Annotated in this window: 51 protein-coding genes and 2 pseudogenes (1 of these 53 only partly in view); 31 read left to right on the forward strand and 22 right to left on the reverse strand. The window is 56.6% G+C overall.

Features of this window, described 5'->3' with window-relative positions; translation table 11 throughout:
* Nucleotides 1-95: 95 nt before the first annotated feature.
* The 4 genes from glnQ to ACJ69_RS02585 form a co-directional block, all read right to left on the reverse strand.
* Nucleotides 96-818 (reverse strand): glutamine ABC transporter ATP-binding protein GlnQ, encoded by a 723-nt coding sequence (gene glnQ, locus ACJ69_RS02570; RefSeq protein WP_023310879.1) that lies wholly within the window; start codon nt 816-818, stop codon nt 96-98.
* Entirely contained in the window at nt 815-1474 is a 660-nt protein-coding gene (glnP, locus tag ACJ69_RS02575) for a glutamine ABC transporter permease GlnP (RefSeq protein ID WP_014169254.1), read from the reverse strand. Before glnP ends, glnQ begins: the two co-directional genes overlap by 4 nt.
* Before the next feature lie 84 nt (nt 1475-1558).
* A complete protein-coding gene (glnH, locus tag ACJ69_RS02580) occupies nt 1559-2302 on the reverse strand; it encodes a glutamine ABC transporter substrate-binding protein GlnH (RefSeq protein WP_023310880.1) in 744 nt (247 codons plus the stop codon).
* 609 nt (nt 2303-2911) lie between these two features.
* A complete protein-coding gene (locus tag ACJ69_RS02585) occupies nt 2912-3652 on the reverse strand; it encodes an SHOCT domain-containing protein (protein ID WP_232248390.1) in 741 nt (246 codons plus the stop codon).
* 86 nt (nt 3653-3738) lie between these two features.
* Between ACJ69_RS02585 and ACJ69_RS02590 the strand changes: the two genes are divergently transcribed.
* Together ACJ69_RS02590 and ACJ69_RS25625 are read left to right on the forward strand one after the other, a co-directional pair.
* Nucleotides 3739-4470 (forward strand): hypothetical protein, encoded by a 732-nt coding sequence (locus ACJ69_RS02590; protein ID WP_054830170.1) that lies wholly within the window; start codon nt 3739-3741, stop codon nt 4468-4470.
* Nucleotides 4471-4670: 200 nt separating this feature from the next.
* Nucleotides 4671-4876: pseudogene (locus ACJ69_RS25625) on the forward strand (IS4 family transposase); the annotation flags it as partial.
* Between the two features lie 45 nt (nt 4877-4921).
* Here the strand turns inward: ACJ69_RS25625 and dps are convergent.
* Nucleotides 4922-5425, reverse strand: coding sequence for a DNA starvation/stationary phase protection protein Dps (gene dps, locus ACJ69_RS02595; protein WP_010428924.1), 504 nt, complete (start codon nt 5423-5425; stop codon nt 4922-4924).
* Between the two features lie 298 nt (nt 5426-5723).
* Nucleotides 5724-6611, reverse strand: a complete 888-nt coding sequence (gene rhtA, locus ACJ69_RS02600) for a threonine/homoserine exporter RhtA (protein WP_023334998.1) — start codon at nt 6609-6611, stop codon at nt 5724-5726.
* Between the two features lie 354 nt (nt 6612-6965).
* On the opposite strand from rhtA, the gene ompX reads away from it, so the two are divergent.
* On the forward strand, nt 6966-7484 hold the full coding sequence (gene ompX / locus ACJ69_RS02605) for an outer membrane protein OmpX (protein ID WP_023310884.1): 519 nt from the start codon (nt 6966-6968) through the stop codon (nt 7482-7484).
* 100 nt (nt 7485-7584) lie between these two features.
* Here the strand turns inward: ompX and ACJ69_RS02610 are convergent, their stop codons facing one another.
* A complete protein-coding gene (locus ACJ69_RS02610) occupies nt 7585-9168 on the reverse strand; it encodes a phosphoethanolamine transferase (RefSeq protein WP_059346381.1) in 1584 nt (527 codons plus the stop codon).
* A 283-nt stretch (nt 9169-9451) separates the two neighbouring features.
* Nucleotides 9452-9580, reverse strand: coding sequence for a manganase accumulation protein MntS (gene mntS, locus ACJ69_RS02615; protein WP_014831181.1), 129 nt, complete (start codon nt 9578-9580; stop codon nt 9452-9454).
* A 183-nt stretch (nt 9581-9763) separates the two neighbouring features.
* On the opposite strand from mntS, the gene mntR reads away from it, so the two are divergent.
* The 6 genes from mntR (at nt 9764) to ACJ69_RS02645 (ending at nt 16773) form a co-directional block, all read left to right on the forward strand.
* Nucleotides 9764-10237 carry a manganese-binding transcriptional regulator MntR gene (mntR, locus tag ACJ69_RS02620; protein WP_029740613.1) on the forward strand — a complete coding sequence of 158 codons (474 nt, stop codon included), beginning with the start codon at nt 9764-9766 and terminating at the stop codon, nt 10235-10237.
* Nucleotides 10234-11343, forward strand: coding sequence for an anion transporter (locus ACJ69_RS02625; protein ID WP_048976792.1), 1110 nt, complete (start codon nt 10234-10236; stop codon nt 11341-11343). Before mntR ends, ACJ69_RS02625 begins: the two co-directional genes overlap by 4 nt.
* 101 nt (nt 11344-11444) lie before the next feature.
* Nucleotides 11445-12539 (forward strand): HlyD family secretion protein, encoded by a 1095-nt coding sequence (locus tag ACJ69_RS02630; RefSeq protein WP_032661279.1) that lies wholly within the window; start codon nt 11445-11447, stop codon nt 12537-12539.
* Nucleotides 12536-14107, forward strand: coding sequence for a DHA2 family efflux MFS transporter permease subunit (locus ACJ69_RS02635; protein ID WP_059346382.1), 1572 nt, complete (start codon nt 12536-12538; stop codon nt 14105-14107). Before ACJ69_RS02630 ends, ACJ69_RS02635 begins: the two co-directional genes overlap by 4 nt.
* A complete protein-coding gene (locus ACJ69_RS02640; RefSeq protein WP_054830171.1) occupies nt 14107-15630 on the forward strand; it encodes an efflux transporter outer membrane subunit in 1524 nt (507 codons plus the stop codon). The genes ACJ69_RS02635 and ACJ69_RS02640 overlap by 1 nt, the downstream gene beginning before the upstream one ends.
* A 102-nt stretch (nt 15631-15732) precedes the next feature.
* The gene (locus ACJ69_RS02645; protein WP_054830172.1) at nt 15733-16773 is read left to right on the forward strand and encodes an aldo/keto reductase; all 1041 of its coding nucleotides are present in this window, start codon (nt 15733-15735) and stop codon (nt 16771-16773) included.
* Between the two features lie 210 nt (nt 16774-16983).
* Here ACJ69_RS02645 and ACJ69_RS02650 read toward each other — a convergent pair whose 3' ends face one another.
* The gene (locus ACJ69_RS02650; RefSeq protein ID WP_155616767.1) at nt 16984-17577 is read right to left on the reverse strand and encodes a helix-turn-helix domain-containing protein; all 594 of its coding nucleotides are present in this window, start codon (nt 17575-17577) and stop codon (nt 16984-16986) included.
* Between the two features lie 187 nt (nt 17578-17764).
* Entirely contained in the window at nt 17765-18745 is a 981-nt protein-coding gene (locus tag ACJ69_RS02655; RefSeq protein WP_000019402.1) for an IS5-like element IS5 family transposase, read from the reverse strand.
* Between the two features lie 79 nt (nt 18746-18824).
* Between ACJ69_RS02655 and ACJ69_RS02660 the strand changes: the two are divergent.
* The 11 genes and pseudogenes from ACJ69_RS02660 to ACJ69_RS02710 form a co-directional block, all read left to right on the forward strand.
* Nucleotides 18825-21044: pseudogene (locus tag ACJ69_RS02660) on the forward strand (outer membrane usher protein); the annotation flags it as partial.
* Between the two features lie 42 nt (nt 21045-21086).
* Nucleotides 21087-21842, forward strand: a complete 756-nt coding sequence (locus tag ACJ69_RS02665; protein ID WP_059347802.1) for a fimbria/pilus periplasmic chaperone — start codon at nt 21087-21089, stop codon at nt 21840-21842.
* A gap of 23 nt (nt 21843-21865) precedes the next feature.
* Nucleotides 21866-22447: a fimbrial protein gene (locus ACJ69_RS02670; RefSeq protein WP_054830301.1), complete on the forward strand. Its 582-nt coding sequence runs from the start codon at nt 21866-21868 to the stop codon at nt 22445-22447.
* 8 nt (nt 22448-22455) lie between these two features.
* Nucleotides 22456-22947, forward strand: coding sequence for a fimbrial protein (locus ACJ69_RS02675; protein ID WP_059346383.1), 492 nt, complete (start codon nt 22456-22458; stop codon nt 22945-22947).
* Nucleotides 22948-23012: 65 nt separating this feature from the next.
* Nucleotides 23013-23426 carry a fimbrial protein gene (locus ACJ69_RS02680; protein ID WP_081051453.1) on the forward strand — a complete coding sequence of 138 codons (414 nt, stop codon included), beginning with the start codon at nt 23013-23015 and terminating at the stop codon, nt 23424-23426.
* 9 nt (nt 23427-23435) lie between these two features.
* Entirely contained in the window at nt 23436-23963 is a 528-nt protein-coding gene (locus ACJ69_RS02685; protein WP_071886544.1) for a fimbrial protein, read from the forward strand.
* Nucleotides 23964-23976: 13 nt separating this feature from the next.
* Entirely contained in the window at nt 23977-24747 is a 771-nt protein-coding gene (locus tag ACJ69_RS25115; protein WP_153252534.1) for a PapG chaperone-binding domain-containing protein, read from the forward strand.
* An 86-nt stretch (nt 24748-24833) separates the two neighbouring features.
* Nucleotides 24834-25433, forward strand: a complete 600-nt coding sequence (locus ACJ69_RS02695; protein ID WP_059346385.1) for a helix-turn-helix transcriptional regulator — start codon at nt 24834-24836, stop codon at nt 25431-25433.
* A gap of 226 nt (nt 25434-25659) precedes the next feature.
* Nucleotides 25660-27036 (forward strand): glycoside hydrolase family 1 protein, encoded by a 1377-nt coding sequence (locus ACJ69_RS02700; protein ID WP_059346386.1) that lies wholly within the window; start codon nt 25660-25662, stop codon nt 27034-27036.
* Between the two features lie 51 nt (nt 27037-27087).
* Nucleotides 27088-28410 carry a PTS sugar transporter subunit IIC gene (locus tag ACJ69_RS02705; protein ID WP_054830297.1) on the forward strand — a complete coding sequence of 441 codons (1323 nt, stop codon included), beginning with the start codon at nt 27088-27090 and terminating at the stop codon, nt 28408-28410.
* Between the two features lie 15 nt (nt 28411-28425).
* The gene (locus ACJ69_RS02710; RefSeq protein ID WP_054830296.1) at nt 28426-29142 is read left to right on the forward strand and encodes a GntR family transcriptional regulator; all 717 of its coding nucleotides are present in this window, start codon (nt 28426-28428) and stop codon (nt 29140-29142) included.
* Nucleotides 29143-29184: 42 nt separating this feature from the next.
* On the opposite strand, the gene ldtB is transcribed toward ACJ69_RS02710, so the two are convergent.
* Nucleotides 29185-30105, reverse strand: coding sequence for a L,D-transpeptidase (gene ldtB, locus ACJ69_RS02715; RefSeq protein WP_029740604.1), 921 nt, complete (start codon nt 30103-30105; stop codon nt 29185-29187).
* Between the two features lie 222 nt (nt 30106-30327).
* Between ldtB and ACJ69_RS02720 the strand changes: the two genes are divergently transcribed.
* Nucleotides 30328-31923, forward strand: a complete 1596-nt coding sequence (locus tag ACJ69_RS02720; protein WP_029740603.1) for an ABC-F family ATPase — start codon at nt 30328-30330, stop codon at nt 31921-31923.
* A gap of 90 nt (nt 31924-32013) precedes the next feature.
* On the opposite strand, the gene ACJ69_RS02725 is transcribed toward ACJ69_RS02720, so the two are convergent.
* Nucleotides 32014-34377 carry a glycoside hydrolase family 31 protein gene (locus ACJ69_RS02725; protein ID WP_059346387.1) on the reverse strand — a complete coding sequence of 788 codons (2364 nt, stop codon included), beginning with the start codon at nt 34375-34377 and terminating at the stop codon, nt 32014-32016.
* A 17-nt stretch (nt 34378-34394) separates the two neighbouring features.
* Nucleotides 34395-35696: an MFS transporter gene (locus ACJ69_RS02730; RefSeq protein WP_023335029.1), complete on the reverse strand. Its 1302-nt coding sequence runs from the start codon at nt 35694-35696 to the stop codon at nt 34395-34397.
* Between the two features lie 288 nt (nt 35697-35984).
* Between ACJ69_RS02730 and ACJ69_RS02735 the strand changes: the two genes are divergently transcribed.
* Nucleotides 35985-37058 carry a LacI family DNA-binding transcriptional regulator gene (locus ACJ69_RS02735; protein ID WP_054830232.1) on the forward strand — a complete coding sequence of 358 codons (1074 nt, stop codon included), beginning with the start codon at nt 35985-35987 and terminating at the stop codon, nt 37056-37058.
* Here the strand turns inward: ACJ69_RS02735 and ACJ69_RS02740 are convergent.
* The 4 genes from ACJ69_RS02740 to ACJ69_RS02755 form a co-directional block, all read right to left on the reverse strand.
* Nucleotides 37055-38311 (reverse strand): DUF1479 domain-containing protein, encoded by a 1257-nt coding sequence (locus ACJ69_RS02740; protein WP_059346388.1) that lies wholly within the window; start codon nt 38309-38311, stop codon nt 37055-37057. The genes ACJ69_RS02735 and ACJ69_RS02740 overlap by 4 nt on opposite strands.
* A 149-nt stretch (nt 38312-38460) precedes the next feature.
* On the reverse strand, nt 38461-39276 hold the full coding sequence (locus ACJ69_RS02745; RefSeq protein WP_059346389.1) for a Cof-type HAD-IIB family hydrolase: 816 nt from the start codon (nt 39274-39276) through the stop codon (nt 38461-38463).
* Between the two features lie 192 nt (nt 39277-39468).
* The gene (locus ACJ69_RS02750) at nt 39469-41901 is read right to left on the reverse strand and encodes a formate C-acetyltransferase/glycerol dehydratase family glycyl radical enzyme (protein ID WP_059346390.1); all 2433 of its coding nucleotides are present in this window, start codon (nt 41899-41901) and stop codon (nt 39469-39471) included.
* Between the two features lie 4 nt (nt 41902-41905).
* Nucleotides 41906-42805 (reverse strand): glycyl-radical enzyme activating protein, encoded by a 900-nt coding sequence (locus ACJ69_RS02755; RefSeq protein WP_059346391.1) that lies wholly within the window; start codon nt 42803-42805, stop codon nt 41906-41908.
* 128 nt (nt 42806-42933) lie between these two features.
* Here ACJ69_RS02755 and fsa point away from each other — a divergent pair, with 128 nt between their 5' ends.
* Complete coding sequence (gene fsa / locus ACJ69_RS02760) at nt 42934-43596, forward strand: fructose-6-phosphate aldolase (RefSeq protein WP_029740596.1); 663 nt, start codon at nt 42934-42936, stop codon at nt 43594-43596.
* Nucleotides 43597-43685: 89 nt separating this feature from the next.
* Here fsa and moeB read toward each other — a convergent pair whose 3' ends face one another.
* Both moeB and moeA read right to left on the reverse strand, forming a co-directional pair.
* Nucleotides 43686-44438, reverse strand: coding sequence for a molybdopterin-synthase adenylyltransferase MoeB (gene moeB, locus ACJ69_RS02765; RefSeq protein WP_059346392.1), 753 nt, complete (start codon nt 44436-44438; stop codon nt 43686-43688).
* A 1-nt stretch (nt 44439) separates the two neighbouring features.
* Nucleotides 44440-45672 carry a molybdopterin molybdotransferase MoeA gene (gene moeA, locus ACJ69_RS02770; protein ID WP_059346393.1) on the reverse strand — a complete coding sequence of 411 codons (1233 nt, stop codon included), beginning with the start codon at nt 45670-45672 and terminating at the stop codon, nt 44440-44442.
* A gap of 188 nt (nt 45673-45860) precedes the next feature.
* On the opposite strand from moeA, the gene iaaA reads away from it, so the two are divergent.
* The 5 genes from iaaA to gsiD are packed head-to-tail and all read left to right on the forward strand — an operon-like array spanning nt 45861 to nt 52083.
* On the forward strand, nt 45861-46799 hold the full coding sequence (gene iaaA, locus ACJ69_RS02775; RefSeq protein ID WP_059347803.1) for a beta-aspartyl-peptidase: 939 nt from the start codon (nt 45861-45863) through the stop codon (nt 46797-46799).
* A gap of 11 nt (nt 46800-46810) precedes the next feature.
* Entirely contained in the window at nt 46811-48682 is a 1872-nt protein-coding gene (gsiA, locus tag ACJ69_RS02780) for a glutathione ABC transporter ATP-binding protein GsiA (RefSeq protein ID WP_059346394.1), read from the forward strand.
* Between the two features lie 23 nt (nt 48683-48705).
* Nucleotides 48706-50244 (forward strand): glutathione ABC transporter substrate-binding protein GsiB, encoded by a 1539-nt coding sequence (gsiB, locus tag ACJ69_RS02785; protein WP_045355709.1) that lies wholly within the window; start codon nt 48706-48708, stop codon nt 50242-50244.
* 5 nt (nt 50245-50249) lie between these two features.
* Nucleotides 50250-51170, forward strand: a complete 921-nt coding sequence (gene gsiC, locus ACJ69_RS02790; RefSeq protein ID WP_023310911.1) for a glutathione ABC transporter permease GsiC — start codon at nt 50250-50252, stop codon at nt 51168-51170.
* Between the two features lies 1 nt (nt 51171).
* Nucleotides 51172-52083, forward strand: a complete 912-nt coding sequence (gsiD, locus tag ACJ69_RS02795) for a glutathione ABC transporter permease GsiD (RefSeq protein ID WP_024908682.1) — start codon at nt 51172-51174, stop codon at nt 52081-52083.
* 108 nt (nt 52084-52191) lie between these two features.
* Here the strand turns inward: gsiD and rimO are convergent, their stop codons facing one another.
* Nucleotides 52192-53517: a 30S ribosomal protein S12 methylthiotransferase RimO gene (gene rimO / locus ACJ69_RS02800; RefSeq protein ID WP_023310913.1), complete on the reverse strand. Its 1326-nt coding sequence runs from the start codon at nt 53515-53517 to the stop codon at nt 52192-52194.
* A gap of 216 nt (nt 53518-53733) precedes the next feature.
* Here rimO and bssR point away from each other — a divergent pair, with 216 nt between their 5' ends.
* Together bssR and ACJ69_RS02810 are read left to right on the forward strand one after the other, a co-directional pair.
* Nucleotides 53734-54117, forward strand: coding sequence for a biofilm formation regulator BssR (gene bssR / locus ACJ69_RS02805; RefSeq protein WP_023310914.1), 384 nt, complete (start codon nt 53734-53736; stop codon nt 54115-54117).
* Nucleotides 54118-54223: 106 nt separating this feature from the next.
* On the forward strand, nt 54224-55342 hold the full coding sequence (locus ACJ69_RS02810; RefSeq protein ID WP_059346395.1) for a PQQ-dependent sugar dehydrogenase: 1119 nt from the start codon (nt 54224-54226) through the stop codon (nt 55340-55342).
* Here ACJ69_RS02810 and ACJ69_RS02815 read toward each other — a convergent pair whose 3' ends face one another.
* Nucleotides 55343-55969, reverse strand: a complete 627-nt coding sequence (locus tag ACJ69_RS02815) for a glutathione S-transferase family protein (protein WP_054830335.1) — start codon at nt 55967-55969, stop codon at nt 55343-55345.
* Between the two features lie 240 nt (nt 55970-56209).
* Here ACJ69_RS02815 and dacC point away from each other — a divergent pair, with 240 nt between their 5' ends.
* Complete coding sequence (gene dacC / locus ACJ69_RS02820; protein ID WP_059347804.1) at nt 56210-57415, forward strand: serine-type D-Ala-D-Ala carboxypeptidase; 1206 nt, start codon at nt 56210-56212, stop codon at nt 57413-57415.
* A 66-nt stretch (nt 57416-57481) separates the two neighbouring features.
* Here dacC and deoR read toward each other — a convergent pair whose 3' ends face one another.
* Nucleotides 57482-57671, reverse strand: the 3' end of a protein-coding gene (deoR, locus tag ACJ69_RS02825; protein WP_059346396.1) for a DNA-binding transcriptional repressor DeoR. 569 nt of this gene lie beyond the right edge of the window; the window shows 190 of its 759 coding nt (coding positions 570-759); its start codon lies off the right edge, out of view; its stop codon occupies nt 57482-57484.

Genomic DNA, 57671 nt, shown 5'->3' on the forward strand with positions numbered 1-57671 from the left:
TGATAAGTATAGAAGTCGGGGCGCGGCGGGGGATTTTTGGGAACAATCTGGCGTAAAAAAGCCGGGCAAGCCCGGCTTACGTTTGAAGCGAACGATCAGGAGACGTGCTGTAGGAACTCCTGCAAACGCTGGCTCGGCGGGTTCGCGATCAGCTCCTGCGGGTTACCGTCTTCCGCGATGCGGCCTTTATCAATAAAGATCAGGCGGGACGCCACTTTTTCAGCAAAGCCGATTTCGTGGGTCACGATAACCATCGTCATCCCTTCTTCCGCCAGATCCTGCATGACCTTCAGCACCTCGTGACGCAGCTCCGGGTCGAGTGCGGACGTCGGCTCATCAAACAGCATCATTTTCGGTTTGACCGCCAGGGCGCGGGCAATCGCCACACGCTGCTGTTGACCACCGGACAGCTCGGAAGGGTAGTGGTGCGCACGTTCTGCCAGGCCAACTTTCGCCAGCAGATCTTTTGCCAGCGCTTCCGCCGCCGCTTTGCTGGCACCGCGTACGCGCAGTGGGCCAAACATCACGTTTTCCAGCGCCGTCAGGTGCGGGAACAGGTAGAACTGCTGGAACACCATGCCCGCTTCCTGACGAATCAGACGGTCGTCCACTTTCGGGTCGTTTACCTTCAGGCCGTCGACGATCAGATCGCCGCTGGTGATCTCTTCCAGCTTGTTGATGCAGCGCAGCAGGGTGGATTTACCGGAGCCGGATGGCCCAATAATCACCACTACTTCACCCTGTTTAATGTTCAGATCGATATTGTGCAGCACCTGGGTTGGGCCAAAGTGCTTGGAAACGTTTTTAAATTCAATCACAGGATTTTCATCCTTCTTTCAAGACGACGCAGAACGAAGCTCAGAACCAGAGTAATGATCAGGTAGACAACGGCTACCGCACTCCAGATTTCCAGCGCGCGGAAGTTGCCAGCAATGATCTCCTGCCCCTGACGGGTCAGCTCTGCCACGCCGATAACAATGAACAGCGACGTATCTTTAATACTGATGATCCACTGGTTACCGAGCGGCGGCAGCATGCGACGCAGCGCCAGCGGCAGAATAACGTGGCGGATCGTTTCGCGACGAGAAAGACCTAGCGCCAGACCGGCTTCACTGAAACCTTTATGAATCGACAGCACCGCACCGCGGGTGATTTCCGCAATGTAGGCGCCTGAGTTGATCATAATGGTGACGACGGCCGCGCTGAACGGGTCGATGCGCAGGTCGGTGAACGCCATAGGCAGGGCGAAGTAGATGAACATGACCTGCACGACAATAGGCGTGCCGCGGATCACTTCGATGAAAACCAGTGCGATGTGGTTTGCGATCCAGCCGCCGTAGGTGCGGGCGAAACCGGCGACAAGACCGATAATCAACCCACCAACCAGACCCAGGACCGAAATCCACAGGGTCATTTTAGCGCCTTCAAGCAAGATAGGAATGGCAGGCCAGATGGCGCTCCAGTCAAACTGCATGATAATTTCCTGTTACTGTTACCGTGTTTCAAAAATAGCAGGGGCGAAAGGTCGCCCCCGAGTGAACGTCATTTTTACGTCTTATTATTTAGGCTCGGTACCGAACCATTTTTTGTAGATTTCGTTATAGGTGCCGTTCTCTTTCAGCGTTTTCAGCGCGCCGTTAACTTTCGTGCGCAGGTCGTCGCTGCCTTTCGGGAATGCGATACCGTACTGCTGCGCTTCCAGAGACTCGCCAACGGCTTTGAACTTGCCATTACCGGCTGTCTTGATGAAGTACAGGATGTTAGGCGTGTCGTGCAGAACAGCGTCAGCACGGTTGGTGCCGAGTTCCATGTACGCGTTGTCGATGTTAGGGAACTGACGCAGGTCTTTGGTTTTGATATTTGCTTTCGCGTAATCAACAGAACCGGTGCCGCTCTTCACTGCCACCACTTTGCCGTCGAGATCTTTCACGCTTTTTACGTCGTTATTATCGGCTTTGACCATGACCAGCAGGCCGCTTTTGTAGTAGCCGTCAGAGAAGTCGATCGCTTTTTTACGTTCATCGGTAATGGTGATGCCTGCCAGTGCCAGATCAACGTTTTTGGTTTGCAGGGCCGGGATGATGCCGCTGAAGTCCATAGGCTTCAGGGTGTAATCCAGCTTGAGTTCTTTTGCGACAGCGGCCCACAGATCCACATCAAAACCAACGTATTTATCACCCTGTTTGAATTCAAACGGAACGAACGCCGTGTCGGTCGCCACAACCAGTTTGTCGGCAGCCTGAGAAGACACTGCAAAAGCCAGGGTAAGTGCAGCCAGTGAAACTTTTAATACAGACTTCATAGCATTTCCTTTTATATCCACGGGGCGATCCCCTGCGAGAACAGGTGGCACAATGAAAAAATCGTGCCAACTTTACAAGCTCTTGTTTTGCAAAGGGGATGATGTCATGCATTGCACAATTAATGGGGCAATGAGGCTTTGTTGCACCAAACTGGAGCACCGTTTTGGTGCGCTTCGTTTGGCGCAACTGACGGGGAGATATTTAGCGTAAATTCTGACGAAAAAACAATCTTCCGTTAACGGTTGTGTGAGGTGATTATTACATTTCGTTCACTTTTGCAGGTGTGCAGGCAAAAACTGTGCACCATAGATGTGCAAAACCCTCACCAATGGCACAGGTGACAGGCAGCTGAAATTGAAAGTGTCAAAACAGGCACTGAAAGAGAAACCTTCACTGCCAGAGTACTGATATGTCCGAGGGATATCTTGTGAGGTGCACGGCGTGGAGAAAATGGTGCTGACATCGCTCCCGCGGACAGCTATTACGGCGTGAGGCAACAAACGCCCCCGACCAGCAAGGCCGAGGGCGATTAAGATAGCAAAAACCGTTCTCCGGTGAATTGGCTGCGGAATCCAATAATTTCCCCTGTTAACCCGGAGGAAGGAACGTTAAATCAGCTCCATTAATTTGCTTTTTTTGGCCTGGAATTCTTCTTCCGAAATGATCCCGCTCTCTTTGAGTTCGGAAAGCTTTTTGAGCTGCTCATAGGGATCCTGGTGGGTCATAGCCGGTTCGGCTATTGGTGTTTCCGTCTTCACTCCGCGGCCAGCTTCAATCGCCTCAATCAGGGCGAGTTCTGCATCCTTGCTGAACATCTTAAATTCCAGATCGTCGTGGGAAGTATGGATCCGAATGACCCGGTGACCCAGCGTGGACTTGCGTTCAATCGACGTAATGGATTTTAACGGGATAGTCTCAATCACCTCGCCGAGAAAACCTTTACGGTAGAATGCCACTCGCTGGCCCGTAACGATCAGTACACCGTTGTGCTGTTTGTCCTTACCCTGTCCCATCACTTTGCCGATATAGCCTTCTCCCCACTGCAGAACGGCTTCACCAGGATTGAGATGGTTTGCTTCGAATTTGCTGACGTGTTTATTTTCTTTCATCAAAAAACTCCCTTTAAGAAGACCGATGCATTTGGCCTGCATCGGATTGAAGTCACTGCAAAATGAATCATCTATCATATTGCATACCCGGGATAACTGCACTTCTTGAAAGGCGATTGTGTACACGGTATTTACCGGATGATCTGCTTCAGACGCGGAGAGGTCAGCGAGCGGATGCGAAGAAAGAATCCTGCCGGCAGAATGAAGACGACTGCCACGTCTCTTCCAGTGCTGGCGCATAAGAGTGAATTACTCCCTAATTAGATCTTATTTTCTGATAATATGGCATTGTTTTTTAATGGATATATACAGTCAAAAGGATAACGATGAGCACTTTTCTTTCTTTAATCGCATTTATTTTGTTTGTGGCCTTTATTATTGGCCTGATTAAACCCTCGCTTGTCAAAATGCCCGGTCGTAAGCAATCCAGTGCCGTTTATCTGGGCGGTTTTCTGGGCCTCTGCGTAATCAATGCCATCCTGCTACCGGCCGACCGCAGTCCGGCCGTCGTGAAAAAACAGGATCAGCCGCAAAATGCGGATGTCTCCCCGCCGCCTTTCAAATATGCCGATAAAACCCTTACCGAGTATCGTAGGGAGCGTAAGGATACGCGACACAAGATTGTGGCTGCTTATATGGCATATCGTCAGGTGCCCGTCGCGTCAGAAGAGGGGTTTTATGCCTGCGTGAGCCAGAACAGCTACACCACGCAGGGTGATACACCGTTTGGCGTGATAGCGAACTGGTGTGTCACTGAATACCGTTCCAGTCCTGAGATGCTGGCAAAACGCATCAACTTCGATACATTCCAGGATAATTTTAGCGGTTGGAACGGGGCTTATCGTCCGTTAGAGGCCATGATCAAAGCCGACATGCATGATGATTCTTCCTACAAACACCTCTCCACACGGTATCATCTGGTTCTGACCGACGATCCGCATGCCATGATAGATACCACATTCCGTGGCACCAACGCCTTTGGTGGCGTAGTCAAAGAGACTGTCTCTGCGCGGGTAGATCTGCGAACCGGGAATGTTATTTCGATCGTTGAACAGTAAGGGCAGCAAGCTTCCTCGTCTGTTCGGGCGCGTGAAGGGCCAACAGCGAGGCTGCTTTTTTAACATTCATTGAAAATATGATTTTTATCATATGTCTTGCTCTCTTTTTTCGCCGAAAAATTAAGCATTAGCGTTTGGCGGCAGAGCGATTATGCGCTCTGCCGTTTTTTTATCCTCGACCCGACGTTAACACCTTGCTCAAGATCGCGTACTTGCTTATAGCGACGGACAGGCTAGTGCTGGAAATAGAGCGTCACCAGGAACCATCTCGAAAAAGCAGGAACATCTGCGTGGAAATCTGGAAGCGTTGTTCATAATAAAACGCCCCCGACCATGAAGGCCGCGGGCGGTTAAGATATCAAAAACCCTTTATTCAGTGAAACACAGTGCGGCTCCGCTTATGTGAACGGCATCGCGTCATGGCGAGGGTTTAATAGAGCAATTATATGAATTACTCGATGTTAGATTCGATAAACCACAGGAACTGATCCAGGTCGCGGGACGCGGCGGTGAAAATGTCTGCGGTATCTTCGTCTTTGGCTTCGCCAATGGCTTTGCGCACGTCATTGGCCACAATCGCGTAGCGGTCCGCCAGCTCTTTCAGGTGATCCTGAACGGTATGGATATCCAGCGGATAACTCTTCAGTGGCGTTTTGCTGTTGATCACCTGTGTGGTACCCAGCGCCACGCCTCCCAGCTGAACGGCACGTTCAGCCATCGTATCGAGGTGGGTAACCAGTGCTGTGCGGAAGCCATCCAGCATTTCATGAACGGCAATAAAGTTTGCACCGCGCATATTCCAGTGGGCCTGTTTGGTGATCAGCGAAAGATCGATGAACTGGATCACCTGGCGATTCAGCAACTCAATGGTCGCCTTTTTGTCGCTATCCGATACATCGTTACGGGTATAAAGCAGATTAGACGCTTTCGTTTTCACCAGTTTAGCGGTACTCATAATCTCATATCCTCTTGATGTTTATGTCCCAGGTAATTACGGAACTAAGTATAGCACCGGATTTTTTGCCTGCGGTTTGGCTGTGCCTATCGGTTTAATAGCGAGAAGGAGGTTTAGGTTTTAAATTATTGAAATAAATAGATAATTTTTAAATTGATACAGATCAATCTTAATTGCTGGATGGGGATGTAAACGCAGAGGGATATTTCGAAAATAGCGCAAAGTGTGTAAGAAATTATAACGTCTGTCTTTCTGGCCTTTATCTGCATGGCGTGGAAGCCATGCAGAATATATGGCCTTAGCTGATATCCACTTTCTCAACTTTAGGTTCCGGGCGCATGGTGAGCGTCGAGCCCATTGATGCCGCGATAATCGAGCAGAGCGCCAGCGTCTGGGTCAACGTGAGGGTTTCGCCGAGAAACACCATTCCGGAAATGGCGGCTAGCGCAGGTTCCATGCTCATCAGCGTGCCAAATATGCGCGTCGGCAGACGCGTAAGGGCAATCATCTCCAGAGAGTAGGGGAGTGCGGTAGAGAGAATCGCGACCGCCAGTCCTATGGGCATGACCGACCATTGCCAGATAGATTCGGTTGCCTGCGCCATGCCGATGGGCACAAAGACGATAGCAGCGATCAGTGACCCCAACGCGACGGTCGCCGGACCGTGCTCTTCTCCTGCACGCTGTCCCGTGAGTATATAGACCGCCCAGCAGGCACCAGCACCCAGCGCCAGGGCTGCGCCCGTCAGATCAATCTCAGCGACGCTCTGGCCCAGCGGCAGCAGGAACCATAAGCCCAGAACGGCTAACACGACCCAGATAAAATCGACCGGACGTCGCGAGGAGAAAAGCGCCACCGCCAGCGGGCCGGTAAACTCCAGCGCGACGGCGATCCCCAGCGGTATCGTCTGAATAGAGAGGTAGAACAGATAGTTCATTGCCCCAAGGGAGAGTCCATAAAACAGCAGGGGTAAACGCTGCTCCTTCTTGAAGCGCAGACGCCAGGGTTTGAAAATGACCACCAGTATCGCCGTGCCCAGCACGATACGCAGGGCAGTCACCCCGGGTGCACCGACCAGCGGAAAAAGTGATTTTGCAAGCGAAGCACCGCTTTGAATGGACAACATGGCAATGAGTATGACTGCGACCGGCAACCAGACCGACGACGTGCGGGATAACCCAGGCATCCTTTCTCCTGTCAGCTTATGTCAAATGAGGTAAAGGTTGCAGTGTAAAGGAAATAAGCGGCTACGGTTGAGGCGCTGTTGAAAAAAAACTGCGTTAAATCCGTAAAATGATTAAGCGCTGGTGGATTTATCGCCTGATAGATTAGGAATAATCTGGATGAATGTAACGGCGCTTGCGCGCAATATTCGCATTTAGTAGTGAAAATTGCATGTGATTTGAAAGAGATAGCTGATGCTGGAAACGTTCTGTTACAGGAAAGGTTTCATTAGACATCACGAATCACAAAGAGTTTCGCAAATTTTTTTGATATATTTAAAACTTACGGACTTACTTGAAGCACATTTGAGGTGGTTATGAAAAAAATTGCATGTCTTTCAGCACTGGCCGCTGTACTGGCTGTTTCCGCAGGTACCGCTGTAGCTGCTACTTCTACTGTTACTGGTGGTTACGCTCAGAGCGACTATCAGGGCGTGATGAACAAAGCTAACGGTTTCAACCTGAAGTATCGCTACGAGCAGGACAACAACCCACTGGGCGTGATCGGTTCTTTCACCTACACCGAGAAAGATCGTTCTGAAAACGGCGCATACAACAAAGGCCAGTACTACGGCATCACCGCTGGTCCAGCTTACCGTCTGAATGATTGGGCGAGCATCTACGGTGTTGTAGGTGTTGGCTACGGTAAATTCCAGCAGACTGAAAACCAGAGCGAAAGCCGCACTGCAAGCAACAGCGACTACGGTTTCTCCTATGGCGCAGGCCTGCAGTTCAACCCAATCCAGGACGTTGCTCTGGACTTCTCCTATGAGCAGAGCCGTATCCGCAACGTTGACGTTGGCACCTGGATCGCGGGCGTAGGTTACCGCTTCTAATCACTCCGGTGATTAAATAAAAAATCCGCCCATTGTGGCGGATTTTTTTTGGCTTTTCCCTCTCCCCGTGGGAGAGGGTCAGGGTGAGGGCATCAGACCGCTACTTACTCTTAATATCGAAAATATCCGTACCCAGATGGTTGTAGTCAACTTTCTGTAACTTGAAGTTAGTAACGTACACTGGGGGAGCTTTCTTGTTAGAGACAAACGGGTAAGCCGTTTTTATCTGCTCGGCCTTAATCCCCGTCCACTGCGAGAAGAACTGCAGGAAATCATTTGCCGAACGGCGCGCTTTAATCACGCGATGCGTTTTATCATCACTCGACAGCACCATAAACGGCACCTGGAAGTTCTGCTGGAACTTGTCATCGTGCGCCAGGTACTGCACCTCTTTACCGCGCTCTTTAAACGCCAGCCCGTGATCCGAGAAATAGACCATGGAGAAGCTGTCGCCCGTATTGCGTAGCTGATCGTACAGCTTGCTCAGCAGGTCGTCGGTTTGCGTCATAGTGTAGAGATAGCAAGACGTCTCTTTGGACTGCACGAACTCCGCGTACTTTCCACCGGTCCGATCGCAGGCCTGCGGGTGCGACCCCATCAGGTGCAGGACGATCAGCTGAGGCTGGGTGCGCGGCGTGGCGAACACCTGTGCCGTCATTTTCAACAGCGCTTCGTCTTTGGTATTTTTGTCGGCTTCAAAGTCGCCGTTCTTCAGGAACTGCACTTCGTCGGCACGTTTGGCGATACTGGCGATGGCCGTATCATATTCGCCAATTTGCCCCTGATTGGAGAACCACCAGGTCTGATAACCCGCGCGGTTTGCCAGGGTGACAAAATTATCCTGATACTGAGGTTTGCCGTCGACGACCCGGTTAAGCGTCAGGCCGAGCGATTTCTGCGTCGAGCCGCTGGCCGCGACATAATCGGTAAACAGCGTGCCTTTGACCGAACTGGCAAACGGTGTGTTATCCCAGTGTCCACCGAAGGCTCCCATTGCATCGCGACGGGCACTTTCCCCAATCACCACCACATAGGTGTGATATTTCGGCTTAACGGCCAGCACGTTCCAGGTGTCTTTCATATTGGAAAGCTCCGCCATGCGCGCCTGTTCGTCGAGAACCTCTTTATTATTGACAACGACGTCTTTCACGAAGCGGAAAACCGGATAGCCGATATTGGTGAGCCTGAGCTTACCGTCCCAGGGAATATTCTGGATGGGGGCGACAAACGCCACGGCAACGCTGAACACCAGACAGAGTATTTCGATCTTACCCCAGGATTTTTTCTCTCCCGGCTGACGGCGGATGGCGATAACGCCCAACGCGAAGATAAAGATCCCGACCACGTAGCTGTACCACGGGAAGATCGTCAGGATCTCCGTTGACTCTTCCATATTGGTCGAGTGCAGCGCCAGCAGGGTATTAAAGTTTGGCGCGCCGTAAGCCTGGCCAAACGGGAAATAGAGTGCAGCGACCAGCGAGCAGATCCCGATTAACGCTTTTTGCACGCGCGGTGCGGATCGCCACAGCACATGCAGAACGCAGGTGAACGCCACCGCGTAGAGCAGACTAAAGGGATAACCCAGCGCAAAGTTAATCAGTAATGACTGCAAAAAGTAAAAACCCGTCCACGAGCTTAAGGCCCGGCTGCGGGTCACAACGGTATCTATCAGGGTTACATTCATAGGTCACTATCATGGATGAAAACGCCATGTGCTCACCCTGGCGTCAAGGGTCATAACCTGCCTGACAGTGCGTGGAGAGGGAATGAGGGTCCGCTTCAGCGAGCCGCAAATTGTGCAGGGCTGCAAGAAGATAGTGCGAGCGCTAAATAATATCAACAGTTGCTAAGCAGATGTTTTGCGAAGGGGATTGCAAATCCGTAAAAAAGATCGGGAATAAGGCGGCTGGAAGCCAGTTTACAGCGAGATTGTGACGGGAAAATGAAGCGGCGTACCGCAACGCCGCTTAGTGGGAAGGTTTGTCGTCCTGATGCGGTTTGTTGTTAAACATATCGCACAGCATGTTCAACAGCATTAAGCGCACTTTAAAGGGAGAGTGGGTAAACACGGTCATGCACCTCTTGAATTCGTTCATAAGACCTCCTGAGTTTTGATCCCTTCGATCCATGAAGGGTGACTGCATTACATACAGATATAGCACAGGCTATATTGTATAGCTACGGCTATTTCGTTAATTTTTTGTGCTTGCGGAGCTATGGTTTACAATGTGCGCTCTCCAAACCGGGCGCTGGAAGCGTCACCCCACTGAGGAAGTACAATGAACCGTCGCGCAGGTCATCCGACAATAAGGAAAACGACGCAACTGGTGAATGTTGAAGAACATGTCGAAGGTTTTCGCCAGGTCCGTGAAGCGCACCGGCGTGAACTGATTGATGATTATGTTGAACTCATTTCCGATCTGATCCGTGAGGTTGGTGAAGCGCGCCAGGTCGATATGGCCGCCAGGCTGGGGGTTTCACAGCCAACTGTCGCTAAAATGTTAAAACGCCTGGCCTCCGTGGGCTTAATTGAAATGATCCCCTGGCGCGGTGTTTTTCTGACGCCTGAAGGGGAGAAACTCGCGCAGGAGAGCCGCGAGCGCCATCAGCTTGTCGAGAATTTTTTACTGGTGCTGGGCGTCAGCCCGGAGATTGCCCGCCGGGATGCGGAAGGAATGGAACACCACGTGAGCGAAGAGACGCTGGTGAAGTTTCGCGAATTTACCCTTAAATATGGTTCCTCCGCTGAATGAAAATCCCCGGACTACAGGCCCTGGCACGCGATCGTTTCTTCCATCTCTTATTAATCATTGGCGCAGCGTTAAGCCTCTTTGTGCCGTTTGCGCCACATGCCTGGCCCGCCGCAATTGACTGGCGCACCATTATTACCCTGAGCGGCCTGATGATGCTCACCAAAGGGGTCGAACTGAGCGGCTACTTTGACGTTCTTGGCCGCAAAATGGTGCGCCGCTTTGCCACCGAGCGCAGGCTGTCCCTGTTTATGGTGTTCTCCGCCGCGGTGCTGTCGACGTTTCTAACCAACGATGTGGCGCTGTTTATCATCGTGCCCCTCACGCTCACGCTGCGTAAGCTTTGCGAGATCCCGGTCAGCCGGCTGATCATCTTTGAAGCGCTAGCCGTCAATGCAGGCTCGCTTCTGACGCCAATTGGCAACCCGCAAAATATCCTTCTGTGGGGACGGTCCGGGCTGTCGTTCGCCGCCTTTACCTGGCAGATGGCCCCTCTGGCGCTGGTGATGATGCTGTCGCTGCTGGCGGTATGCTGGTTCGCGTTTCCGGATAAAAAGCTGCAGTACCACAGCGGCACAACCGGCCCGCAGTGGCAGCCGCGTCTGGTGTGGAGCTGTCTCGGTTTGTACATTGTCTTTCTGTTCGCGCTGGAGCTGAAGTATGAGCTGGCGGGCGTCCTGCTCGTTGCCGCGGGGTTTGTCGTCCTGGCGCGTCGCGTGCTGGTGAGCGTGGACTGGACGCTGCTGCTGGTCTTTATGGCGATGTTTATTGATGTGCATCTTCTTATCCAGCTTCCGGTGCTGCAAAACGTTCTGCACAGCGTCAGCACGCTGTCTCAGCCGGGACTGTGGCTGACGGCGATTGGCCTGTCGCAGTTTATCAGCAACGTACCGTCCACCATTCTCCTGCTCAACTATGTTCCGCCCGATACGCTTCTGGCCTGGGCGGTCAACATCGGCGGGTTTGGGCTGCTGCCCGGCTCGCTGGCAAACCTGATTGCCCTGCGTATGGCCAACGACCGTCGTATCTGGTGGCGTTTCCACGTCTGGTCGATTCCGATGCTGGTTTGGGCCGCGGCGATCGGTTTCGGAATATTCCTTCTCATATAGTGCGCAATTTGTCAGTTTTTCCTGGCAAACGTATAGCAACGTCCTAGCTTTAGTGAACGGCATAGTGTGATGCCGCTCACTGACAGGACCGTTGCTGAACTATGGCTGAAGATCAAAACCCGCCTGCTGACGAGCAGGACAAAAACAATAATGAGCGTAAGCGCCCGGGCAAGAAACCGTTAATTATCCTCGGCATTGTCGTGGTGGTAATGGTGGTCGTGGCGCTGGTCTGGTGGTTTTTAACCCGTAACGAAGAGACGACCGACGACGCCTTTACCGACGGCGACGTGGTGACGATTGCCCCCAAAACGGCGGGCTACGTTACCGAGCTGCGAGTGCGCGATAACCAGCGCGTGAAAAAGGGCGATCTGCTGGTGGTTATCGATCCGCGGGACACCACCGCGCAGCGCGATCAGGCTCAGGCCCAGCTTGGGCTGGCTATCGCGCAGCTGCATCAGGCCCAGGCGCAGCTGGCGCTTTCAAAAGTCCAGTATCCCGCCCAGCGTGACGAAGCCAAAGCGCAGGTGCTGAAAGCGCAGGCCGATCTGGCGAACGCGCAGGCAGAGTACCGTCGTCAGCGCGGCGTCGACCCGCGTGCGACCACCCAGCAAAGCATCGATTCCGCGAACGCACAGCTGCGTAGCGCACAGGCAGGGCTGGCCAGCGCTCAGGCGCAGCTGGAAGTGGCAGAGCAGGTTCAGCTGCAGATTCGCCAGCAGGAAACCAACGTCGAAGCGCGCGAGCGTCAGGTCGATCAGGCTAAAGCGCAGCTGGAAACCGCCAACCTTAATCTCTCCTATACCGAAGTCCGCGCCCCGTTCGACGGCGTTGTCACCAAACGCAACGTGCAGCCCGGCACGCTGGTGCAGGCGGGAACGGCGCTGTTCTCGCTGGTTTCCCCGAACGTGTGGGTGGTCGCGAACTTTAAAGAGTCGCAGCTCGAGCGCATGAAGCCGGGCGACAAGGTCACCGTGTCCGTCGACGCGTGGCCGGATATGGAGCTTGAGGGGCACGTAGACAGTATCCAGCAGGGCAGCGGCTCGCGCTTCTCCGCCTTCCCGGCAGAAAATGCCACCGGTAACTTTGTCAAAATTGTGCAGCGCGTGCCGGTCAAAATCGTGATTGATAAGGGCCTGGATCCAAACAAACCGCTGCCGCTGGGGCTGTCGGTTGCACCGAAGGTGACGGTGGAATGACGGATCACAGCCACGACAGCTGGAAACCCGCCAGCAATCCGTGGGCGGTGGCGATTGTCGTCACCCTGGCGGTATTCATGGAAATTCTGGACACCACCATCGTAAACGTGGCGCTCCCCCACGTGGCAGGCTCGCTCTCGTCCAGCTATGACGAATCCACCTGGGTGTTAACCAGCTATCTGGTCGCGAACGGTATCGTGCTGCCCATCTCGGCGTTTCTGAGCCGGGTGTTTGGTCGCAAGCAGTTCTTCCTGATTTGCATCGTCATGTTCACCGTCTGCTCGTTCCTGTGCGGGATTGCCACCGAGCTGTGGCAGATAATCCTGTTCCGCGTGATGCAGGGTTTCTTTGGCGGCGGGCTGCAGCCCACGCAGCAGTCGGTGCTGCTCGACTACTTCAAACCCGAAGACAGGGGCAAAGCGTTTGGTCTGTCCTCCATTGCGATTATCGTTGCGCCGGTGCTCGGCCCGACGCTGGGCGGCTGGATCACCGACAACTATTCCTGGCGCTGGGTGTTCTTTATTAACATTCCGGTGGGGATTGTGACGGTGCTGGCGATCTACCAGCTGCTGGAAGATCCGCCGTGGGAGAGCAAATCAAAAGAGAAGCTGACTATCGACTGGACGGGGATCGGCCTGATCGCGCTGGGGCTGGGCTGTCTGCAGGTGATGCTCGACCGGGGAGAAGATGAGGACTGGTTCTACTCGAACTTTATCCGCACCTTCGGCGTGTTGACGCTTGTCGGCATTATCGGCGCCATCTACTGGCTGGTTTATGCCAGAAAGCCGGTGGTGGATCTGCACTGCATGAAGGACCGCAACTTTGCCATCTCCAGCCTGCTGATGGCGGGGATGGCGATGATCCTGTACGGCAGCTCGGTGGTGATCCCGCAGCTGGCGCAGCAGGACCTGGGCTACACCGCTACCTGGTCGGGGCTGGTGCTGTCGCCCGGCGCGGTGCTGATCGTGTTAACCATTCCGCTGGTGCTGAAGCTGATGCCGGTGGTGCAGACGCGCTGGATTATTGCCTTTGGCTTTACCTGTCTGGCGGTGTCGTTCTTCTGGTCGCGCACGCTGACGCCGGATATCGACTTCGAAACGCTGGTGCTGTTCCGCAGCGCCCAGTCAATTGGGCTGGGGTTCCTGTTTGTGCCGCTGACCACCATTGCCTTTATTTCGATTCCGAGACGGCTCAACGCCGATGCGGCAGCGCTGTTTACCATGTTCCGCAACGTTGCGGGCTCGATTGGGATATCGCTCTCGACGGCGGCCATCACCGAACGCGCGCAGGCGCACAGCGCGCATCTGGCGTACCACGCCTCGCCGCTTAACGAGCAGTTCCAGCAGGCGATACGCGAAAGCGCCCAGGCGATCCAGAACTTCACTACCCAGGTGGGCGACCCCACCTGCATCGCCACCGGACGCATGTACCAGACGATGATCGAGCAGTCGCGCTTCCTGGCCTACATCGACGTATTCACCATTCTGAGCGCGGTGGCTTTGTTACTGATTCCGTTTTGTTTGTTGCTCTCGCCGGTTAAGAGCGAGGGGAGTGCAGGAGCACATTGATGATACACAGACGTTTACACCCCCTGATGATAATGATGCTGCTGGCGGGATGCGCCGTCGGGCCGGACTACCAGCAGCCTGCGCCGCCCGCCGTTACGCACTGGAACGATAAGGGCGACAGCGCGGTGAAATCGCAAACTACTTCCGCCGCGACTAACCCGCGCTGGTGGAAGACCTTCGGCTCGCCGCAGCTCGACAGCCTGGTTGAGCGCGCCATCGCCGGAAACCTGACGCTGCAGCAGACGGTGCTGCGCATCGCCGGGGCGCGAGAGCAGATTAACCAGGCGGGCGGGGCGTTTTATCCGTCGGTGAACGGCAATCTGCAGGCGACGCGCCAGCAGCTTGGCCTGGAAGGAGAGCTGAAATCCCATGGCGTGTATGACCAGGTGGATAGTATCGATCCAAACCTGAAGGGCGCGCTGGGGCCGCTGACGCAGCCGATTAACCTCTACCAGGGCAGCTTCGACGCCCAATGGGAAATCGACCTGTGGGGCAAGGTGCGTCGTCAGGTGGAAGCCGCCGAAGCGCAGCAGAAAGCCGCCATCGAGCAGCGTAACGACGCGCTGGTGTCGCTGGAGGCCGAAGTGGCGCGCGCGTGGCTCCAGCTGCGCGGGGCGCAGAGCATTATCGCCACGCTGAACACCCAGATTAAAAGCGCGCAGCAGACGCTGGATCTCACCGAAAGCCGCCAGCGCGGCGGGCTGTCACCGCAGATGGATGTGGAAAACGCCCGGGCGCAGTTAGGCAACCTTGAGGCCCAGCTTCCGCAATATCAGGCGCAGGAGCGGCAGGCGATGAACGGCCTGTCGATCCTGCTCGGCAAGCCACCTGGGGCGCTGGATGCGGAATTGCAAAGCGTGCAGCCGATGCCGGCCCTGCCGGATATTGTGCAAACGGGCATTCCGTCCACGCTGGCGCGACGCCGTCCGGACGTGCGCGAAGCGGAGGCGAACCTCCACGCCGCGACGGCGCAAATCGGCGTCTCGGTGGCTGAGCTGTTCCCGAGCTTTACGCTCTCCGGGCAGTTTGGCCTGCGCAACAGCGAAACCAACTGGCTGACCGACTGGAGCAGCCACTTCTACAGCTTCGGCCCGCAGGTCTCTATTCCCATCTTCCAGGGCGGTCGACTGGTCTCCAGCGTGAAGGTGGCGCGCGCGCAGCAGGGGGCGGCGGTGCTGGACTATCGCCAGACGGTGCTGACCGCGCTCGGCGATGTGGAAAACGCGCTGGTGAGCTATCGCACCGACCAGCAGCGTGAAGCGGGTCTCGCAAAAACGATCGACGCCCTGCAAAACGCCTTTGATTTAGCGAGCGACAGCTACCGGCAGGGGATCGCCAGCTTTATCGACGTGCTGGACGCCCAGCGTCAGCTGGCGCAGGCCCAGCAGCAGCGCGCACAGGCGCAGGTGCAGAGCGCGCTCGATCTGGTGGCGCTCTACAAGGCCCTCGGCGGCGGCTGGGAGCCGTATCAGCAGGTGCAGTTACCGAACTACAGCGTCTTTGGCGACGCCCCGCGCGGATAAATTCAGAGGATTGGGCAAGAAACGGACAGGAACACCACATTCGCGATGGCTGAGGGGCGGGTATAACTATCGGGTACCCAATCGACATGCGAGGAATAAGTTATGCGTTATCAAAAACTGGGCAACACCGGTCTGTTTGTTTCTGAACTGTGCCTCGGCACCATGACCTTCGGCGGCGAGGGCGGCATGTGGGGCAAGATTGGCCAGCTCCAGCAAAGTGAAGCCGAGCAGCTGGTGGGCCGCGCGCTGGATGCCGGGATCAATTTTATCGACACCGCGGACGTTTACTCGGAAGGGCGCTCGGAGGAGATCACCGGTCAGGCGCTGAAAAACCTGAAAATCCCGCGCGAGAACGTGGTGGTCGCCACGAAAGTGTTCGGCGAAACGGGAACGGCAGGGGTGAACTCGCGCGGCAGCTCGCGCTATCACATCATCAGCAGCGTGAAGGAGAGCCTGCGCCGCCTGCAGCTCGATCATATCGATCTCTACCAGCTTCACGGCTTCGATCCCGCAACGCCGATTGAAGAGACGCTCTACGCGCTGGATAACCTGGTGCAGCACGGCCACGTGCGCTACATCGGCGTCTCGAACTGGGCGGCGTGGCAGATTGCCAAAGCGCTCGGTATTTCTGAACGTCTTGGGCTGGCGCGTTTCGCGTCGCTGCAGGCGTATTACACCATTGCCGGGCGCGACCTGGAGCGCGAGCTGGTGCCGATGATGCAGAGCGAAGGCGTTGGGCTGATGGTCTGGAGTCCGCTGGCGGGCGGCCTGCTGAGCGGAAAATATGGCCGCGACGGGCAGAGCGAAGCCGGTGGTCGTCGTCTGGAGTTTGACTTCCCGCCGGTGAACAAAGATCGCGCCTTCGACTGCGTAGACGTGATGCGCACTATCGCCGAAAGCAAGGGCGTCTCCGTCGCGCAAATCGCGCTGGCCTGGCTGCTGCATCAGAAAGCGGTGACCAGCGTCATCATTGGCGCGAAACGCGTTGAACAGCTGGACGACAATATCGCCGCGACCGGGATACGCTTAAGCGAAGATGAGCTTAAGCAGCTTGATGCGGTGAGCGCGCTGCCGCGCGAATACCCGGGCTGGATGCTGGAGCGGCAGGGTGAATATCGCCGCAATCAGCTCGCGCAACAGTAATGCACTTTTCCCCGGTGGCGCATCGTTCACCGGGGGAGTGACAGAGGTGTGTTGAAAGGAATCAACAAGCTTCCCTTAGACATTATTTCTGTCGATGAGTGAACAGGAGTTCAACTTTTCAGGATAGGGACATCAATTTAAGAGCGTGATTAATACGGGTGACAACGTATCCTTTAAGGCGTTGCAGCAGTGACGGCGCGGCGCGGCCTCTCAATAGTTTTCCGGCAGGTGCTTCACCTCTTTAAGTACACCTTTGACGATGACGATATATCCTCCGTCTTTCAGATCTGAAAGGATGCGCATAATGCCGCTGCGGGAGAGTCGGGTTTTACTGCGGATATAGGTCTCTGCCAGGATGGTTTCACGAATTTCCGCCGGGATATTGATCAGCTCATACAGTTGGTGACGAACAACATTATAGGTTGTTGGGGTAATCAGCTTAAACATCTTCTCGATTACCATGCTGCCAATAGCAAGCTGGTGGCGGGAAAAGAGTTCCCACAAATTATGCTCAGTCAAAAGGGCGAACAGTTTTTCCCGCTCAAGGATGGCAATTTCTGACGGGACGATGGTTTTAATGATATAGGTTGAAAGTGTGTCTGCCGGAAGCGAAATCACGCCGCGAAGGGTAGGGGCATCAAACAGATCAATGAGAATATCATCCGGCTGACGGTACATTGAGATCGCACCCGAGCGGACGAAATAACATTGTGATTGTTGCTGTGCTGAGATGACATAGCGGGTGTTAACCGCGACAGGGTGATAATGCAAAAAAGGATCAAGTTGTTTCATCAACGCCAGCAAAGGGGCTGGCTCGGTTCGCGTTGACCTGATATTAATATTAGGGAAGGTGCGAATAAGCGGGGAAATTCTTCTCGGCTGACTCAGTCATTTCATTTCTTCATGTTTGAGCCGATTTTTTCTCCCGTAAATGCCTTGAATCAGCCTATTTAGACCGTTTCTTCGCCATTTAAGGTGTTATCCCCAGTTTTTAGTGAGATCTCTCCCACTGACGTATCATTTGGTCCGCCCGAAACAGGTTGGCCAGCGTGAATAACATCGCCAGTTGGTTATCGTTTTTCAGCAACCCCTTGTATCTGGCTTTCACGAAGCCGAACTGTCGCTTGATGATGCGAAATGGGTGCTCCACCTTGGCCCGGATGCTGGCTTTCATGTATTCGATGTTGATGGCCGTTTTGTTCTTGCGTGGATGCTGTTTCAAGGTTCTTACCTTGCCGGGGCGCTCGGCGATCAGCCAGTCCACATCCACCTCGGCCAGCTCCTCGCGCTGTGGCGCCCCTTGGTAGCCGGCATCGGCTGAGACAAATTGCTCCTCTCCATGCAGCAGATTACCCAGCTGATTGAGGTCATGCTCGTTGGCCGCGGTGGTGACTAGGCTGTGGGTCAGGCCACTCTTGGCATCGACACCAATGTGGGCCTTCATGCCAAAGTGCCACTGATTGCCTTTCTTGGTCTGATGCATCTCCGGATCGCGTTGCTGCTCTTTGTTCTTGGTCGAGCTGGGTGCCTCAATGATGGTGGCATCGACCAAGGTGCCTTGAGTCATCATGACGCCTGCTTCGGCCAGCCAGCGATTGATGGTCTTGAACAATTGGCGGGCCAGTTGATGCTGCTCCAGCAGGTGGCGGAAATTCATGATGGTGGTGCGGTCCGGCAAGGCGCTATCCAGGGATAACCGGGCAAACAGACGCATGGAGGCGATTTCGTACAGAGCATCTTCCATCGCGCCATCGCTCAGGTTGTACCAATGCTGCATGCAGTGAATGCGTAGCATGGTTTCCAGCGGATAAGGTCGCCGGCCATTACCAGCCTTGGGGTAAAACGGCTCGATGACTTCCACCATGTTTTGCCATGGCAGAATCTGCTCCATGCGGGACAAGAAAATCTCTTTTCTGGTCTGACGGCGCTTACTGCTGAATTCACTGTCGGCGAAGGTAAGTTGATGACTCATGATGAACCCTGTTCCATGGCTCCAGATGACAAACATGATCTCATATCAGGGACTTGTTCGCACCTTCCATAGCAAAGATTCAAAAGTCTGTTTTACTCCCGATGTCGTGAGCAAGATGGGATTCAAAGCCGACAGTGAGAAGGCGTTTACTTTCTGGCACAACAACCAGTGCGTCGACATTACGGCCCTGAAAGGTGTGCTGGTGAATCCTGATTTGAGCGCCGGGGTATTAACCATCAATGTCCCTCAGGCCTACGTCGAATATTCCGATGACAACTGGGTGCCGAGCAGCATGTGGGATGAAGGCGTGCCGGGCCTGCTGGCGGACTATAACCTCAACGCTCAGGCACGGCAGAACCAGCATGGCAGCGATGACGATAGCGTCTCGGGTAACGGCACCTTCGGCGCCAACCTCGGTGCATGGCGCGCTCGCGCAGACTGGCAAACAAACTATGACGATAGCACTGACGGGGAAAATGGTTCCGATCAAAAAAGGTGGAGCTGGAGCCGGGTCTATCTCTATCGCGCACTGACTGCTCTCAAAGCGAAGCTGACGCTGGGCGAGGACTATCTGAATTCAGATTTATTCGACAGTTTCCGCTTTGCCGGGGCGAGCGTGGTTTCCGATGACAATATGCTGCCACCGAACCTGCGCGGCTATGCGCCGGAAGTAACCGGTGTGGCGAAAACCAATGCCAAAGTGACCATCTCCCAGCAGGGGCGAGTGATCTATGAAACGCAGGTGGCGGCAGGCCCATTCGCGATTCAGGACCTTAACAATGCCGTCGCCGGGATGCTGGATGTTCGGGTACAGGAACAGGATGGCTCGGTACAGACCTTTAAGGTCAGCACCGCGAGTATCCCTTATCTGACCCGTCCGGGCAGCGTTCGCTATAAGGTGTTTGCCGGTAAACCGACAAGCTATGACCACAGTACCGAAGGCGATACTTTTGGCTCTGGTGAGTTTTCCTGGGGCATCAGCAATGGCTGGTCGCTTTACGGCGGGGCGGTGAGCAGCAACGACTATCTCTCTCTGGCTGCCGGTATTGGTCGCGATTTGATGGTGCTGGGCGCCCTGTCGTTCGACGTCACCCGTTCAGATGCAAAACTCGACGAGGAGGACCGTCACGGGCAGTCATACCGCGTCAGTTACTCAAAACGTTTCGACGAAACCGACAGCCAGGTGACATTCGCCGGCTACCGTTTCTCTGAAAAAGATTACATGAGTTTCAATGACTACCTGAACTACAAGACGAACAATGATGACTTTATGCAGAGTAAGGAGATGTACACAGCGACGTTCAGCCAGCAGTTTAAATCGCTCGGACTTTCCGCGTACCTGAACTATGCACACCAGACCTACTGGAATACCCCTACTGAGGATCGTTACAACCTGTCATTGTCGCGCTTTTTCGACATTGGCAAATGGAAAAACATTAACGGCTCGCTGACGGCCTATCGCAACAAATTCAACGGTGAAAACGATGATGGCATGTACGTGTCGCTTTCCGTGCCATGGGGTGAATCCGGGTCGCTCAGCTATAACGGCTCGGTTAACGGTAACAATAACAGCCATAACCTGGCGTACTTTGACCATCTGAAAAATGGCGATAACTACCGCATTGCGGCGGGCGGTAGCGACGACGGCGGTACCCTGAGCGGTTACTACGACCATTCAGCAGATGTGGCCGACATTACGGCTAACGTCGATTACCAGCAGAACCAGTACACCTCCGCCGGGCTCTCCCTTCGCGGCGGGATGACGGCCACCACCCACGGTGCGGCGCTGCATCGGTCGAACAACCTGGGAGGTACCCGAGTGATGGTGGATACCGGGGATGCAGCGGATATTCCGGTGCAGGGCTACAGCGATAGCACGCGTACCAACCGGTTTGGCAAAGCGGTTATTACCGAGGTCAGCAATTACAACAAGAACAACCTGAGCATCGACATTAACGATCTTCCTGATAACGCGGAAGCTTCTTCCTCCGTTGTACAGGCAACGTTGACCGAAGGCGCCATTGGCTACCGGAAATTTAATGTAATTTCCGGCGAGAAAGCGATGGGTGTCATTCGCCTGGCTGACAGCAGCTATCCACCGTTTGGTGCCAGCGTGCAGAACGCCGAGAAACAAGAAATCGGCATTGTTAACGATGACGGTCAGACGTATCTCTCCGGCCTCAAGCCGGGCGCGAAACTGAATGTGAGCTGGGATGGTGAGGTGCAGTGTGCCGTCACCGTGCCGGAAAAATTATCAGGACTCAACCAGAACGGAAATCTGTTACTGCCGTGCCAGTAAGCCACGGTTCAGAAAACCTTTAAACGAGTGAAATAGATGAAGATGTTAAACCGTAAAAATACCCTTTCCGTTCTGGCTGTAGTGCTGGGTGGTCTGATGGCCGCGCAGCAGGCGAACGCTGCAATTTCGCTGGATCGCACCCGTGTGATCGTGAACGGCGGCGAGAAATCCGTCAGCCTGAACATCAGTAATGAGAACAAAAACCTGCCGTATCTGGCACAGGGTTGGATTGAAGATGCGCAGGGCAACAAGGTGTCCTCACCGATGACGGTGCTGCCGCCGGTGCAGCGCCTGGAAGCAGGAGCCAAAAGCCAGGTGAAGGTGCAGACGTCACCGGCCATGAGCGCACTGCCGCAGGATCGTGAATCGCTGTTCTACTTCAACCTGCGCGAAATTCCGCCGCGCAGCAACAAGCCGAACACGCTGCAAATTGCTCTGCAGACGCGTATCAAACTTTTTTACCGACCCGCAGCCATTGCGCTGGACAAGACTCAGGCAGCAACCGGGGACTGGGTGGAGAAAGTGACGCTTACGCGTAACGGGGATAAATACGTGCTGAACAATCCCACGCCGTACTTCCTGACTATCGTGGAAGGACGTACGTCAGAAAAGGGGAGCCCGGTGAGCTTGCAGCCAGTGATGGTGGCGCCTAAAGATAAGGTGACCATTGAGGCCTCTGCCGCAGCCCTGGGGACCTCACCGGTACTGACCTACGTGAATGATTATGGCGGACGTCCAAAAGTTCAGTTCACCTGTAGCGGCGCTAACTGCACGGCAAAACTACTGAAAAACCAATAATCAGGACGTAAGGGATAACAACAATGAACGGAATGACGAAGACGGTTCTGGCCGTTAGCCTGCTGCTCGCGGTATCCGGGGCAGCCCGTGCGGAAGATGAGAAGCCGCTGGTAGATACCGGCACGTTATTTGTCCATGGCGATCTGCTGGAAAACACCTGCCGGATGACCATGGACTCAGCCTGGCAGGATGTGGATCTCGGCAGCACCAGTCGGGCCGACGTGAACCAGGTCGGCAAAGCGGCAGCCCCGGTGAAGGTCAATATCTATCTGCAGGACTGCCCGGAACTGGCGAACTGGAGCACCAACATCACGCCGATGACGACGACTTTCAGCACGCTGCAGCCGCCTTACAAGGCAAGATTTACGGCGGTACAGGACGAGAGCAACCCGGCGCTGATTAAAGTGACGGGTGCATCGGGTATCGGCCTGCGCCTGCGCGACAGTCGCGGCGAAACGGTGATGCTCTCGCGTAACAGCGACAGTATTTTGCTGAACCCGGGGCAGAACCAGGTGACGTTTACGCTGCAACCGGAGCGGACTTCCGCACCGTTTGTCGCCGGGCCGTATCACGCGCTGGTTAACTTCAGCATGATTTACCAATAGGAGACGCCATGAGCAAAATGAAATGGCTGGGCGTCGTGCTAGCGCTGACGGCGTATCAGGGGGCATGGGCGGCTCAGAATACGGCAATGGTTACAGTGAATGTGACCATCAACACCTCGCCGTGCGAGATAAACAACAATCAAATTATTGACGTGGATTTCGGCGATAACGTGATTACCACCGACGTAGCGAAAGGGGTTGTGGAAAAAGAGGTGAATTACACGTTCGATTGCACAAGCGCGGACCAGAGCAAAACGTTGGCGATGACCATTAAAGGCGCTGGGGCAGATTTTGATGCTGATATCCTCAAAACCACTATCCCGGAACTGGGGATCCGCATCAAAGCGGACGGTATCGACTATCCGCTGAACACGAAACTGGCGCTGGCGAGCTCGACCAGCAAACCCGCGCTGAAGGCGCTGCTGGTACAGCAGCCAGGCGCACATCTGCCGACCGGCGCTTTTACCGCTGGGGCAACAATGACGGTGAACTACCAGTGAAAAAGCGAATCATCACGTTAAGCCTGGCAGGGCTGCTGTCTCTGGGCGCTCAGGCGGCTGAAAATATGGCGTTTCACGGCACGCTGGTGGCACCCCCGTGTAGCATCAATAACGGTCAAACCATTGAGGTGCTTTTTGGCACAAATCTTGGGGTGAATAAAATCGATGGAATCAACTATAAGCAACCTGTGAATTACAGCGTGGACTGCGATGCGGGGTACAGCGTTAACAATCTGGCGATTGTAATCGATACCGCCACGCCCGCAGCCTTTGATGGCTCTGCGGTAGTGACGAACAAAACCGGCCTGGGCATTCACATTCTCGTGGACGGTGTGGCGGCCACCTTCGCTAAGCGTGTTGCTGTAGCAGACCCGGCGTCGCCGCCGAAGATAGAGGCGGTTCCGGTGCAGGACTCGGCGGTTACGCTCACCGAAGGGGCGTTTGAAGCCACAATGACGCTGCGTGCGGATTACCTCTGAGGAGCCAACATGAAATTTGTACTATTCCTTCCGGCTTTGCTGGCCGGCATGCTGACGGTGAATGCGTCGCGGGCTGCGGAAAACGTCCACTTCTCGGGAGCCTTAGTAGCTGAGCCCTGTACGCTGCCTGATGCCGACACGGATATTCATGTCGATTTCGGTACGGTTGTTGTTAAGTATCTTTATCAGTATCAGCGTACTAAGGGCCAGTCGTTTACCCTCCATCTGGAAGACTGCGATCCTTCGCTCATGAATACAGTGGGCGTCACGTTTGAAGGGCAAGCGGACAACGAACTCAAGGATATGCTGGCACTTGACCCAGCGAGCAGTGCAAAAGGCGTGGCGATTGGGTTTTCGATGCCGGATGGTTCTTCTCTGGCCGTGAATAAAATCAGTCCTGTCAAGCAGCTGAGTCAGGGCAAAAACAACCTTGATTTCTACGCTTACGTTCAGGCTCGACCTACTGCGATTACGGCAAAAACGCTCGCTGTTGGTGACTTCAGTGCTATCAGTACTTTTGTATTAACGTATCAATAAACAGAGAAAAAGCATGAAACGTTTTTTTGTTTTTCTAGTCTTGTTTTTTTCAATATCGGCGCAAGCAGGGCTTTGGCCAATTATTACCAGCATTCGAAATGAAAGTGTTGGAGGTGGTACGTATCATTACTATATTACTCAAAAGCCTCTGGAAATAGGGCCTTCTGTGGATGTGGTAATGGATAAGCAATATATAGAATTAACTCATCGACATAACCCGACAACAAATGATAATACCGGTACATGGGAAGTAGAGGAACCAACTAACGCATCTCAGACGATTAGTGAAATTGCTATGCACTTATATAATACCTCTGGGAAAAATGTAGCTTATGTTACTCATACCGGCAATTCTCCATCACCACAAGAATGTGTTGCATATATCGTGACGCCATATTTAGGTACAATATGGAGCTCCGTTTTTGTGCCGGGCGGTTGTTTGCTTATTCCACCAGCCCAGGAATGGTGCAAAATTACCTCTCCAGAAATAGTCCTTGAGCATGGGACGATAACGTTAAAGCAGGCTGAGGGCGATGTGGCCACCACGTCGATGGGTGTACAGTGCTCTGTACCGGCTTCGGTTACGTTCAACCTGATTACGAAAGATAAATATGTGTATCTTGATGAGGGGAAATCCGAATTAACCGTTGCTGATAAACCGCTGAACACAAAAATCGATCTGCCAGAGGGCGATTCGCTGGTGCCCGTTAAAGATCTTCTGACAGGCGTGACCAAAGAGGGTTTCCATACGGGGTCCAGCGTTATTGTGATGATGCCTTACTAATATGATTCCGCGTCGGGAAGGGGTTACCTTCCCGAACGTGTGAATATAGCGCTCGTCTTTAATCGTACAAACTATAATCATGGATTATGATTAAAATACTCATCAATATTCCTGATGTTTTTTTTGCCTATGGACTAAAAGAAAGATTAAGGATTTTTTTTCACAATGCCGGAATGGACGTTTTATTTGAATTTGGTGAGGGAGGGGCGTTAAATTTTTCACCTGATCTGAGCATTCATCACTTTGCACGTGGAGAAATATTTACTTGCCCAGGTGTAATAAATTGCAATCATGCCCATATTACTATCGGTATAATTGAACAAGAGTTTGTTGTGAACGACTTGCCGAATTGTCTAAAAAATATTATCCCTGTTGATTATAATTTAAGCTTGCAGGGGCTGGATAATATATTAAAGCGTATTGTTTTACCGAAACTACAAGCGAACTTCACAAATATGTATTTTTCTAAAGTTGGGTGTTATAACTGTAGGCACGTTAAGCTTACTGTTCAGCAAACTAACATATTAAAATACGTCACAGCAGGGATATCAATGAGGGAAATTTCAAAGCTTATGGATGTTAATATAAAGACTTTATATTCTCATAAGTATATTATTTATAGGAAGTATGGTTTGAAAAGCCTAACTGATATTATAAGTTTAATGCGAAAAATAAAAGTTCTCTGATTATCCTCTTTCCTTCTGATGTATATCCATACTCTGTCTTTGCTCATAAGATAAATTGCCCGACGCGATAGTAAACGGGCCCGCGTAACGGCGACGTGATTGCGTCTGTATCCCTCTTTTTCCGGCAAGGCTCACAAAAAATGAACCTTCCGTTTGATCGCGTCTCAATCTTACCCTATATGACTAGTCATGAAATTTAAAATGACTAGTCATATAGGGAGAGAGCATGAACAATTCGCTGCCGGCCAATTTTTTATGGGGCAACTCCGTGTCCAGCATGCAGACGGAAGGGGCCTGGAACGAGGGCGGGAAAGGGATGTCGGTGTACGACATTCGCGAAGCCGGGGAGAACATCTCCGACTGGAAAGTCGCGACCGACTCCTACCACCGCTACCGGGAAGATTTCGACCTGATGCAGGATCTGGGCATGAACTGCTACCGCTTTCAGATCTCATGGAGCCGCGTCTGCCCGCAGGGCGACGGCGCGTTCAACGACGAGGGCATCGCGTTTTACGACCGCTTTATTGACGATCTCATCGCCCGCGGCATCGAGCCGATGGTCTGCCTGTACCATTTCGATATGCCGCTGGCGCTGGCGCAGGAGTACAACGGCTTCAACGACCGCCGCGTGATGGACGCCTTTATCCGCTACGGCAAAAAGATGATCGACTGCTATGGCGACCGCGTGAAGTACTGGCTGACCTTCAACGAGCAGAACATCTTCCATATGCCGGAAGCGTTCCGTATTTCCGGCTATATGCACGGCGAGAAAACCCTGCGCGAGCTGTACGAGTTGCAGCACCATACGATGGTGGCGCACATGGCGCTGACCGAGTATCTGCACCAGACCAGACCGGGCCAGCTGATGGGCGGCATGCTGGCGCACCAGCTGATCTACCCGGCCACCTGCAAACCGCGCGATATCTTCTGCGCCCAGCAGTACGACGAATTCCTCAACCAGAACCTGCTGCGCGTCTTCGCAGGGCAGGGCTACAGCCCTGCTGTGATGGCGGTGGTGGAGCAGGAGGGCTTTGGCGATATCTACCGCGCCGAGGATTTAGCGCTGCTGGCGCGCACCAGAAACGACTATATGGCCTTCAGCTACTACGCCAGCAAAACGCTGGACAGCGATGCGATCCCGGAAGGCACGCCGGTGAACTATTACCTGCTGCACGGCGAGAAAAACAACCCCTACCTGAAGGCCACCGAGTGGAACTGGCAGATCGATCCGCTGGGCTTTCGCACCATCATCACCCGCTACGCCAACGACTGGCGGATGCCGGTCTTCCCAATCGAAAACGGCATCGGGGTGATTGAGTCCTGGGACGGCGTGAACCCTATTGAGGACACCTACCGCATCGACTACCACCGGGCGCATATCAATGCCATGAAGGAGGCGATGTTCGAGGACGGGGCAGAGGTAATCGGCTACCTCGGCTGGGGGTTAATCGACATTCTCAGCTCCCAGGGCGACATGCGTAAGCGCTACGGCGTGGTCTATGTCAACCGGGAAAACCACGACCTGAAAGACCTGAAGCGCGTGCCGAAGAAGAGCTACGCGTGGTTAAAACAGGTTATCCATACCAACGGACGCGAGATGTAAGCCGTACGCTGCCGGGCCGTTTTTGTGACTGATTGATGGGAACTATCCGCTATGTCTGAAACAAAAATAACACCGCACATGCAGTCTTTTGTCGATAAATTTGTTGAGTTCTCGGCGCGCCTGGCTAATCAGGTGCACCTTCGCTCCCTGCGCGACGCCTTCGCCACGGTGATGCCCATTTTCATCCTCGCCGGTCTGGCGGTACTGGTGAACAACGTGGTTTTTCCGTGGATTTTTCACGGCGACACGCTCGCGCAGTTTAAGGTGTGGGGCGAGGCGATTATCAACGGCACGCTGAACATTGCCGCGCTGCTGCTGGCGCCGATGATTGCCTGGTCGCTGGCGCGCAACAAAGATTTCGACAATCCGGTCTCGGCAGTGGTGATCGCCGTCAGCAGCTTCATCATCATGATGCCGATGCGCCTGCAGATTACGCCCGTCGGCAGCGATGCCGCGGTGAACGTCACCCAGGTGCTGACGTTCGCCAATATCGGCTCAACCGGGATTTTCGCCGGGGTGCTGATCGGGCTGCTCTCAACGGAACTGTTTATCGCCATTTCGCGCCTGAAGGCGCTGAACATTTCCCTAGGGGAAAACGTGCCTCCGGCGGTGAGCAAATCCTTTACCGCGCTGATCCCGACCATCCTCACGCTCTCCCTGTTCGCCGTGCTGGCGGCCGTGCTGGCAAACGTGCTGCACACGGACCTGATCCATCTCATTACCACCTTTATCCAGCAGCCGCTGCGGCTGATCAACACCAGCCTGCCGGGAACGATTTTCATCTACAGCTTCGGTAACTTCCTGTTCACGCTGGGTATTCATCAGTCTGTCGTTAACAGCGTGGTGCTGGAGCCTTTCCTGCTGATCAACACCAACGAGAACATGCTGGCCTTCGCCAACGGCCAGCCCATCCCGCATATCATCAACAACATCTTCGTGCCGACGTTTGGCATGGTGGGCGGCACGGGCAGCACGATCTCGCTGCTGATTGCCATCTTTATCTTCTCCAGACAAAAATCGGCGAAGCAGGTGGCGCGTCTGTCGCTGGCGCCCGGTTTATTCAACATCAACGAGCCGGTGATTTTCGGCCTGCCGATCGTGTTTAACCTGCCGCTGATGATCCCGTTTGTGCTGCTGCCCGCCATCGGCATTTACTTCGCCTGGCTCTGTACCACGCTGGGGTTAATGTCGCGCTGCGTGGTGATGATCCCGTGGACCACGCCGCCAATTCTCAGCGCCTGGCTGGCGACGGCGGGGGACTGGCGGGCGGTGGTGGTGCAGTTGGCAATCATCGTATTTGGTGTATTCTTCTACCTGCCTTTCCTCAAGATTGCCGAGAGAGTGGCGTTGAAAAACAGCGGGATAGAAAACTAACTGAAAGGAAGGACGATGGCGGCGAAGTACATCACCATAGCGCGGGAAATTAAGAAACGCATTATTAGCCAGCAGTACGCCGCCAACGAACCCCTGCCGGACCAGTTTGCGCTGGCGGCGGAGTTCAGCTCCAGCCGGATGACCATTCAGCAGGCGATGCGCCAGCTGATCGTCGAAGGTCTGGTCTATACCCGTCAGGGGCAGGGCACGTTCATCCGCAAAAACTTTCTTCAGCTCTCGCAGTGGGATCTCTCCGGCAGCGACTACTTTGGTGCGACCAAAACCTGGGAACATCTGGGAACGGTGACCAGCCGGGTGGTGCATTTCGAGCTGCGCTTCCCGAACGACAAAGAGCAGGCGTCGCTGATGATTAACGCCGATGCGCCGATCTATGACTTCATTCGACTCCGTTTGCTGAACGGCGAACCGATGTCGCTGGATTCCACGGTGATGCCGATGAATCTGGTGCCGGGCCTGACGAAAAACCATCTTGAAGGTTCAGTGTTCCAGTACGTGCAGGAGACGCTGGCGTTGAAAATTATGGGGTCGTATCGGGTGGTGCGGGCGCTTAAACCCAACGCGCTGGACAGGGAGCATCTGGTCTGCGAGCAGACCGATCCCGTACTGGAAGTGGAGCAGGTGATTTATCTGGAGGATGGCACGCCGCTGGAGTATGCGCACTGCCACTATCGGTACGACCACGGCGGGATCGTGATCGTGAATAACGGATAAAAAAAAGCGGGCAACGAGGCCCGCTTTTTTAATGCTTCTTTATCAGTTCAAACGCACCGGCATACCGGAGCGGTTCTGCACGGCCTGGTCAACAATCGCCGTTTCTACGTCTGGCTGAGAAGTCACCGCCTGCACCGCGCTGTTCAGCGTAACAGGGACGATTTCGTTGTTGTTGATCTGGTCTTCGCTGGTGGACAGCGGGTTGTGCACTTCGATGTAGCGGCTGCCGTCTGGCTCAGAGGTCGCTTTCACCGGTTCGTTGATGAACTGCACGCGCGTACCGACCGGCACGTTTTCGAACAGGAACTTGATGTCGTCGTTACGCAGGCGCACGCAGCCGTGGCTTACGCGCAGGCCGATACCGAAGTTGGCGTTGGTGCCGTGGATAGCGTACAGGCGGCCAATGTACAGCGCGTACAGACCCATTGGGTTATCCGGGCCTGCCGGCACAACGGCTGGCAGCGGTTCGCCCGCAGCGATGTATTCCGCGTGCATTTTAGCGGTCGGCGTCCAGGTTGGGCCCGCTTTCTTACGCTCAACTTTGGTGGTCCAGTTCATCGGGGTGTCTTTACCCAGCTGGCCGATACCGATTGGCAGCACGATAACGGTGTTGGTGCCTTTCGGGTAGTAATACAGACGCATTTCGGCGCTGTTAATCACGATACCTTCATGAACGGTATCCGGCAGGATCAGCTGCTGAGGGATATTCAGCACGGTACCCGCTTTCGGCAGATACGGGTCAACGCCCGGGTTCGCTTCCAGCATGTTAGACAGGCCCAGCTGGTACTGCGCAGCGAAATACTCCAGTGGCTGAGAGTTACCTTCTGGTACCGTCACAACCTGGTTCTGGCCTACCAGACGGCTACCGTCTGTTGGCAGGGGATACGTCACCGCAGACGCGGTCTTACAAAAACCTACTACGGCTAACGCCGCCGCAAAAAGCGTTGTTAATTTCATGTTCATGTTGTGCGAGGTATCTAAGCCATTCTGGCGATGAGTTGATAAGTCTGAATCTGTGATGGGAGCGCATTATATGTGCATTCCCGCTTACAGGGAATTCAGATGTGTACGAAATCACATTTTTTTCGATTTTGTTAAAGTTTAGTGGATTGCCGCAACACGGGATCTCAATTCGGAATTGTGGCATAATGCCGTGTTTATCACACTTTTCGCAGGAATCTCCCCGTGTTAGTTACCAGCAACGTCACTATGCAGTTTGGCAGTAAGCCGCTGTTCGAAAACATTTCCGTCAAATTTGGCGGCGGCAACCGTTACGGCCTGATTGGTGCCAACGGTAGCGGAAAATCCACCTTTATGAAGATCCTCGGCGGTGACCTGGAGCCGACGCTCGGCAACGTATCGCTCGACCCTAACGAGCGTATCGGTAAGCTGCGTCAGGATCAGTTCGCCTTCGAAGAGTTCACCGTGCTTGACACCGTGATCATGGGGCATGGGGAACTGTGGGAAGTGAAGCAGGAGCGCGATCGCATCTACGCGCTGGCAGAAATGAGCGAAGAAGACGGCTATAAAGTGGCCGAGCTGGAAACGCAGTACGGCGAGATGGACGGCTACTCTGCGGAAGCGCGCGCGGGCGAGCTGCTGCTGGGCGTGGGCATTCCGGTTGAACAGCATTACGGCCCGATGAGCGAAGTTGCACCAGGCTGGAAGCTGCGCGTGCTGCTGGCACAGGCGCTGTTCTCTAACCCGGACATCCTGCTGCTCGACGAACCGACGAACAACCTGGACATCGACACCATCCGCTGGCTGGAGCAGACGCTGAACGATCGCGACAGCACCATGATCATCATCTCGCACGACCGTCACTTCCTGAACATGGTCTGTACGCACATGGCGGATCTGGACTACGGCGAGCTGCGCGTTTACCCGGGCAACTACGACGAATACATGACGGCGGCCACCCAGGCGCGTGAACGTCTGCTGGCGGATAACGCCAAGAAGAAAGCGCAGATTGCTGACCTGCAGTCCTTCGTCAGCCGCTTTAGCGCTAACGCCTCTAAGTCGCGTCAGGCGACCTCGCGTGCGCGTCAGATCGACAAAATCAAGCTGGACGAAGTCAAAGCCTCCAGCCGTCAGAACCCGTTCATCCGCTTCGAGCAGGACAAGAAACTGTTCCGTAACGCGCTGGAAGTGGAAGCTCTTGAAAAAGGCTTTGAGAACGGCCCGCTGTTTAAAAAATTCAACCTGCTGCTGGAAGTGGGCGAGAAGATTGCCATCCTCGGTGCCAACGGCGTGGGTAAATCCACCATGCTGAAAACCCTGGTGGGCGAACTGCAGCCGGACAACGGCACCGTGAAGTGGTCTGAAAACGCGCAGATTGGCTACTACGCGCAAGACCATGAGTACGAGTTCGAAAACGACCTCACCGTCTTCGACTGGATGAGCCAGTGGAAGCAGGAAGGCGACGACGAGCAGGCGGTGCGCAGCATTCTGGGTCGTCTGCTGTTCAGCCAGGACGACATCAAAAAACCGGCTAAGGTGCTCTCCGGTGGCGAGAAGGGGCGCATGCTGTTCGGCAAGCTGATGATGGAAAAACCAAACATCCTGGTGATGGACGAACCGACTAACCACCTGGACATGGAATCTATCGAATCCCTGAACATGGCGCTGGAGATGTATCAGGGTACCCTGATCTTCGTCTCTCACGACCGTGAGTTCGTCAGCTCGCTGGCGACCCGCGTGATCGAAATTACGCCAGAGCGCGTGGTGGACTTCACCGGTAACTATGAAGATTACCTGCGCAGTAAAGGTATCGAGAACTAAAAAAAGCCGGGTGGCGGCTTCGCCTTACCCGGCCTACGTTCTATTCCCTCTCCCTGTGGGAGAGGGTTAGGGTGAGGGCATCAGGCCGCACTACACCACCCACTCGCCCCCTTCAACTCCGTTCACCAGCAGCGTACGTTTTTCCCCTACAGGTAGCGACACCTTAAGCGCTTTCCACGCCGGACGATAATCCCCGCGCGCATTGACCTTCAGGTTGATGGTTGCGCCGTCACACACCATTTCCCACTCCACCCACAGCGCATTGCCGTTCTGATAGCCCCAGCTTTCGCCGTCGTCTTCAAACAGCATGCCTGAGGTTGTCCCGACGCCCTTCACCGGGAACAGCTTCAGCTCGCGGGTGTTGTCTTTTTCAGCGGACACGTGGGTAATGCGTTCGCTCAGCGGCAGACCGGCACCGGCGCGCACCAGCAGCGGCAGTTTTTCCAGCGGCGCGTCGAGGACGATCGACTGGCCGCCCGCATACCACGCGTGGGTGTAAAAATCATACCAGCCGGTGTCGTTCTCCGGCAGCCAGACGCGGCGCTCGCGCTGCCCGGCTTCGACGACGCTGGCGACCAGCAGGTCGCGGCCCAGCAGGAAGTCATCGCACTCCTCAAACGTCTGCGCATCGTGCTCGTGGTCGAGGAAGGTCGGGCGCAGCATCGGCTCGTCGTCGGCATGCGCCTGCCAGAGCAGGGTGTAGAGGTACGGCAGCAGGCGGTAGCGCAGCTCAACCGCACCGCGAATGGCTGGCGTGACGCCCGGGTACATCCACGGCTCGTTCACGGTGTGGTCATCGTTCCACGAGTGAATGGTAAAGCGCGGGTGCATCACGCCGTTCTGCACCCAGCGCACGAACAGCTCGGCGTCAGGCTTGTCGCCGGAGAAACCGCCGACGTCATGGCCGACGTTGAACAGGCCGGACAGGCTCATGCCCAGCCCCATGCGGATGTTATAGCGCAGGGTGTCCCAGCTGGTGCGGTTGTCGCCGCTCCAGGTCTGAACGTAGCGCTGCATCCCGGCGCAGCCGGAGCGGGAGATGAGATACGGACGTTTTTCCGGCGCGAAACGCTGCTGCGCTTCCAGCGAGGCGCGCATCATCAGCAGCGGCATCACCGGGCGAATGTGCTTGATGGCGATCTCCTTGCCGAAGCCAAAGCAGCGCGCTTCTCCGTCCCACACTTCATATTCGTTGTTGTCGTTCCAGGTAGAGTCGATGCCCATCTCCAGCAGCTGCGTGGTCACGCCGTTCTGCCACCACTGCACCGTCTGCGGGTTGGTAAAGTCGAGGTGCGAGCCTTCGTCATCCCAGAAGCTGGAACGTTCCGGTGCATCGGTTTCTGAATCGCGAATGAACAGGCCGCTCTCCGCCACTTCGTTATAGCGCGGATGGTCCTGCAGCAGGCACGGCTTGATGTTGGCCGCCAGCTTCAGCCCGGCGTCGTGGAAGGCCTGGCTCATCACCTTCGGCTGCGGCACCTTGTCATAGTTCCAGTTAAATACGTAGCGCTTGCCGTTGATGGAGGTATAGCCGGAGGAGAGCTGGAACGAGTCGCACGGAATGGCGTGCTCTTCGCACAGGCGGATGAAGTTCATCAGCTGGTTTTGCGCGTCCGGCGCGTCGGTGTAGTGCATGGTCGAGCCGCTGTAGCCCAGGCTCCACTTCGGTCCGAACAGCGTTTTCCCGGTCAGGCGCACGAAGGCTTTGGTGACGTCCAGCACGCGCGTGCCGGTAAAGATGTAGTAATCGATGTCGCCCGCTTCCGCCTGCCAGCGACGGTAGGCGGTGTGGTAGTTGTCGATCTCGTTGCCCAGATCCAGCCAGCAGCTGCTCAGGTTGTCGTAGAACAGGCCGTAGCTGATATCGTCGCGGCGGGCGATAGTGAACGGAATATGCTTGTAGAGCGGGTCGGTGCTGGCCGCGTTGTACCCCATGGCGTCGAGGTTGCGCATCTCATAGCGCTTGCCGTTGCGCTGCAGATCGCCCGCTTTTTCGCCAAGGCCATAGAAACGCTCGTCCTTGCGGCGGCTGAGGTAATGCGCCACGCCGTCGCCGTGGGCGTTCAGCAGGTAGGCGCTGGTTGGACGGTCGTTGACCAGCGGCTGCCACTCGCCCGCCTCATTGCGGTAGTGCCACTCCAGCCACAGCGGCTGGTGGACCGTCACGCGCAGCTGTTCGGTTGCCACGGTGAGCGTCTCATCCTGCTGCGTCAGGGTCCAGGCCGGGCAGGAGAAACCGCTTATATCGTCACGAGGGCGGCCTTCCCACGGCACGTCTTTTTCCGGCGCGATGCTCCAGGTGCGGTCCAGCGCCAGCCCGCCTTTGCGTTTGATCAGCACGCGGAACAGGTTCTCTTCCAGCACATACAGGCACAGGCGGTGCTGGTTATCGACCAGCAGTTCCAGATGGTTTGCCGACTGCGTATCAAGGGTCCAGTTTTTCAGGGTTTTCATATGCAATACATCCACTATCAGGCGCGCTTGGCGCGACGTTCAGCAATAAATGCTACCAGGAAGACAGCGCCAATCAGGTCAAAGAAGCCCATGGCAATAAAGAGCGGGTTAAAGCCGATTTTGTCGGCGGTCACCCCGATTAACAGCGAGAACAGGAAGCTGGCGATCCACGCCGCAGAGCCTCGCATGCCGTTTACGGTCGCCATCTGGCCTTTGTCGAACGACTCAACGACCAGGGCGCTCAGCATGCAGGAGATAATCTGGTGCCCGAAGCCGCCGATGGAGATCAGCACGATGGTGATATACGGGTCGCGGGTAATGGCCACGATGCCCAGCGAGATCATCAGGAACGCGCCCGTCACGGAGCTGGCAACGACCGAGTTAACGCGCGAGCAGCCGAACAGACGGGTGTACAGACGCGTCAGGTAGCCGCTCGCCACGCTGCCGAGGTCGGCGGCGAGGAACGGCAGCCAGGCAAACATCGCAATCTGCTTCAGATCCATGCCGTGCTCTTTGGCGAGGTACAGCGGCACCCAGAAGCTCAGCACCGCCCAGGCGGGTTCAGCCATAAAGGCCGGAATGGCGATACCGTAGAAGCGTTTGTTTTTCGAGACGGTTTTCAGCGCGGTCAGGAAGGGCAGTCTCACCGCAGGCGGTTCGTTGTCCTGCTTGATAAACGCCAGCTCGTCCTTGCTCAGGTTCGGGTGCTGCTCCGGGTTGTGGTAGAACGCCCACCAGAGGATCACCCACAGCAGCGCCAGCACGCCGGTAAACATAAACGCGCCCTGCCAGCCGAACGATGCGTGAGCAAAGTAGATGATAGGCGGAGCCAGCATCGCGCCGATGGAGAAGCCCACGCCAGCCCAGCCGGCGGCAACAGGTCGCTCTGATTTCGGAAACCATTCGCCGATGGTTTTGGCGTTTGCCGGGGTAGCGGCGGCCTCAGAGGCACCCATAAAGAAGCGCAGAATAGCGAGGTGCAGCCAGCTTCCGGCGCCCGCGTGGAAAATACACATCAGCGCCCAGATCCCGGCGCAGACCATAAAGCCAATCTTCAGGCCGATGACGTCAATCAGCCAGCCGCACAGGGGCTGGAAAATGGTATAGGCGATCTGGAACGCGCCGACGATCCAGGAGTATTGCTCGGTGGTGATCCCGAGGCTCTCTTTCAGTTCCGGGGCGAGGATCCCGAGTGAGTTTCGGGTGATGTAGTTAACGGTGACGCCAAGTAAGAACAGCACCAGCACGTACCAGCGCAGGTTCTTGATGACGCGACGGGTTTTGCTTGTCGCTACGGTGTTATTGATGTCCTGACTCATTTTACTCTCCACAAGACGGACGGTAAGGGGACGGAGGTTCAGGTGTCACACGGATTTTTATGCCTTTGATTTCTATCCGTTTAAAATGCCTAAGTTGGTATACAACTAGTATGGAAGTTGTGTGACAAGTTCACCTTAAGGAAGAAAATGAGTGGGCAAAAGTGGATTTTGTGCAAAATTTCTCATAACTGACATAAACCCTCTGGCATGATGGCCTTTATGTCAGCTATTGCCTGACCAATACGCTATGAAAATTTTTTCATTTCGCAAATGGAGCCAGATCACAAAATGGACAAAAGGCTAAAAATCACCGAAATCGCGGCCCGGACGCAGCTCTCGATCAGCACCGTGTCGCGGGTGCTGGCGGGAAAAGCGAATACCAGTGAAAAAGCACGCGCGAAGGTGCTGGTGTGCGCGCGAGAGCTGGGGGTGATGGACGGTATGGCGGCAGGGCGCCTGCTGCTTAATAGCCTGGTGGTTTTTGCCCCGCAGCGGGCGTTTGACGAGCGGTCCGACATCTTTTACTACCGCGTGATCCAAAGTGTGAGTAAAGGCCTGGCGTCCCACGATGTGCGCCTTCGCTACTGCGCGCTGGAGGAGAACGACAGCGACGCCCAGCTGTTTCTGGCACGCATGAACGAAGGGGATACCCAGGCGGCAATCCTTCTTGGCATCGACGATCCCCATATCCACGATCTGGCAGTGGACGTCGGTAAACCCTGCATGCTGATTAACTGCCGCGACCGGCACGTGCGTCTGCCTGCCGTCGCGCCGGATCATCGCGCCATTGGCGAGCGGGCGGCGGAATATCTGTTCGAAATGGGACATCGTGAGGTGATGAACGTGCTGTGCCTGCGCCGCTACACCATGGAGCTGCGCCTGGCGGGGATCCGCGACGCGTGGCAGTCTCACAACCTGAAATTCAACGATAAACGCGATCTGCTGGTGGTGCCCAGCTTCAGCGCGCGCGAAACGGAACAGATGGTCAGCAGCTGGCTCAGTGAAGTGCGGGGGAAGGATTTACCTACCGCGTTCCTGGTTGGCGGCGACTTCATGGCGGCGGGCACCATTAGCGCCTTACAAAACCACGGCCTGCGCGTGCCGCAGGACGTGTCGGTGATGAGCATTGACGGCTTTAACCTGGCGGCAATCCAGGATGTGCCTTTGACGGCCGTGCATGTCCCCCGCGATGAGCTGGGAACAGAAGCGGTTTATATGCTCCAGCAGCGGCTCATGCGCCCGGACGCGCCGGTGGGGACGTTACTGCTTAACGGCACGCTGGCCGTGCGGGAATCGGTACGGCGGATACGTCAGGGGAAACGACGCACCGCCGTGGAGCGGGAAGGGCTGTACGACAGTTAGACCATACCCAGCGCGCGCTTGCCGTGGATGTTGAGATCGTTCACGGTAAAGCGGTCCTGCCAGCTCTTTTCATAATCCTCGCGCGGGAAGTCTCCCGGCGACGCGCCGGTTTCCAGCGCTTCCTTGACCTTCTTCGCGTAGGCGAGGTTTTTCTCGCACATCGGCGCGGCAGGGATGTACATCACGTTGCCCCAGCCCTGCTGATTTTCCACCGGCGCGACGGAGTGGATCACATCGCAGTGCCACCACACGGAATCGCCTGCCTCGAGTGCCGGAATGCTGGTCAGCGCCTCGATCAGCAGCGGGTGCCACTTCTCGGAAACCGGCAGCACGCGCCCCGGCGACACGCCGCACTGCTCGTCTTCCGGCACGTCGTCCAGCAGCGGCCGCAGCAGTATATAGGCCATCGCTTCCGGGATGGGCACCACGTGCAGCAGCCCCTGACCTGGGATCATGTCCGACAGGGCCGTCCAGCCCTGGAAGGTCCGGAAAACGGAGCATTTGGTGGTGTTATCGACGGTGTACTCTTCCACTTCGGTACGGTGCGCGGCGTTCCACGGATCGTACTTATCGACGTTGCCGTCGAACACGCGGGCAAACACCTGCTGATAGGCCGGAAGCAGCCAGCGCTCCAGCGCGCCGGAGTCGGTATGCGCACCCAGCCCTTTCGAGGTGGTTCCCGGCGGACGGCGGCGGATACGGTCCGGGTAAATCACGCTCACGTCCGGGTTGAACCACTGCTTGCCGTTGCTCTCGAATGTCCATAAACGGTTCAGGAACGACTGCACCTGCGCCATCTCTTCGCTCTGGCGCGCCTGCATCTGCGCCTGCGACCAGTAAATCGGGTAAATCTCCGGGCGGGAGGCCGTCAGGGTGCCGAAGAAGTTATCGCCCGGACCTTTGTAGACCTCGTCAAACTTATTCAGATCGAGGTAGTCGAGCATCGACCGATCCCACGCCAGCGCCTGCTCGCGCGGGAAATGACCTTTAATGACCGCGCAGCCGCGGCGTTTAACGACTTCGCGCTGTGCGTCTGTAATCGTGCCGTTTTTCACATCCGCAAACGGGATCACCGGCCAGACGGATTCGCCTTTGTTCTTAAGAGCGTTGATTTCCGCCACGCGGGTGGCAATTTTGTCGCTGAGCTTATTAAACACCGCCTGCACGTCGCCGATCTGCGCGCGCAGCTCACGTTTTAACTGACGGATTGCCGCTTTGTGATCCGCTGGCAAAGTTTCACTGGTAAAGGTCATAACTGCCTCGCATCTTTCATTCGAAAGTAAAAATGTCTACAAGTGATACTTTAAGTTAAAAATAAGTTAATGCAAGTTTAAAAACTTGACGCAAGCCACAGGTCGGAAAAAGAGTGAGAGGCCGGAGCGACGCTCCGGCGAGGAAAGGATCAGAGGTCGAACGGGGAATGGTTGTCGAGCACGGCCTGAATGACGTTCAGCGCGCCCTGATGGTTGTTGTCGTCGGTGCCGTAGCGGCTGATTTCTTTGATGCTCTCTGCCGCGTTGCCCATCGCAAAGGAATATTTCACCAGCTTCAGCATCTCGGCATCGTTGCCGCTGTCGCCAATGGCCACGCACTCCTGCGGGGAGATTTTCCAGCGTTTCAGCAGACGACTGATGCCGTTGGCCTTGTGCAGGCCGGGGATAATCAAATCGACAAAACCAAAGCCGCTGGTGACCGGCTTCATAATGCCGTCCAGGGAGACGTGCAGTTTATCCACCAGATTAGGGATATCGCTGTCCGGCAGGTTCAGGGAGAACTTAAACAGCACGTCGTCAATTTCGCGGTAATCGCTGATGCGCTTTAAGCGGTGATAGTGCTTTGACATCAGCGCCACGAATTCTTCAGGAGCCTGGTCGCTGACCCAGGCGCTCTCCAGCCCGCAGGCCACGAAGTTCAGCCCTTTATCCTTCAGCAGTTCGCCAATCACGATCTGCGATTCATGACGCGTCAGCTCGCCGTGGAAAATCTGTTCGCCGCGATCGAACACCAGCGCGCCGTTTTCCGCCACGAAGGAGATCCTGTCTTTCAGCTCCGGAAAGAAGGAGATGAGCTGGTAATACTGGTTGCCGCTGGCGACAACGAATTCAACGTCGCGGGCTTTAAGCTGATCAAACTGTGCCTGGAAGCGGTCACGATCGTACTGCTTGGCATCATCAAGGAAAGTTCCGTCCATATCGGTGACGATAACTTTAACGGTCATACTGTGCTCCTGGGTCACTGCGTTTTGAAACATTCTAATAACAAGGTGACGGGGAGCACAAATTTAATTTCATTCGAAAGTAAAAGCAAAACGGCAACCTGGGTTGCCGTTTTTAGTATTTTCTCCCTCTCCCGTGGGAGAGGGTCGGAGTGAGGGCATCAGCGTGCGCATTTCCCCTTAAGGGATACACCGTTACAGCGTATGCTCAGTACGGGCGATAATATCGTCCTGCGCATCCGGCGACAGGGCGGTGAAGAACGCCGAGTAGCCCGCGACGCGCACCACGAGATCGCGATACTGGTCAGGATGTTTCTTCGCTTCCAGCAGCGTTTCGCGCGAGACGATGTTGTACTGTATATGCCAGCCCTTATGCACCTCGAAGAAGGTGCGCAGCAGCACCATCAGCTTCTGGCGATCGCTGTCGTTTTCCAGCGTCGACGGGTTCAGCTTCTGGTTCAGCAGCACGCCGCCGAGAATCGCTTCCGTCGGCAGTTTACCCACCGAGCCAATTACCGCCGTCGGGCCGAGGTGGTCCGTACCGGAGGCCGGGCTTGCCCCTTCCGCCAGCGGGGTGTGCGCCTTACGTCCGTCCGGGGTGGCCATCGTTGCCGCACCAAACGGCACGTTTGCAGAGATGGAAGAGGTGCCCGCGTAGTAGTTACCGCCAATCGGGCCGCGACCGTAGCGCGGGTTGTGGTACTGCTTCAGCTCTTCGATGTAGGTCTGATAGGCGCGCGTCAGCAGCATGTCCACGCTGTCGTCGTCGTTGCCGTACTTCGGCGCGCCGTTGATCAGACGCTGGCGCAGCTGCTCGTGGGTCAGCCCGTCGAAGTCATCCGCCAGCGCCGCCGCCAGCTGCTGTTGACCAATAGTGCCCTGCTCGAACACCAGCTTCTTCACCGCCGCCAGGCTGTTACCGAGGTTGGCGATGCCCACCTGCAGGCCGGAGACCCAGTCGTACTTCGCGCCGCCCTGCTTGATGCTTTTCGCGCGCTCGATGCAGTCGTCCACCAGCGCCGAGCAGAGAATATCGTGGACGTTCTCTTCCAGCATGGTGTCCACCACGTACTCAATCTCGATGGATTTGCGGGTGTAGTAGCGGATCTGGCTGTCCCACGCCGCCATCACCTCCTCGAAGTTGTCGAAGTTACCGGCGGAGAGCGCTTTTTCCTGCGGCAGGAACACCTTGCCGCTGGTGGCATCGCGCCCGCCTTCCAGCGCGGCCAGCATCACGCGGGCGAAGTTGATAAAGCTCATGCCTGTGCAGCGGTAGCCCCACTTGCCGCCCACCGCGGTTTCGATACAGCCGATGGCCGCGTAGTCGTAGGCGTCGTCTCGTTCAACGCCGAGCTTGATGAATTCCGGAATGACGATTTCATCGTTGTTGAACGCGGGCATCCCGAAGCCGCAGCGGATCACCTGCACGCAGGCGTCGAGGAAGTCGTTGCTCATCCCCGCGTGGTAACGCACGCTCAGGTTCGGCTGGGTGGAGCGCAGGCGACCGCAGGATTCCAGAATCGCGTAGGAGAGCGGGTTTACCGCGTCCATCGGCTCACCGTTGACCAGCTTCTGGCCGCCGATGGTGACGTTCTGGTACAGCGGGCTACCGGCGGAAGCCTTGGAGTGCGAGCCGGAGCGGATCTTGTTCACTTCCAGCAGCTTCAGCCAGCAGCTGTGCAGCAGCTCGATGGCGTGTTCGCGATCCAGGCTCTGGTTCAGCTCCACGTCGCGGCGGTAGTACGGATAGAGATACTGGTCCATACGCGCGAAGGAGACGGAGTGGCCGTTGGACTCAATCTGCAGGATCAGCTGAATGAAGTAGCACAGCTGCAGCGCCTGCCAGAAGGTTTTTGGCGGCTCGTGGGCAATCACGTCGCAGTTTTCCGCCATCGCCAGCAGCTCGTCGCGGCGGCTTTCGCGGGTCTCGGTGGACGCCATTTCACGCGCCAGATCGGCAAAGCGTTTGATGTGCAGGCTCACCGCTTCCAGCACGATATCGATCGCCTTCAGGAACTGGTCGCCGTGCAGGTCTTCCAGCACCGTCAGGTTGATGCGCGAGCGGCGCTCGGCCACTTTGGCGCGCAGGCCGTCGAGGCCTTTCTCCAGCACCAGCGGGAAGTTCACCGCCAGGTGCGCGTCGCCGGAGGTCATGTTGCCTTCGGCTTTGATAATGCCGGTTTCCAGCAGGCCTTTCTGCTCGTCGGTGAACATGCCGTAACAGCGATCCTGCACCGTCTGGCCGCGCCACCACGGGCAGATTTCATGCAGCACGCGCTTGTTCTCTTCGCTCACCGCAAAGCCCGCGCCCGGGCGGTCCGCCAGATCGTCGATCTCTTTCTCAATCCAGGAGACGGTGTATTCCGGGAAAATCGGCGCGGCGCGCACTTCGCTTGCCTGGTTACCGATAATCAGCTCGTCGTGTTTGATCCAGATGGTGCGTTCCGCCAGGTGATGCGCCAGCGCCAGGGCGCGGCGTACCGGGATCGGCTTGTCCATGTGCTGCTGGTACATTTCGGTGTAATGCTGCGCGCGCTCGGTACAGACCGGCGGCTTGACGATATGCACCAGCGCCGTTTTGTGCGCCTTAATGCGCTCGCTGAGGGTGTTGAGATTCAGGGTTGTCATAGGTTTATCCTCGTAAGGTCGCGGTTAACCCTTTCTGGCAGGCGTACTGCTGCGCGAAGTCCAGCAGGGCAGGGTTATCCAGCGGTTTGTCAGGGGCAGAGTAAGGTTGGCCGAGCAGGGTGTATTTGTTCATGCCCAGCGTGTGATACGGCAGAAAATGAATATCCTCGACGCCGAGCTCGTCGGCGGCGAAGTTGGTAATGGCGGTTATGGATGCTTCATCGGCGTTAAAGCTCTGGATCAGCGGCACGCGGATGGTGATTTTTTTCCCGGCCGCGGCAAGGCGTTTCAGGTTATCCAGGATCCGCTTGGCCGAACCGTCCGTCCACTGTTTGAACACGTCACCGTCGACGTGCTTCAGGTCGGCGAGGAACAGATCGACGTAGGGTAATGATGGCTCGATATAGTGCCACGGCACGTGAAGGCAGGTTTCGACGGCGGTGTGGATCCCCTGTTCGTGGCTGGCTTTAAACAGGGCGTGCGCCAGCTCAGGGTTCATAAACGGCTCGCCGCCGGAGAGGGTGATCCCGCCGCCGCTGCGGTCGTAGAAGGGTTTGTCGCGCAGTACGGTCGCCATGATCTCCTCGACCTGCTGTTCTTCACCGCAGACGGTCAGCGCCTGCGTCGGGCAGCAGTCGGTAAGGGCGTTGAGCGTGGCGTCATCAAGCTTCTCACGATGGATGACCAGCCCGTTCAGCGCGCGTTCGATGCAGCCCGGTGCCGCCTGCTGGCACAGGTCGCAGCCGTCAAGGCACAGGCGCGCGTCAAACAGCACGTCCCGGCTGCGGGAGCGGCTTTCCGGGTTCTGGCACCAGCGACAGCCCAGCGAGCAGCCTTTCAGGAACACCACGGTTCGAATACCGGGGCCATCGTGGGTAGAGTAACGCTGAATATTGAAGATCATGATTTCGCCTCTCGTGTTGCATATGAAGATTAAATGACTTTCGAATGAAAGTTATCTTGATGCAGGTCAACTACTGAGCAGGTTTTGTCGTGATAGGGTAAGTGCAGGCTAAATTTGAGGGTGACATCATGGAACTTTATCTCGACACATCTGACGTTGCGGCAGTCAAAAAGCTGGCGCGTATCTTCCCGCTGGCGGGCGTGACCACCAACCCAAGCATTGTGGCGGCAGGTAAAACGCCGCTGGACGAGCTGCTGCCGGAGCTGCACGACGCGCTGGGCGGCAAAGGCCGTCTTTTCGCTCAGGTGATGGCGACCACCGCCGAAGGGATGGTGGAGGACGCGCGCAAGCTGCGCGCCATCATTAACGACCTGGTGGTAAAAGTGCCGGTGACCGCAGAAGGGCTGGCGGCGATCAAAATGCTGAAAGCCGAAGGGATCCCGACGCTGGGCACGGCGGTGTACGGCGCCGCGCAGGGGATGCTCTCCGCGCTGGCGGGGGCAGAGTATGTGGCCCCTTATGTTAACCGCGTGGACGCGCAGGGCGGGGACGGGATCCAAACTGTTGTGGAATTACAGCAACTGCTGACGCTGCACGCTCCGCAGTCAAAGGTGCTGGCCGCGAGCTTTAAAACGCCGCGTCAGGCGCTGGACTGCCTGCTGGCAGGGTGCGAGTCCATCACGCTGCCGCTGGACGTGGCGCAGCAGTTTATTACCGCTCCGGCCGTGGATGCGGCGATCGTGAAGTTTGAGCAGGACTGGCAGGGGGCGTTTGGACGGACGTCGATTTGACGGGTGCGGCCTGATGCCCTCACCCCAACCCTCTCCCACAGGGAGAGGGAGCAAACACTAAAACGGCAACCTGAAGGTTGCCGTTTGCTTTAACCTCCGCAAACCTCACACCCCGGGTTACGCATCAGATTCATCTCGCGGAACTGGCAGGTCATCGCGTCATACATCACGATTTTCCCCGCGGCAGGCGTGCCGTAGTGCGCCAGGACTTTGATCGCTTCCATCGCCTGCAGGGAGCCAATCACGCCGACAAGCGGCGCCATCACGCCCGCCTCAACGCAGGTCAGGGCGTTCTCGCCGAACAGACGGCTCAGGCAGCGGTAGCAGGGTTCGCCTTCCGCGTACGTGAAGACGCTGATTTGCCCCTCCATGCGGATCGCCGCGCCGGAGACCAGCGGGATTTTGTGGGCAAAACAGCCCGCGTTAAGCTGGTTACGGACGGCGACGTTATCGGTGCAGTCGAGCACCAGGTCGTGCTGCGCAATCTGCGCCGACAGCGCGTCGTCATCCAGCATCGCGTCAACCAGGGTGAACTGAACGTTGGGGTTGATGCGCGCCAGCGCCGAGCGGGCGGAGTCCACTTTAGGCTGTCCAACCGTCGCGTCGCTGTGCAGCGTCTGGCGCTGCAGGTTGGACACCGATACGGTATCGAAATCCAGCAGCGTCATCCTGCCCACGCCCGCCGCCGCAAGATACTGCGCGGCGGCGCAGCCCAGACCGCCCAGACCGACAACCAGCACGCTTGCTGCTTTAAGCGCTTCCTGGCCCTCGAAGTCAAAACCGCGCAGCACAATCTGGCGGTTGTAGCGCATCATCTCCGGGTCGCTCAGCTCCACCGTCATGTCAGCCTCCGAACAGGTGGTTAAAGCGCTCTATCTCAACCCACTCGCCTGCTTCCACATTGCCGCGCTCGCGCTCCAGGACGATAAAGCAGTTGCCCTGGCTAAAGGAGCTGAAAATGTGCGAGCCCTGATGGCCGGTGGTGCTCACTTCGAGCTCGCCGTCCGCGTTGCGCGCCAGAATGCCGCGCTGGAAATCGAGACGGCCCGGTGATTTTTTCAGGCGCGTGGCGGCGCGCACGCGCTGGCGTTCAGGCAGCGGGCTGGCGCTGTTGCCGGAAAGCTTCGCCAGCAGCGGGATCGCCAGCTGGTAGAAGGTGAGTGCCGCCGAGACCGGATTACCCGGCAGGCCACAGAACCAGCTGTGTTGCAGCTTGCCAAACGCGAACGGTTTGCCCGGCTTGATGGCCAGCTTCCAGAAGGCGATCTCGCCCAGTTCTTCAAGGATGGTTTTGGTGTAATCCGCTTCGCCCACTGAGACGCCGCCGGAGCTGATGACCACGTCGGCGGCGTTATCCGCCTCGATAAACGCGGCGCGCAGTTTTTCCGGATCGTCAGGAATAATACCGAGGTTAATCACCTCGCAGCCCAGCTGCTCCAGCATCAGGTGTACCGCCAGGCGGTTGGTGTCGTAAATCTGGCCCTCCTGCAGCGGCTGGCCCGGAAGCTGCAGCTCGTCGCCGGTGGAGAAAACGGCGACGCGCACTTTACGGATAACGTCGATTTCAGCAACGCCAAGCGAGGCCAGCACCGGCAGTTCACCTGCCGTCAGCTTCTGTCCGGCGGCAAAGACCGTTGCGCCAAGGGTGATATCTTCACCCGTGCGGCGGATGTTCTGGCCCGCTTTAACGTTCGCGGTAAAACGCACGCCGTCGTCGGTCTGTGCGGTCTCTTCCTGCATCACCACGGCGTCGCAGCCGGCCGGAACCGGCGCGCCGGTCATGATGCGCACGCAGGTGCCCGCAGGCCATTCACCGCTAAACGGCTGACCCGCAAAGGCTTTACCCGCCACCGGCAGGGCGTTCCCTGTCTGGAGATCCGCCAGGCGTACCGCGTAACCGTCCATCGCGGAATTATCAAACCCCGGCACGTTAAGCGGAGAGACGATATCGCGCGCGGCAATACGGCCAAAACAGCGCACGAGGGGCACCGTCTCAACGTCATGCAGCGGGGAAATTCGGTCAAGCATCTGCGTGAGTGCCGTCTCAAGCGGCATCAGTCCGGCGGTAAAATCCATGGTGGGCTCCTGCGGAGTAACAACGAAAGCGCTCATTATGGCAGAAAAGTGCGGCTAACTGTATGACCCGATGGGTGTACGCTTTACATCACAGTTACGTCTTTCTATATTCAAAAATCATCTGAAGTTTCATCGACGATAATGATATTTATAGAAAAAGCCGCAAATCAGGCTAACGGGTGATGCGAATGGTTAATGCGGTAATCGCAATTCATGGTGGCGCCGGGGCAATCACCCGAGCACAGCTCAGTCCCGAGCAGGAAAAGCGCTATATCGACGCGCTGTACGCCATTGTGGAAACGGGCCAGAAAATGCTGGAAGCGGGCGAAAGCGCGCTGGATGTGGTCACCGAGGCGGTACGCCTGCTGGAAGAGTGCCCGTTATTTAATGCGGGGATCGGTTCGGTCTTTACCCGGGATGAAACGCACGAGCTGGATGCCTGCGTGATGGATGGCGTCACCCTGAAAGCGGGCGCCGTGGCGGGCGTGAGTCATCTGCGCAATCCGGTGCTGGCCGCGCGTCTGGTGATGGAAGCGAGTCCGCACGTGCTGCTGACGGGGGCCGGGGCAGAGGCGTTTGCCTTCGAGCACGGAATGGAACCGGTATCGTCGGATCTGTTTTCCACCGAGGAGCGCTATCAGCAGCTGCTGGAAGCCCGTTCGGCGGGCATGATGCAGCTTGACCACAGTGCGCCGCTCGATGAAACCACCAAAATGGGCACGGTCGGCGCGGTGGCGCTGGATAAGGCCGGAAACCTCGCGGCGGCGACCTCCACGGGCGGGATGACCAACAAGCTGCCCGGGCGCGTCGGCGATAGCCCGCTGCCGGGCGCCGGCTGCTATGCCAATAACGCGACGGCGGCGGTGTCGTGTACCGGAACCGGTGAAGTGTTTATCCGCGCCCTCGCGGCCTACGACATCACCGCGCTGATGGATTACGGCGGTTTAAGCCTCAGCGAAGCCTGCGAGCGCGTGGTGATGGAGAAACTGCCTGCGCTTGGCGGCGTCGGCGGACTCATTGCGGTGGATCGTGAGGGCAACGTGGCGTTGCCGTTCAACAGCGAAGGCATGTATCGCGCCTGGGGCTATGCCGGTGATGAACCGAGCACGGGCATCTATCGTGAATAAGGGGGCAGCGCGTGCCGCACAGTGAAGAACTGGACAACCGCGAAGTGCTGGCTGTCCATCAGCTCAATATTGCGTTTCAGGAAGAGCGGCAGTTCATCCCCGCAGTACAGAATTTATCGTTCACGCTCAGGCGCGGCGAGACGCTGGCGATTGTTGGCGAGTCCGGCTCCGGTAAATCGGTCAGCGCGCTGGCGCTGATGCGCCTGCTGGAACAGACGGGCGGGCAAATCAGCAGCGAGAAAATGCTTCTGCGCCGCCGCAACCGTCAGGTCATCGATTTAAATGAGCTGAGCGGTTCGCAGATGCAGGGCGTGCGCGGGGCGGATATTGCGATGATCTTCCAGGAGCCGATGACCTCCCTGAACCCGGTTTTCCCGGTCGGGGAACAAATCGCCGAGTCCATCCGCCTGCATCAGGGGCTGAGCGGCGATGAAGCGCTCAGCGAGGCCCGACGGATGCTGGAGCTGGTGCGCATTCCGGAGGCGCAGGCCATTCTGGGTCGCTACCCGCATCAGCTTTCCGGCGGCATGCGCCAGCGCGTGATGATTGCCATGGCGCTCTCCTGCCGTCCGGCGGTGCTGATTGCCGACGAGCCGACGACGGCGCTGGACGTGACGATTCAGGCGCAGATCCTGCAGCTCATCAAAGTGCTGCAGCAGGAGATGGAGATGGGGGTGATTTTTATCACCCACGATATGGGCGTGGTCGCCGATATCGCCGATCGGGTGCTGGTGATGCACAAGGGCAGCGCGGTGGAAACCGGTCCGGTTGAGCAGATTTTTCACGCGCCCGTGCATCCTTACACCAAAGCGCTGCTGGCGGCGGTTCCGCGCCTGGGGGCGATGAACGGCAGCGATTTGCCGCGCCGTTTCCCCCTGATTTCTCTCGAGGCGTCTGAGCAGCAGGAGGATGAGCGCGAGCAGGACACCGTGGTGCCGGGTAAGCCCATTCTGGAAGTGCGCGATCTGGTCACCCGTTTTCCGCTGCGCAGCGGCGTATTGAACCGCGTTAAGCGCGAAGTGCACGCGGTGGAAAACGTCAGTTTCGATCTCTGGCCGGGCGAAACGCTGGCGCTGGTGGGGGAGTCCGGCTGCGGTAAATCCACCACCGGGCGCGCGTTGCTCCGTCTGGTGGAGTCACAGGAAGGCAGCATTACCTTTAACGGTGAGCGCATTGATACCCTTCCGGACAGCAGGCTGCAGGCGGTGCGGCGGGATATTCAGTTTATTTTCCAGGATCCGTATGCCTCCCTCGATCCGCGCCATACGGTGGGGTATTCGATCATGGAGCCGCTGCGGGTGCATAACCTGCTCGACGGCGAAGCGGCACAGCGTCGCGTGGCCTGGCTGCTGGAGCGCGTTGGCCTGAAGCCGGAGCACGCCTGGCGTTATCCGCACGAGTTTTCCGGTGGACAGCGGCAGCGTATCTGCATCGCCCGCGCGCTGGCGCTAAACCCGAAAGTGGTGATTGCCGATGAGTCCGTTTCGGCGCTGGATGTCTCTATTCGGGCGCAAATCATCAACTTACTGCTGGATTTACAGCGGGATATGGGCATCGCCTTCCTGTTTATCTCGCACGATATGGCCGTGGTCGAGCGCATCAGCCATCGCGTGGCAGTGATGTTTATGGGGCAGATCGTGGAGATTGGGCCGCGAAGGGCGGTGTTTGAAAACCCGCAGCACCCGTACACCCGCAAGCTTATCGCGGCGGTACCGGTTGCCGATCCCGCGCATCGTCACGGCCAGCGCGTGCTGCTGCAGGATGAAATGCCGAGCAATATTCATAAACGCGGCGAGGCCGTGGAGCGCGTGACGCTGCGCGAGGTCGGGCCGGGTCATTTCGTGGCTCCCCCGCGTCAGGACAACGCTTTTTCGCGGTTATAACTTACAACAGGCAGGAGAACACAATGGTTACATTTGTAGCGCGTAGATGGTTGTTAGCCGCGAGCGTGACGGCAGCCCTGGCCGCTGCCCCCGCGTTCGCTGCCAAAGATGTGGTGGTTGCCGTCGGCTCTAATTTCACCACGCTCGATCCGTATGACGCCAACGACACGCTCTCTCAGGCGGTGGCGAAATCGTTCTATCAGGGCCTGTTTGGCCTCGATAAAGAGATGAAGCTCAAAAACGTGCTGGCGGAGGGGTACACCGTATCCGAGGACGGGCTGGTGTATACCATCAAGCTCAGGACCGGCGTGAAGTTCCAGGACGGGACAGACTTCAATGCGGAGGCGGTGAAGGTTAACCTGGACCGCGCCAGCAATCCGGAAAATAGCCTCAAGCGCTATAACCTGTATAAAAATATCGCCAGCACCGAAGTGGTCGACCCGGCGACGGTCAAAATTACCCTGAAAGAGCCGTTCTCCGCGTTTATCAATATCCTGGCGCATCCGGCAACCGCGATGATTTCCCCTGCCGCGCTGAAAAAATACGGCAAGGAGATCGGTTTCCACCCTGTTGGCACCGGCCCTTACGAACTGCTCACCTGGAACCAGACCGATTTTGTGAAGGTGAAGAAATTCGCCGGATACTGGCAGCAGGGGCTGCCGAAGCTCGACACCATCACCTGGCGCCCGGTGGTGGACAACAACACCCGCGCGGCGATGCTGCAAACCGGCGAGGCGCAGTTTGCCTTCCCGATCCCGTACGAGCAGGCCGCCATTTTGCAGAAAAACAGCAAGCTGGAGCTGGTCGCCAGCCCGTCGATCATGCAGCGCTACATCAGCATGAACGTCACGCAAAAGCCGTTCGATAATCCGAAGGTGCGTGAAGCCATCAACTACGCCATTAACCGTCAGGCGCTGGTGAAGGTCGCCTTTGCCGGCTATGCCACTCCGGCCACCGGCGTGCTGCCGCCGGCGATCGCCTACGCGCAAAGCTATCAGCCGTGGCCGTACGATCCGGCCAAAGCGCGCGAGCTGCTGAAAGAGGCGGGCTTCCCGAACGGTTTCAGCACCACGCTGTGGTCCTCGCATAATCACAGTACCGCCCAGAAGGTGCTGCAGTTTACCCAGCAGCAGCTGGCGCAGGTGGGTATCAAGGTGCAGGTCACCGCAATGGATGCAGGACAGCGTGCGGCGGAAGTGGAGGGGAAAGGGCAGAAAGAGAGCGGCGTGCGGATGTTCTACACCGGCTGGACGGCGTCGACCGGTGAAGCCGACTGGGCGCTGTCGCCGCTGTTTGCCTCGCAGAACTGGCCGCCAACCCTGTTCAACACCGCGTTTTACAGCAACCCGCAGGTGGACAAAGACCTGGCCGATGCCCTGAAAACCACCAAACCGGAAGAGAAAGCGCGCCTCTACAAAGACGCGCAGGATATTATCTGGAAAGAGTCACCGTGGGTGCCGCTGGTGGTGGAGAAACTGGTGTCAGCCCATAACAAAGCGTTGACCGGGTTCTACATCATGCCGGACACCGGCTTTAGCTTTGACGATGCGGATTTAAAATAAACCTCATGCTGAATTATGTTTGTAAACGCCTGCTGGGGCTTATTCCGACGCTGCTGATTGTGGCGGTTCTGGTGTTTCTGTTTGTCCATATGCTGCCGGGCGATCCGGCGCGTCTGGTTGCCGGGCCTGAAGCGGATGCCACCGTCATTGACCTGGTGCGTAAGCAGCTTGGCCTCGACCAGCCGCTGTATATGCAGTTCATCCATTATATCTGCAACGTTCTGCAGGGCGATTTTGGTATCTCGATGGTGTCGCGCCGTCCGGTGTCGGAGGAGATTGCCAGCCGCTTTATGCCGACGTTCTGGTTAACGATAGCCAGCATGAGCTGGGCGGTCGTGTTTGGGCTTGGTGCCGGGATTATCGCGGCCGTCTGGCGCAACCGCTGGCCGGACAAGCTCGGCATGGCGCTGGCGGTGACCGGCATCTCCTTCCCGGCGTTCGCGCTGGGGATGCTGCTGATGCAGATCTTCTCCGTCGAACTGGGCTGGCTGCCGACCGTCGGGGCCGATACCTGGAAGCATTACATCCTGCCTTCCATGACGCTGGGCGCTGCCGTTTCGGCGGTAATGGCCCGCTTTACCCGCGCCTCGTTCGTTGACGTGCTGAGCGAAGATTATATTCGCACCGCGCGGGCGAAAGGGGTCAGCGAGAAGTGGGTCATTCTCAAGCACGGCTTTCGCAATGCGATGATCCCGGTGGTGACGATGATGGGGCTGCAGTTTGGCTTTCTGCTCGGCGGCTCGATCGTCGTGGAAAAGGTCTTCAACTGGCCGGGGCTGGGACGCCTGCTTGTTGATTCCGTCGAGATGCGCGACTACCCGGTGATTCAGGCGGAAGTCCTGCTTTTCTCGCTGGAGTTTATTCTTATCAACTTAGTGGTGGACGTGCTCTACGCCGCCATTAACCCGGCTATCAGGTACAAGTAAGATGCGATTGTTGAACTGGCGACGTCAGGCCGTTTTAAACGCGATGCCGGGGCTAAAACCGGACCACGTCCGCACCCCGTGGTCTGAATTCTGGCGGCGTTTTCGCCGCCAGCCGGTCGCGATGACCGCGGGGCTGTTTGTGCTGCTGCTGATTGCGGTGGCGGTGATTGCGCCGTGGGTGGCGCCGTTTGATGCGGAAAACTATTTTGACTACGACCGTCTGAACGACGGACCGTCGATGCTGCACTGGTTCGGCGTGGACTCCCTCGGGCGCGATATCTTTAGCCGCGTGCTGGTGGGGGCGCAGATCTCGCTTGCCGCCGGGGTATTCGCGGTGCTGATCGGCGCGGCCATCGGCACCGTGCTGGGTCTCGTTGCCGGGTATTACGAAGGCTGGTGGGATCGTATCATCATGCGTATCTGCGACGTGCTGTTTGCTTTCCCCGGCATTTTGCTGGCGATTGCCGTGGTGGCGATCATGGGCAGCGGCATGGCGAACGTCATCATTGCGGTCGCGGTCTTTTCGATACCGGCCTTTGCCCGTCTGGTGCGCGGCAACACGCTGGTGCTGAAACAGCAGACCTTTATCGAGTCCGCCCGCAGCATGGGGGCCAGCGATGCCACCATCCTGTTCAGCCATATTCTGCCGGGTACGGTGTCGTCCATCGTGGTCTATTTCACCATGCGTATCGGCGTGTCGATTATCTCGGCGGCCAGCCTGTCGTTTCTGGGGTTAGGGGCGCAGCCTCCAACGCCGGAGTGGGGCGCGATGCTGAACGAGGCGAGGGCGGATATGGTGATTGCGCCGCACGTGGCGATCTTCCCGAGTCTGGCGATTTTTCTGACCGTGCTGGCGTTTAACCTGCTGGGTGACGGGCTGCGCGACGCGCTGGATCCGAGGATTAAGGGGTAGGTTTATTGCCCCTCACCCTAACCCTCTCCCCGGAGGAGAGAGGGGACTGCTCGGTGCGGTTTTCCCCCTCGCCCCTTTGGGATGAGGGCCGGGGTGAGGGGAATGTAATTAAACCCGGCTACCCCACAGGTCATACTCGTCCGCGTTTTCAACCTTCACGCGAATAATATCACCCGGCTTAACGTTGGTTTCGCCGTTCAGGTACACCGCGCCGTCGATCTCAGGGGCGTCCGCCATGCTGCGGCCAATCGCGCCTTCTTCGTCCACTTCGTCAACGATGACCATGATCTCGCGGCCTACTTTTTCCTGCAGACGCTCGGCAGAGATCTGCTGCTGCAGCTGCATGAAGCGGTTCCAGCGCTCTTCTTTCACCTCTTCCGGCACCTGGTCCGCCAGCTCGTTGGCGGTTGCGCCTTCTACCGGGCTGTACTTGAAGCAGCCTACGCGGTCCAGTCGCGCTTCTTTCAGGAAGTCGAGCAGCATCTGGAAGTCTTCTTCGGTTTCACCCGGGAAGCCGACGATGAAGGTGGAGCGCAGGGTCAGATCCGGACAGATCTCGCGCCACTGCTTGATGCGCGCCAGCTGGCGATCAACGGAGCCAGGACGCTTCATCAGCTTCAGGATACGCGGGCTGGCGTGCTGCAGCGGGATATCCAGGTACGGCAGAATTTTGCCTTCCGCCATCAGCGGGATCACATCGTCAACGTGCGGGTACGGATAGACGTAGTGCAGACGCGTCCAGATACCGAGCTTGGACAGCTGCTCGCACAGGCCGACCATGCTGGTTTTCACCGGCTCGCCGTTGTGGAAACCGGAGCGGTGCTTAACGTCCACGCCGTAAGCTGAGGTGTCCTGGGAGATGACCAGCAGCTCCTTCACGCCCGCGTCGGCCAGACGTTTAGCTTCCGCCAGCACTTCGCCAATCGGACGGCTCACCAGATCGCCACGCATGGACGGGATGATGCAGAAGGTGCAGCGATGGTTGCAGCCTTCGGAAATTTTTAAGTAAGCATAGTGGCGCGGCGTCAGCTTCACGCCCTGCTCTGGCACCAGGCTCAGGAACGGGTTGTGCTTTGGTTTTGGCACGTAGTGATGAACATGTTCCAGCACCTGCTCGTAGCTGTGCGGGCCGGTGATCTCCAGCACCTTCGGGTGCACTTCGCGGATCTGGTCTTCTTTGGCGCCCAGACAGCCGGTAACAATCACTTTGCCGTTTTCCGTCAGGGCTTCACCGATGGCTTCCAGTGATTCCTGAACCGCGCTGTCGATAAATCCGCAGGTGTTCACGATCACCATATCGGCGTTGTCGTAGCTTGGCACCACGTCATAGCCCTCGGTGCGCAGTTCGGTCAGGATGCGTTCGGAATCCACGAGGTTTTTCGGGCAGCCCAGGGAGACGAAGCCGATTTTCGGCTGGTGCGTAACATTGCTCATAGGTTAAAAATTCATCAATTATGGAGTTATCAGGGCGGGATTTTACAGCGTATCGCGGGGGATTTATACACTCTTTGCAAGGCGGATGACTCGGGCAGACGTTGTAACATTGTAAATAATGTTAATCAGTTAATAAAAATTGATCCCAGGCATTAAACTGTACAAAAAATGAACTTATCCTGACTATGCACAATGGCTGACAGAGGAGGAAAGAGCATGACCGTTGACAGACTTAAACGCGATCTGCTTAACAAGCTGATCAACGCCCGAATCGACCTCGCCGCGTACCTGCAGTTGAGGAAGGCGAAAGGGTATATGTCAGTCAGCGAAAGCGAACATCTGCGTGATAACCTGTTTGAACTTTGCAATTTCATGCGTGAAAAAGCACCGACCCTGAAGGCGAAATACGGCGAAAGTGAGCTGATCGCCCTGCGCCGCGCCGCTGAGGTGCTCTCCATCGCTGGGGTATGTTTGATGAATGGACGCCACGACTGCCCGAATTTTATCGCTGTTAACGCGGAGAAGCTTGAAAACTGCCTGACCACGCTCTCTCTATGCATCATGTGCCTGAACGAGCACGAGAAGCTTGAACAGCACTGACCCAGGGGGAGGCAACTCCCCCTTCTGATTAAGCTTTTGTAAAAGTGGTAACGCGGCCGGATACAGTGGCTAACCTTTATGCCATATGCCGATAAAGGAGCGCGTTATGCCTCAATCCTCGCTAATTTCCCTGCCTGCGTTGTTCATTCCGTTTTCGCTTCTTGCTGCCCCAGAGGCGGTCAAGGTCGAGGTGCTGCAAAATAAACTCGATCACCCCTGGTCTCTGCCGTTTCTGCCGGACAATCAAGGCCTGCTGGTGACCCTGAAGGACGGTCAGCTCAAACGCTGGCAGGCCGGAAAAGGGCTGTCCGATCCGATTGTCGGCGTGCCGAAGGTCTGGGCAAACGGTCAGGGAGGATTGCTGGACGTGGTCCTCGCCCCGGATTTTGAACAATCGCGCCGCATCTGGCTGAGCTTCGCCGAAGCAGGGAGCGACGGCAAGGCCGGAACGGCGGTGGGCTATGGCCGGTTAAGCGACGATTTTACGCGCATTGACGCTTTCCAGGTGGTGTTCCGCCAGATGCCGAAACTCTCCACCGGTAACCATTTTGGCGGGCGACTGGTATTCGACGGCAAAGGCTCGCTCTTTATCGGACTCGGCGAGAATAACCAACGTCCAACGGCGCAGGATCTGGATAAATTGCAGGGTAAAGTGGTGCGCCTCACCGAAGACGGAAAAGTGCCGCCGGATAACCCCTTTGTGAATACCCCCGGCGCGCGACCCGAAATCTGGTCTTACGGCATACGCAACCCGCAGGGGATGGCGATGAATCCCTGGAGCGACACGCTGTGGCTGAACGAGCACGGCCCGCGCGGCGGGGATGAGATCAACATCCCGGAGAAAGGAAAGAACTACGGCTGGCCGCTGGCGACGCACGGCATTAACTACAGCGGTCTGAAAATTCCGGAAGCCAAAGGCGAGCACGTTGAGGGCACCGAAAAACCGCTGTTCGTCTGGAAAGTGTCACCTGCCGTGAGCGGCATGGCGTTCTACAACAGCGACGTTTTCCCGCAGTGGAAAAACAAGCTGTTTATCGGCGCGCTGAAGGAAAAGGACGTTATCGTGCTGAGCGTGGACGGCAATAAGGTGACGGAGGACGGGCGAATTCTGGGCGACCGGAATCAACGAATTCGCGATGTGCGGGTGGGGCCGGACGGCTATTTATATGTGCTGACCGACGAGACGGACGGGCAGCTGTTAAAAGTCAGCCCGTCCGGTGCGTAATCAGGTGACCGGGATCATTACCACGTTGCGGTATGCCGGGCGATCGCTCAGCTGTTTTAGCCAGCGCTCAAGATGAGGGCGCGGCGTCCACTTCAGGCCCATATTGGTCAGGTTCCAGACGAACGGCGCCACGGCGATATCGCCCACGCCGAACGCCTCACCGGAGAACCAGGCGTGCTTCGCCAGTTCTTCATCCATCATCGCGAACAGATTTTCGCAGGCGTCCTGGGCGGCATGAATAGCCGGATAGTCGCGCTCGGCTTCCGGCGTACGGATAAGCCCCATCAGGATCACGCGGTGGGTGGGGGAAAGCGTCTGGTTCGCCCAGTCCATCCACTTTTCGCCCTGAGCGCGACGGGCCGGGCTTTCTACCCACAGGCGGCCCTGACCGTACTGGGCGGCGAGGTAGCGGACAATGGTGTTGGATTCCCAAAGCGTCGCGTCGGTTTCATCATCGCGCAGCAGCGGCACCAGGCCGTTCGGGTTCATGGCCAGATAGTCGGCCTCTTTGTTTACGCCGAACGACATGCCGGCCATGATTTGATTGAACGGTAAATCCAGCTCCTCGAGCGTCCAGAGCACTTTCTTAACGTTGGTCGAGTTGTTCCTGCCCCAAAGCGTAATCATATTTACTCCTGATGAGATGTGAATCCGGGTCAGCTTTCGCCATGGTGAGATAAACCTAACAATTACGCAACAGAAGACAAAAAAATCGTCTGAATCAAAGCGTATCTGAATGTTATTGCATAAACTTTAATAACTTTACCCTCGTTGGGTTTCTTTAACCGTTTTAGTGCGCTATTACTCATCGCTTCTTGCGACACGGTGATGTGACGTAATTTTTGAATGGACACTCGGGTGGCATTTATGACGCGTAAAATGACTTCTCTGCGCAGCCTTGCGACAGGCTCTGCGCTCCTTTTCCTGTTTGCACCAACTCTCTATGCAGCTGAACAGGCTGCGCCCGAAGCGCCGCCTGTGGATGCGCGCGCCTGGATCCTGATGGATTATTCCAGCGGTAAAGTGCTGGCGGAAGGGAATGCGGATGAGAAACTCGATCCGGCAAGCCTGACCAAAATCATGACCAGCTACGTGGTCGGCCAGGCGCTGAAAGCGGGCAAGATCAAGCTGGACGATATGGTCACCATCGGGAAGGATGCCTGGGCCACCGGCAACCCGGCGCTGCGGGGCTCTTCCGTGATGTTCCTGAAGCCTGGGGATCAGGTCTCCGTTTCCGATCTGAACAAAGGGGTAATTATTCAGTCGGGAAATGATGCGTGCATCGCGCTGGCCGACTACGTTGCCGGCAGCCAGGATTCTTTCATTGGCTTGATGAATGGCTACGCGCAGAAACTGGGCTTAACCAACACCACGTTCAAAACGGTTCACGGTCTGGATTCGCCGGGACAGTTCAGTACCGCGCGCGACATGGCGCTGCTTGGGAAAGCGCTGATCCACGACGTGCCGGATGAATACGCCATCCATAAAGAGAAAGAGTTTACCTTCAATAAAATCCGCCAGCCGAACCGCAACCGCCTGCTATGGAGCAGCAACGTTAACGTGGACGGGATGAAAACCGGCACCACGGCGGGCGCGGGCTATAACCTGGTGGCCTCCGCGACCCAGGGCGACATGCGCCTGATTTCGGTGGTGCTGGGCACCAAAACCGACCGTATTCGCTTTAATGAGTCAGAAAAACTGCTGACCTGGGGCTTCCGCTTCTATGAAACCGTGACGCCGATTAAACCGGATGCCACCTTCGTCAGCCAGCGCGTCTGGTTTGGCGACAAGAGTGAAGTCAATCTCGGGGCGGGTGAAGGCGGCTCGGTGACCATTCCGCGCGGTCAGCTGAAAAACCTGAAGGCCAGCTACACCCTGACCGACCCGCAGCTCACGGCGCCGCTGAAAAAAGGCCAGGTGGTCGGGACGATTGATTTCCAGCTAAACGGTAAGTCGATTGAACAGCGTCCGCTGATTGTAATGGAAGCGGTGGAAGAGGGCGGCTTCTTCAGCCGGATGTGGGATTTCGTGATGATGAAATTCCACGGGTGGTTCGGCAACTGGTTTAGCTAAACCTTATGGGTTTTCTCCCTCTCCCTGTGGGAGAGGGCCGGGGTGAGGGCATCAGGCCACACCCCTCTAATACATCAACTTCACCTGCTGCGCCTTCGCGTGGGCCACAATCTCGTCGTCCGGGCGGCAGTCGCTGACGATGGCGTCAAACTGCGCCAGCTCGCCCATTCTTGCCGAACGTACCTTGCCAAACTTGCTGTGATCGACCACCAGCACATGATACTGCGCCGCGCTTAACGCCCAGTGTTTCACCGGC

This window comes from Enterobacter asburiae, from assembly GCF_001521715.1.
Classification (GTDB): Bacteria; Pseudomonadota; Gammaproteobacteria; order Enterobacterales; family Enterobacteriaceae; genus Enterobacter; species Enterobacter asburiae.

Excerpts from the sequence above, each read along its gene's own strand:
- glnP (WP_014169254.1), bottom strand. The coding sequence starts at position 1,474 with ATGCAGTTTGACTGGAGCGCCATCTGGCCTGCCATTCCTATCTTGCTT.
- glnH (WP_023310880.1), bottom strand. The coding sequence starts at position 2,302 with ATGAAGTCTGTATTAAAAGTTTCACTGGCTGCACTTACCCTGGCTTTT.
- ACJ69_RS02585 (WP_232248390.1), bottom strand. The coding sequence starts at position 3,652 with ATGCGCCAGCACTGGAAGAGACGTGGCAGTCGTCTTCATTCTGCCGGC.
- ACJ69_RS02590 (WP_054830170.1), top strand. The coding sequence starts at position 3,739 with ATGAGCACTTTTCTTTCTTTAATCGCATTTATTTTGTTTGTGGCCTTT.
- dps (WP_010428924.1), bottom strand. The coding sequence starts at position 5,425 with ATGAGTACCGCTAAACTGGTGAAAACGAAAGCGTCTAATCTGCTTTAT.
- rhtA (WP_023334998.1), bottom strand. The coding sequence starts at position 6,611 with ATGCCTGGGTTATCCCGCACGTCGTCGGTCTGGTTGCCGGTCGCAGTC.
- ompX (WP_023310884.1), top strand. The coding sequence starts at position 6,966 with ATGAAAAAAATTGCATGTCTTTCAGCACTGGCCGCTGTACTGGCTGTT.
- ACJ69_RS02610 (WP_059346381.1), bottom strand. The coding sequence starts at position 9,168 with ATGAATGTAACCCTGATAGATACCGTTGTGACCCGCAGCCGGGCCTTA.
- mntS (WP_014831181.1), bottom strand. The coding sequence starts at position 9,580 with ATGAACGAATTCAAGAGGTGCATGACCGTGTTTACCCACTCTCCCTTT.
- mntR (WP_029740613.1), top strand. The coding sequence starts at position 9,764 with ATGAACCGTCGCGCAGGTCATCCGACAATAAGGAAAACGACGCAACTG.
- ACJ69_RS02625 (WP_048976792.1), top strand. The coding sequence starts at position 10,234 with ATGAAAATCCCCGGACTACAGGCCCTGGCACGCGATCGTTTCTTCCAT.
- ACJ69_RS02630 (WP_032661279.1), top strand. The coding sequence starts at position 11,445 with ATGGCTGAAGATCAAAACCCGCCTGCTGACGAGCAGGACAAAAACAAT.
- ACJ69_RS02635 (WP_059346382.1), top strand. The coding sequence starts at position 12,536 with ATGACGGATCACAGCCACGACAGCTGGAAACCCGCCAGCAATCCGTGG.
- ACJ69_RS02640 (WP_054830171.1), top strand. The coding sequence starts at position 14,107 with ATGATACACAGACGTTTACACCCCCTGATGATAATGATGCTGCTGGCG.
- ACJ69_RS02645 (WP_054830172.1), top strand. The coding sequence starts at position 15,733 with ATGCGTTATCAAAAACTGGGCAACACCGGTCTGTTTGTTTCTGAACTG.
- ACJ69_RS02655 (WP_000019402.1), bottom strand. The coding sequence starts at position 18,745 with ATGAGTCATCAACTTACCTTCGCCGACAGTGAATTCAGCAGTAAGCGC.
- ACJ69_RS02665 (WP_059347802.1), top strand. The coding sequence starts at position 21,087 with ATGTTAAACCGTAAAAATACCCTTTCCGTTCTGGCTGTAGTGCTGGGT.
- ACJ69_RS02670 (WP_054830301.1), top strand. The coding sequence starts at position 21,866 with ATGAACGGAATGACGAAGACGGTTCTGGCCGTTAGCCTGCTGCTCGCG.
- ACJ69_RS02675 (WP_059346383.1), top strand. The coding sequence starts at position 22,456 with ATGAGCAAAATGAAATGGCTGGGCGTCGTGCTAGCGCTGACGGCGTAT.
- ACJ69_RS02680 (WP_081051453.1), top strand. The coding sequence starts at position 23,013 with ATGGCGTTTCACGGCACGCTGGTGGCACCCCCGTGTAGCATCAATAAC.
- ACJ69_RS02685 (WP_071886544.1), top strand. The coding sequence starts at position 23,436 with ATGAAATTTGTACTATTCCTTCCGGCTTTGCTGGCCGGCATGCTGACG.
- ACJ69_RS25115 (WP_153252534.1), top strand. The coding sequence starts at position 23,977 with ATGAAACGTTTTTTTGTTTTTCTAGTCTTGTTTTTTTCAATATCGGCG.
- ACJ69_RS02695 (WP_059346385.1), top strand. The coding sequence starts at position 24,834 with ATGATTAAAATACTCATCAATATTCCTGATGTTTTTTTTGCCTATGGA.
- ACJ69_RS02700 (WP_059346386.1), top strand. The coding sequence starts at position 25,660 with ATGAACAATTCGCTGCCGGCCAATTTTTTATGGGGCAACTCCGTGTCC.
- ACJ69_RS02705 (WP_054830297.1), top strand. The coding sequence starts at position 27,088 with ATGTCTGAAACAAAAATAACACCGCACATGCAGTCTTTTGTCGATAAA.
- ACJ69_RS02710 (WP_054830296.1), top strand. The coding sequence starts at position 28,426 with ATGGCGGCGAAGTACATCACCATAGCGCGGGAAATTAAGAAACGCATT.
- ldtB (WP_029740604.1), bottom strand. The coding sequence starts at position 30,105 with ATGAACATGAAATTAACAACGCTTTTTGCGGCGGCGTTAGCCGTAGTA.
- ACJ69_RS02725 (WP_059346387.1), bottom strand. The coding sequence starts at position 34,377 with ATGAAAACCCTGAAAAACTGGACCCTTGATACGCAGTCGGCAAACCAT.
- ACJ69_RS02730 (WP_023335029.1), bottom strand. The coding sequence starts at position 35,696 with ATGAGTCAGGACATCAATAACACCGTAGCGACAAGCAAAACCCGTCGC.
- ACJ69_RS02735 (WP_054830232.1), top strand. The coding sequence starts at position 35,985 with ATGGACAAAAGGCTAAAAATCACCGAAATCGCGGCCCGGACGCAGCTC.
- ACJ69_RS02740 (WP_059346388.1), bottom strand. The coding sequence starts at position 38,311 with ATGACCTTTACCAGTGAAACTTTGCCAGCGGATCACAAAGCGGCAATC.
- ACJ69_RS02745 (WP_059346389.1), bottom strand. The coding sequence starts at position 39,276 with ATGACCGTTAAAGTTATCGTCACCGATATGGACGGAACTTTCCTTGAT.
- ACJ69_RS02750 (WP_059346390.1), bottom strand. The coding sequence starts at position 41,901 with ATGACAACCCTGAATCTCAACACCCTCAGCGAGCGCATTAAGGCGCAC.
- ACJ69_RS02755 (WP_059346391.1), bottom strand. The coding sequence starts at position 42,805 with ATGATCTTCAATATTCAGCGTTACTCTACCCACGATGGCCCCGGTATT.
- fsa (WP_029740596.1), top strand. The coding sequence starts at position 42,934 with ATGGAACTTTATCTCGACACATCTGACGTTGCGGCAGTCAAAAAGCTG.
- moeB (WP_059346392.1), bottom strand. The coding sequence starts at position 44,438 with ATGACGGTGGAGCTGAGCGACCCGGAGATGATGCGCTACAACCGCCAG.
- moeA (WP_059346393.1), bottom strand. The coding sequence starts at position 45,672 with ATGGATTTTACCGCCGGACTGATGCCGCTTGAGACGGCACTCACGCAG.
- iaaA (WP_059347803.1), top strand. The coding sequence starts at position 45,861 with ATGGTTAATGCGGTAATCGCAATTCATGGTGGCGCCGGGGCAATCACC.
- gsiB (WP_045355709.1), top strand. The coding sequence starts at position 48,706 with ATGGTTACATTTGTAGCGCGTAGATGGTTGTTAGCCGCGAGCGTGACG.
- gsiC (WP_023310911.1), top strand. The coding sequence starts at position 50,250 with ATGCTGAATTATGTTTGTAAACGCCTGCTGGGGCTTATTCCGACGCTG.
- gsiD (WP_024908682.1), top strand. The coding sequence starts at position 51,172 with ATGCGATTGTTGAACTGGCGACGTCAGGCCGTTTTAAACGCGATGCCG.
- rimO (WP_023310913.1), bottom strand. The coding sequence starts at position 53,517 with ATGAGCAATGTTACGCACCAGCCGAAAATCGGCTTCGTCTCCCTGGGC.
- bssR (WP_023310914.1), top strand. The coding sequence starts at position 53,734 with ATGACCGTTGACAGACTTAAACGCGATCTGCTTAACAAGCTGATCAAC.
- ACJ69_RS02810 (WP_059346395.1), top strand. The coding sequence starts at position 54,224 with ATGCCTCAATCCTCGCTAATTTCCCTGCCTGCGTTGTTCATTCCGTTT.
- ACJ69_RS02815 (WP_054830335.1), bottom strand. The coding sequence starts at position 55,969 with ATGATTACGCTTTGGGGCAGGAACAACTCGACCAACGTTAAGAAAGTG.
- dacC (WP_059347804.1), top strand. The coding sequence starts at position 56,210 with ATGACGCGTAAAATGACTTCTCTGCGCAGCCTTGCGACAGGCTCTGCG.